The following is a 53379-nucleotide window of genomic DNA, read 5'->3' as shown; positions in this document are numbered from 1 at the left end:
TCGATCGCCACACCGTTACCCGCCAGGCGCACCCGCTCGACGACGAACGGCTGACCCCGGGTCAGGTTCGTGAGCTCCTGCCAGTCCATCGCCTGCTCGGTCATATCTAAAGTTATACCCAAGCGAGACTTCAATTTTCAATAGGTTGATCTTAATTTTCTTAATTCCACGCTTCTCTTCGGGCTGGTCCGCCGTCCCCGCCTCACCACCCGATGCGGCCTGCGTCACCGGCTCCGCAAGACGTTCAGTCGTCGATTGCCTGGTAGAGGGTGGCCCAGAAGTCGTGGATGGCCCGCGACGAATCGGGGGTGGACATCCCGGTCTGGGTGAGCAGGATGCCGACGACCTGGTTGTGCGGGTCGGCATAGGTGGTGGTGCCGGCCCCGCCGTCCCAGCCGAACTGGCCGACGGGCGCGTAGTCGCCGCGGTAGGTGCGCACCGCCATCCCGAAGCCCCAGCCGCCGTGCTGCCCCAGGCCGTAACCCAGATGGGCGGCGTTGCGGGCCCAGGCTTCCCGGGCGGCTTGTTGCTCGGGCGTGAGGCGGTTGCCGGTCATCAACTCGACGGCGGGCCGGGACAGGATCCGTTCGCCGCCGTGCATCCCGCCGTTGAGCAGCATCCGGAAGTAGGCGTGATAGTCGTCGACGGTGGAGTCCAGTCCGCCGCCGCCGGACTGGAACGCCGGAGGCTTGCTGTGGTGCCCCCCTTCGGCCTCGTCCTCCACGGCGAACTCACCGGTCTGCCAGTCGGGGGCGTACAGGGGCGGCAGCCGGTGGATCTTGTCGGCGGGCACGTGGAAGGCGGTGTCGGTCATGCCCAGCGGATCGAAGATGCGTTCGCGCAGGAACGTCTCGAACGACTGGCCGGTGACCCTGGCCACCAGCACGCCGAGCACGTCGTCGCCGATGTTGTACTGCCACCGCTCTCCCGGCTGATAGGCCAGCGGCAGCCCGCCGAGGCGGCGCATCCACTCATCCGGCTCCGGCGCCGGCAGCAGCCACCCGTCCTCCTGGCCATAGATGCCCTGCTCGAAGAGCGCGGCCAGGATCGGGGATCCCTTCGCCGTCATGTCGATGCCGAGCCCGAACGTGGAGGTGAGCAGGTCCCGTACGGTGATCGGCCGCCGCGCCGGCACGGTGTCCTCCAGCGGACCGTCGGGCCGCGCCAGCACCTGCCGGTCGGCCAGTTCCGGGAGCCACCGATCGACCGGGTCGTCCAGCCGCAGCCGGCACTCATCCAGCAGGACCATCGCCGCCGCCACCGCGACCGGCTTGGTCGTCGAGGCCATCCGGAAGATGGTGTCGCGGCGCATCGGCGCGCCACCGTCGTGGCGCATCGTCCCGAGCGCCTCGACATGCGTCTCCTCACCCCGGCTGACCAGGGCGACCAGCCCGGGAATCCTCCCGGACCCGACATGCCCCGCCAGCACCTCACGCAGTCTGCGCAGCCCCGCTTCGGAGAAGCCGCCATTGCCATTTCCCATTCGGAACACCCCTCTTCAGCTACTCAATGATGCCGACTACCGGTACAAAGTAACACTGACTACCAGTACCTAGCAACAGCGAATAGCTGAGGCCACACGCGGGCTGATACGGGCGGGAACGCGCCGTGTGCCAGTAGGCGCTCACGCGGCCAAGTGATGGGCTACTGTCGTTTTTGAAGGGCGTTTCCGGCACATCGGCCTCTCTCCAGGAGATGACATGAGCGATCCTGTGACTCTGCCCCTGCATATGCGGCGCACCGCGTTCGACCCGGTCCCCGAGCTCGCGAAACTCCGCGACAGCGCGGGCATCGAGCGGGTGCCCACGCCGTTCGGGCTCGACGCCTGGCTCGTCACCCGCTACGCCGACGTCAAGGAGATCCTTGGAGACGCCGAGCGGTTCAGCAACAGGCGTCCGCAGAACTTCCCGATGCCCGGCATGCAGAACCTGAGCCCCGAGCAGGTCGCGAAGATGCAGGCGGGCAACCTGCTGCTGTTCGACCCGCCCGAGCACAGCCGGCTGCGCAAGATGCTGACGCCGGAGTTCACCATGCGCCGCATGCGCCGGCTCGAGCCCCGCATCCACGACATCGTCAACGACCACCTCGACGCCATGGAGCGCGCGGGCTCACCGGTCGACCTGATCAAGACCTTCGCGCTGCCCATCCCCTCGCTGGTGATCTGCGAGCTGCTCGGCGTCCCGTACGAGCACCGCGAGGACTTCCAGCGGCGTACCAACACGCTGCTCGACATCTCCAGGCCCGCCGAGGAGCGCACGGCGGCCTCGCTGGAGTCGCGTGCCTACATGTCCGAGCTGGTCGCCCGAGCCATGGCCGAACCGGGCGAGGACATGCTCGGCATGCTGGTGCGCGAGCACGGCGACGATCTGTCGATCGACGAGCTCGCCGGCATCTCGAGCCTGCTGCTCCTGGCCGGCCACGAGACGACCTCCAACATGCTCGGGCTCGGCACCCTGGCCCTGCTTCGCCACCCCGACCAGCTCGAACTGCTCATGAAGGAGCCCGAGCGGATCGGCGCCACGGTGGAGGAGCTGCTGCGCTGGCTCAGCATCGTGCACTCGGGCGTCGCCAAGGTGACCACCACCGACGTCGAGGTCGCGGGACAGCACATCCCGGCGGGCGATCTGGTGATGCTGGCGCTGCCCTCGGCCAACCGCGACCCGGAGTTCATCTCCGACCCCGAGCGCTTCGACATCACCCGCGGCGAGATGGGCCACGTCGCCTTCGGCCACGGCGTGCACCACTGCCTGGGCGCGCCGCTGGCCAGGATGGAGCTGCGCATCGCCTTCCCCGCCCTGTTCGAGCGCTTCCCCGGGCTGCGCGAGAGCGGCGCCCCCGCCGAGTTCCGCTCCTTCCACATCGTCTTCGGGCTGACCAGCTTCGAAGTCGCCTGGTGAACCCTGGGCGCGTTGGCTGCTAGCGTTCACATGTGCACGAGCAGCGACAGCGAGCCGACGCGCTGCGTAACGCGGACAAGATCGTCCGGGCCGCCATCGCGAGTCTGCGCGAGCACGGCCCGGACGTCTCACTCGAGGAGATCGCCCGGCACGCCGGCATCGGCAGCGCCACCGTCTATCGCAGGTTCGGCGACCGCGACGGCGTGATCAGAGCGGCCTTCCAGACGTACTTCGCCGAAGAGATCGAGCCGCTGGTCCTGGCCGCCCGCGACGCCGACGACGCCGGACGGGCGCTGACCGAGGCGCTGACCGCCATAGTCGAGACCCTCGCCGCCCACCACGGGCTGTTGCGGGCGGCGAAGGGGACGGGCGCGGTCACCGTCGACATCGCCGCACGGTTCATGGGGCCGTTCGGCGTCGTGCTGGCCAGAGCCAAGCAGCGGGGCGAGGTGCGCCCCGACCTGATCGTCCGCGACCTGGCCGCCATCGTGGTCATGGTGCTGGCCACCATGCCTCCGGGCGACCCCGAATGCGGCGATGTCCGCCGCTACCTGGCGCTGCTGCTGTCGAGCCTGCGGCCGTCGGACGAAGAACTGCCGGCCCCCTCCGCCCGGTCGCACCACGTCCTCGACTCGTCTCCGGCTTCGCGACAGCTCGGCCACTGAAGCGCCGGCCCTCGCCACCACCGCCCACGCCCAGACAACCGAGCCCGATCCGATGGCGGGCCTACGTTCGCCGCTCGCCCGCGGCACCGGCACGACGGCCGAGTTCTATCAGCGCGGGCGAAGTCCTGGGTGCGCACCGGCCGCGCCGGCCGCCCCGCCGCCGCGTATGGCGACCAGTTCACCGGACGAGCGCCTGGGCGGGCGGTGGCCTGCCGTCTCTTCAGAATCTCACGACCCCCGCAGCCAGGAACGACAGGCCTGGGCACGTGAAGGGCACGCCATGACCAGAACCGTCGTCACCACCGAGAACGCCCCCGCCCTGACAGCCAGGCTTACGCGGCGGCCGTCGGTGCGCCCTTCCCCGCCCGCACCACCGTCTACATGCGGCTTCCGCCGGGACTGCTCGTGGAGGTCGACGCCCTGGCGGTGCTGGACGACTGACCGGGATGGCCGGTCGTCCGGCGAAGGCGTGCCGCGGTCACGTGGCCACCCGCTTCGGGCGCTCCGGGGTGGTCGCCTGGTCGCGGCGGCGGGGGAAGGTGACGATCGCGGCCAGGTTCGCGACGGCGACGAGCACGGCGCCGGTCAGCAGCAGCCCCCGCGCGCCGGCCAGCCCGGCCAGCGGGGCCGCCATGGCCAGCCCGAACGGCCGGGTCGCGAACGAGATGAGCTGGTCGAACGACCGCACCCGGCCCAGCGCCGCCTCAGGGATCTGCTCGGCGACCACGGTCTCCCACAGCGGGCTGAGCACGCCCAGCCCGAACATCGCCACGAAGTACGCCCCCGCGATCAACCACGCGCTCGCCGGCAGCGCCAGGGCCGCCATCGGCAGCACGTACAGCGCCGCGCCCACCTGCACGGCCACCAGCGGTCGCCGGATGGGCAGCCTGGGCGCCGCGAAGACTCCCGCGACCAGCCCCACCGTGCCGCACTGCACGATCAGCACCCAGCTGGCCTCACCGCCCAGCTCCTTGACCGCCGCCAGCGGGCCGAGCGTGAGGAACAGCCCGGCCATGAAGTGCCACACGCCGTGGGCCAGGACAGACGTCAGGAACCACGGCCTCCGCCGCACTTCGCCCCATCCCTCTTTCAGGTCCCTGAGGAACGTGTTGTGCTGGGCGCCGGGGCGCTTGGCCGTACGTACTCCGCCCAGGGTCAGCGCCGAGCAGGCGAACAGCGCGGCCGTGAGCAGCGCGGCCCAGCCTGGACCGGCCAGCAGCACCACGCCGCCCGCCAGGGCGGGAGCCAGCACGGCGGCCAGGCTGGTCGCGACGCCGAGCCGGGCGTTCACGCGCAGCCGCTCCGGTGCCGGCACCACCGCCACCACCAGCCTCGGCACGGCCGGCAGCCCGAACGCGACCGCGATTCCGGCCAGCACGGCCAGCACGGCCAGGCGTGGCACGCTGGCGGCGCCGGTCAGCAGCTCGATCGCGATGGCGGCCTGCGTCAGGCCGCGTACCAGGTCGGTGACCAGCGCCAGCCGCTCGGGTCTGACCCTGTCGGCCAACACCCCGCCCACCGGCAGGAACACCAGCAACGGGATCGCCTCACACGCCAGCACCGTGCCGACGGCCCCGGCGTCATCGGTGGCGCGCAGCACGGCGAGGGTGATCGTGGTCGGGATCAACGCGGTGGCCAGGGCGGACACGGCCCGGCCGATCAGCAGTCTCATGGGCGGCCAGACTATTTCGCTGACGAATATTTCGTCAACTAAATACTCGCTGGCGTATCGTTGCTCTGTGGATTCAGTGGATCGTCATCTCGCCCGGTGGCGGGGCAAGGCGCCGTACGACGAGCGGGTCGAGGCGGTCGTGACGCGGATGCAGTTCCTCGTCAAGCACCTGCGCCAGACGAAGGAGGCGGCGCTGGCGCAGGTGGGGATGCAGGACTTCGAGTTCGAGACGCTGCACCGGCTGGTCGCTCACGGCGGGGCCGCGACGCCGTCCGAGCTGGCGGTCGAGCTGATGCTCTCGCCCGCCGGGATGACCGGGCGGCTCGACACGCTGGAGAAGTCCGGGCTGGTACGGCGGCTGCGCAGCGCGGAGGACCGCCGGCGGGTGGACGTGGAGCTGACCGACAAAGGCCACGAACTGTGGCTTGAGGCCATGCGGATCCGGGGGGAGGTGGAGGCGGAGATGGTCTATGTGCTGGACGCGCAGGAGCAGGAGACGCTGAGCGGGCTGCTCAGCCGCCTCCTGGAGAACGTGGAGTCCAAGCACTGACCTCGACGGCTTCGGCCGAGCTTCGGAACGGCCTCACCGCACCTCGCGGTGTCGCGGCCCGTGCGCGACGCGGTGGAGCTAGTCGGCCGAGGGGATGCGGAACATCATGCGTTCCATGCCGTTGACCCAGTTGTCGCGCAGGGCCTGCGCGGCCTTGGCATGGTCGCCGGCGATGAGCAGCTCGGCCACCCGGCGGTGCTCGGTCGCCTCCCGCTCCAGCGGGGTGTCGTCGCCCGCCAGCAGGTGGGTGTAGCGCCGCATCCCCGCCTTGACGCTGGTGATGAGGTCGAGCAGCCGCTCGTTGCGGCAGCCGCTCAACAGCAGGTCGTGCCACTCGTCGTCGTGACTCTCTATCACCTGCTGCTCCGCGATCCGGTCGGGGAACTCCTGGGCCATCCTCAGCAGCTCGGGTGCGATCCGGCGCAGGTGGGCGGGGTCGGAGCAGTCGAGTGCGAGCGACTCCAGCGCCGCGACGATCTCGCACAGCTCCGTGAGCTCCTTGCGGCTCACGGGCGCGAACCTGAAGCCGCGGCCCTGGTTGCTCTCCAGCACGCCCTCGCCCGCGAGAGTGATGAGCGCCTCCCGCAGAGGCGTGCGGCTGACGCCCAGCTCCGCGGCGAGCGCGGCCTCGTTGATGTCGGTGCCCGCGGCGAAGTCGCCCCGGTCAAGCCTGGCCAGCAGCTCTTCTCTGATCTGCTCGCGCAGAGGTCGCCGCTCGATGGGCATGCCGCTCCTTCGCTTTCCGGCCGGGCCAAGCTTACCGCTTGACGTGATGCAAAATACTGCACTATGAATTCTGAATACAAAATATCACAAGTCGTGAGAAGGGAGATCGGAGTGAGCCTGACCCGTGTGCCCGGGCTGCTGTTCGGCGGCGATTACAACCCCGAGCAATGGCCCGCGGAGGTCTGGGCCGAGGACGCGCGGCTCATGGCCGAGGCCGGGGTCACCATGGTCACGGTCGCGGTCTTCTCGTGGTCGCGGCTGGAGCCGCGGCCGGGCACGTACGACTTCGACTGGCTCGACCGCGTCCTCGACCTGCTGCACAAGCACGGCGTCGCCGTCGACCTCGCCACCGCGACCGCGACCCCGCCGCCGTGGCTGGTCCGCGAGCACCCCGACGTCATGCCGGTCGACGCGCAGGGGGTGCGGCTGGAGTTCGGCTCGCGCCAGGGCTACTGCCCCAGCTCGCCGGTCTTCCGGGAGCACGCCGTACGGCTGGCCACCGCCATGGCCGAGCGGTACGGCGGCCACCCCGCCCTGGCCATGTGGCACGTCGGCAACGAGTACGCCGACCATACGCTGGAGTGCTTCTGCCCGGAGTCGGCCCGGCACTTCCGCGCCTGGCTGGAGGCCCGCCACGGCACGGTCGAGTCGCTGAACGCCGCCTGGGGCACGTCCTGCTGGGGCCAGCACTACACCGCGTTCGCCCAGGTCGAGCCGCCACGCAAGGCACCGGGCCCGATCAACCCGGCGCAGCTCCTCGACTGGCGCCGCTTCTGCAGCGACGCGCTGCTGGAGCTGTTCACGGCCGAGCGTGACGCGGTGCGCGCGATGACCCCGGACATCCCCGTCACCACGAACTTCATGAGCATCCTGCACGGCCTCGACTACTGGACGTGGGCCGCGGCCGAGGACCTGGTGAGCGACGACGCCTATCCCGACCCGGCCGACCCGCGGTCGCACGTGGCGGTCGCGCTCAGCTACGACCTGATGCGCTCACTCAAGCGGCGCCCCTGGCTGCTGCTGGAGTCGGCGCCGTCGGCGGTGTCCTGGCGCGAGGTGAACGTCCCCAAACCACCCGGCATGATGCGGCTGCACAGCCTTCAGGCGGTGGCGCACGGCGCCGACGGCGTGCTGTTCTTCCAGTGGCGTCAGGCCAGGTACGGCCCCGAGAAGTTCCACTCCGCCCTCCTCCCCCACGGCGGCACGCGCTCCCGCGGCTGGCAGGACACCCTCCGCCTCGGCTCCGACCTGCGGCGGCTCGCGGAGGTCGCGGGCACGGGCACGCGGGCCGAGGTGGCGCTCGTGCTCGGCTGGGACAGCTGGTGGGGCCTGGAGGCGCCGGAGTCGATGCCGTCCAACCGGCTCAAGCTCAAGGACCTGCTGCTCGACTGGTACGCGCCGCTGCACGCGCGCGGCATCACGGTCGACCTCGCGCCGCCGGACGGCGACCTGTCCGGCTACCGCGTGGTGATCGTCCCGAACCTCTACCTGTGCACCCCCGAACAGGCCGCCAGGCTCGCGTCCGTCACCGGCGAGCTGGTGATCGGCCCGTTCAGCGGCGTCGTGGACGCCGCCGACCGCGTCCACGACGGCGGCGCGCCCGGCCCGCTGCGCGACCTGCTCGGCGTCACGGTCGACGAGTTCTGGCCGCTCGCCGGCGGCGCGACCCAGCCGGTGCTGCACGCGGGCGGCGCCACCGGCGTGGCCAGGACCTGGACCGAGTGGGTGCGCCTCGACGACCACGACCCCGCGGCGGTGCTGGCCACGTACGAGGGCGGCGACCTCGACGGCCTGCCCGCGATCACCCGCAAAGGCAACGTCACCTACGTCAGCTGCCTGCTCGACGACGTGACGCCCGTGCTCGACCAGGTGCTCGGCGGCGTCGCGGCCGTCGAGGTGCCCGCGGGCGTGGAGGCCGTCCGCCGCCGGCACCACCTCTTCCTGCTCAACCACACGACCACCTCGCAGCGGGTCACCCTGCCGTACCCCGGCACGGACCTGCTCACCCAGACCCGCCTGCGCGGCGAGATCGAGCTCGCCCCGCGCGACGCCGCAGTGCTCAGGATCGAAGGAGACACGTGACGCACCCGTACATCCCGAACGCCGAACCCGGCGTCCGGGCCGAGATGCTCGCCGCGATCGGCGCGTCGAGCGTCGAGGACTTCTACGCCGACATCCCCGCCGAGCTGCGCCTGGCCCGGCCGCTCGATCTGCCCGCGCCGTTCACGGCGGAACACGACCTGATACGCCACATGAAGGGCCTGCTGGACCGCGTCACCGACACGGAGCAGGCGCTGAGCTTCCTCGGCCACGGCTGCTACCCGCACCACGTCCCGGCGGTGTGCGACGAGGTGAACAGCAGGAGCGAGTTCCTCACCGCGTACGCGGGCGAGCCGTACGAGGACCACGGCCGCTTCCAGGCCCTGTTCGAGTACGTCAGCATGATGGGCGAACTGCTGGAGATGGACGTCGTCAACGTGCCGACCTACGACGGCTTCCAGGCCGCCGGCACCGCCCTGCGCATGGCGTGCCGCTACACCCGGCGCTCGAAGGTCCTCGTCAGCGCCGCGATCAGCGCCGACAAACTGAGCAAGCTGCGCGACTTCCTCGCCCCGGACGTCGAGATCGTCCTGGCTCCGGTGGAGGAGGGCGGCGAGATCGCGGTCGAGGCGTTCGACGACTCCTACGCCGCGATCTACCTGGAGACCCCGAACGTCTACGGCGTCGTCGAGACCCGCGGTCGCGAGCTGGCCGGCCTGGCCCACGCGCACGGCGCGCTGCTCGTGGCCGGCGCCGACCCGATCTCCCTCGGCGTGCTCGCTCCGCCCGCCTCCTACGGCGCGGACATCGTCTGCGGCGACATCCAGTCGCTCGGCATGCACCAGAGCTACGGCGGCGGCCACGCCGGCTACATCGCCACCCAGGACCACGAGCCGCTGGTCGCGGAGTTCCCGTCCCGGCTGTTCGGCATCGCGCCGACGAAGGTGCCCGGCGAGTACGGGTTCGGCGACGTCTACTACGACCGCACCTCCTTCGCGCACCGCGAGGAGGGCAAGGAGTGGGTCGGTACCGCCGCCGCCCTCTGGGGCATCACGGCCGGGGTCTACCTGGCGCTCATGGGCCCGCAGGGCATGCGTGACCTGGGTGAGACGATCCTGGCCCGCACCCGCTACGCCATGGACGCCCTGGCCGAGTCGGTCACGGTGCTGCACCGCGACGCGATCCACTTCCGCGAGTTCGCCATCGAGGTGCCCTCCAGCGCGGCCCTGCTCGACGGGTTGCGCGAGCGCGGCATCTACGGCGGCGTCGCGCTCGACGACCGCACGGTCCTGGTCTGCGTGACCGAACGCCACTCCATCGCCGACATCGACCGGCTCGCCACAGCCGTACAGGAGACGCTGTGAACCCCACGGAGTCCTTCGCCGAGCTCCCCGTCACGCCGAAGCCGCCGCTGCGCCGCTTCCACCAGGCACGCTGGGACGAGCCGATCATCTTCGAGCTGTCCGCGCCCGGCCGCCGCGGCCTCGCCGTCCCCGAGCCCGGCGCCCCCCGCGTCGAGCTGCCCGCCTCGGTGAGCCGCGCGCGGCCGCCGAAGCTGCCCGAGATGTCGCAGCTGCACGTGCTGCGGCACTACCTGCGGCTGTCGCAGGAGAACCTGGGCGCCGACCTCAATATCGACGTCGGGCAGGGCACCTGCACGATGAAGCACAGCCCCAAGGTCAACGACAGGTTCGCCGCCGCCATCGCCGAGCTGCACCCGCTCCAGCACGAGGACACCGTTCAGGGCGTGCTGGAGATCTACTGGCGGCTCGAACGCATGCTGGCGGAGATCTCCGGCATGGCGCGGGTCTCGCTCCAGCCGGGCTCCGGATCGGCGGCCATCTACGCCAACATCGCCATGATCCGCGCGTACCACGCGGCCCGCGGCGAGGCGCACCGTGACCAGGTGATCACCACGATGTTCTCCCACCCGTCGAACGCGGCCTGCGCCAAGACCGCGGGCTACGAGGTCATCACCCTGATGCCGGACGCCGACGGCCTGCCCGACATCGAGGCCCTGCGTGCCGCCGTCGGCCCGCGCACCGCCGCACTGATGATCACCAACCCGGAGGACACCGGCATCTTCAACCCCCGGATCAGGGAGTTCGTGGACCTGGTGCACGAGGCGGGCGGCCTGGCCTGCTACGACCAGGCGAACGCCAACGGCATCCTCGGCATCACCCGTGCCCGCGACGCCGGATTCGACCTGTGCCACTTCAACCTGCACAAGACGTTCTCCACGCCGCACGCCTGCGGCGGCCCGGCGGCGGGGGCGTGCGGCGTCTCCGAGGACCTGGCGCCGTTCCTGCCCGGCCCGGTCGTCGCCTTCGACGGCGAGTCCTACCGCCTGGAGACGCCGCCCGCCTCCATGGGCAAGGTGCGGCCGTTCCTCGGCGTCACCCCGAACATCGTGCGCGCCTACGCCTGGATCATGGCGCTCGGGGCCGAGGGCCTGCGGCAGGTCGCCGAGACGGCCGCGCTCAACAACAACTACCTGATGCACAAGGTCCTGCAGATCCCGGGCGCGTCCGCGCCGTGGGGCCGGCGCAGGATCGAGCAGGTGCGTTATTCCTGGCAGGAGCTGTCGGAGCAGACCGGGGTGCACTCGGAGGAGATCGGCGTCAGAGCCGCCGACTTCGGGGTGCACTACTGGACCAGCCACCACCCGTACGTGGTGCCCGAGCCGTTCACGCTGGAGCCCACGGAGTCGTACTCGAAGGAGGACCTCGACGAGTACGCGCTCATCCTGGCGCACGTGGCCGAGGAGGCGCGGCGCGATCCCGGGTTCGTCAAGGGCGCGCCGTACAACCAGACCATTCACAAGATCGACATGACGTCGCTCGACGACCCCAAGGAATGGGCGCCCACCTGGCGCGCCTACGTCCGCAAGCACCTGTCATGACGGGCGCGGCGGTGGTCGGGCTGGTCGTCAACCCGGTCGCCGGGCTCGGCGGCGCCGCCGGGCTCAAGGGCAGCGACGGCGTGGAGGTGCAGCGCGCGGCCCTGGCCAGGGGCGCGACGCCCAAGGCCGGCGAGCGGGCGGCGCGTGCCGTCCGCACGCTGCTGGCCCGCCGCCCCGGGACCCGGGTCCGCACGGTGCCGGGCCGGATGGGCGAGGACAGCGTGCGTGCCTCCGGCGCCTCGTACGACCTGGTCAGACCACCGGCCCCGTCTCCCGGCGGGACGAGCGCGGAGGACACGCGGCGTGCCGTGGCAGCGCTGGCCGGGGTGGATCTGCTGCTGTTCGCGGGCGGCGACGGGACGGCGCGCGACGTGCTCGACGCGGTCCGCGCGCTCGGCGGCCAGGCGCCGCCCGTGCTGGGCGTCCCGGCCGGGGTGAAGGTGTACTCCGGCTGTTTCGCCGTCAGCCCGGCCGCCGCCGGATTCGTCGCGGCGGAGTTCGACCCGGCGCGGACGGCCGAGGCCGAGGTGGTGGATCTCGACGAGGACGCCTACCGCCGCGGCCTGGTCAGCCCCCGGTTGTACGGCAGCCTGCGCGTCCCCGCCGCCCGCGCCGCGCTGTCGGGGCGCAAGGCCGGATCGTCAGGCGTGGCGCCCGCCACCGCCGAGGGCGTCGCGCGGGAGGTCGTGGCCAGGATGCGGCCCGGCGTCCGGTACGTCCTCGGGCCCGGCGCCACCACGCGGGCGGTCGGCCGCGCGCTGGCCCTCGCCACCACGCTGCTCGGCGTGGACGTGGTCGAACGCGCACCGGAAGGCGGGCGCCTGGTGGCGGCGGACGTCGCGGAGACCGAGCTGTTCGGCCTGGTCGGCGGCAGGGAGTCGGTGCTGGTTCTGTCGGTCATCGGCGGGCAGGGGTTCGTACTGGGGCGCGGGAACCAGCAGGTCTCGCCCCGGGTGCTCGACGCGGTGCTCGACGGGGACCACTCCGGACGGCTCCTCGTCCTGGCCACCCAGCAGAAGCTCGCGTCGCTGAAGGGACGGCCGCTGCTGGCCGACAGCGGCGACGAGGACCTCGACAAGAAGCTCGGCGGGCACGTCCAGGTGATCACTGGATACCGCGAAAGCACGATTTATCGCATTTGTGCGGCAAGTGAGGAGTACGACGGATGAAGACGCTCGATGGAAAGGTCGCGATCGTCACGGGCGGCGCCTCGGGCATCGGGCGGGCCACCGCCCTGCTCTTCGCCAGGGAGGGCGCCCGGGTGGTGGTCGCCGACATCGACGCGGCCGGCGCCGGCGCCACCGTGGCGCAGATCGCCGCGGAGGCGGGAGAGGCGATCGCCGTGCAGGCCGACGTCTCCGACCCCGAGGACTGCCGGCGGGTCGTCGGCACCGCCGTCGAGACCTTCGGCGGCCTGCACGTCCTGTTCAACAACGCGGGCATCATCCGCCGCACCACCGCGCTCGACCTCGACGTCGAGGAGTGGGACCGCGTCATGGCGGTCAACGTCCGCTCGGTCTTCCTCATGTGCAAGCACGCCATCCCGGCGATGACCGAGGGCGGCTCGATCGTGAACACGGGGTCGGGATGGGGCCTCAAGGGCGGCGGCAACGCCATCTCGTACTGCGCCTCCAAGGCCGCCGTGGTCAACATGACCCGCGCGCTCGCCATCGACCACGCCAGGGCCGGCATCCGGGTCAACTCCGTCAACCCCGGCGACACCGACACGCCCATGCTGCGCGACGAGGCCCGCCAGCTCGGCGAGGACTGGACCGCCTTCCAGTCCGACGCGGCGGACCGGCCGATGGGCCGCGCGGGCACCCCGGACGAGATCGCCCGGGCCGTGCTCTTCCTGGCCGGCGACGCGGCCAGCTACATCACCGGCTCCGCCCTCGTCGTCGACGGCGGCGGGCTCGCCTGACCCACACCCCCCACGCAAACCCCCGTAAGGAGCCGACCATGAACCGTGCCCTGGCAGTCCTGGGCATCCTCGCCGTCGCGACGACCGCGTGCAGCGGCAGCGGCGGCGGGAACGTCCCAGGAGTGAGCACCGGATCCGGCCCGGTCACCGTCCGCTGGTCCACCTGGGGATCGGCCGAGGACATCAAGCTCTACGAGAAGTTCACCGAGGACTTCGAGAAGCGCCACCCCGACATCAAGCTCAAGCTGGAACCGGTCGCCAAGTACGAGGACTACCACCCCAAGCTGCTCGCCCAGCTCACCAGCAGGACCGCCCCGGACGTGTTCTTCGTGGGCGACGACAACATCGGCAAGTTCGTCTCCGCCGGGGTGCTGACCCCGCTCAACGACAGGCTGGCCGGCCCCACCTCCAAGAGCAGGCCCGAGGAGTTCTTCGAGGGCATCTACGGCGGCGCCAGAAAGGACGGCCAGATCTACGGCGTCCCCAACGACACCAACCCCGAGGTGCTCTGGTTCGACAAGAAGGCGCTCAAGGACGCCGGCATCACCGAGGACCCCGCCGCGCTCAACGCGGCCGGGCGGTGGACCATGGCCACGTACCTCGACATGAACGCCAAGCTCAAGGCCGCGGGCAAGGCCGGGTCGATCTTCTGGAACTGGTACGGCTCCACGTACTCCATGATCAACGGCTTCGGCGGCAAGGTCTGGGACGGCGGGAAGTTCGTCGCCGCCACCGACCCCAAGGCACGCGCGGCCCTGCAGGCGCTGGCCAAGGGCTACCAGGACAAGACCTTCCTCAGCGCCGACCTGCTGCCCGACAGCAACGGCCCGAGCACGCAGTTCCTCAAGCACAAGGCCGGCTTCTACGCCGGAGGCCGGTGGATGATCGACTCCCTGAAGAAGGGCGGCGAGCTGGACGACTACGACATCGTGCCGTTCCCCTCCCAGACCGGCCGGCCCATGCCCGGCGCGGTGGCCGCCTCCTACCTGGCCCTCAACAAGGAGACCAAGCTGCCCGAGCAGGCGTTCACCTTCCTCACCGAGTTCGTCGGCAAGGAGGGCCAGCTCATCAGGCTCAAGGGCGGCGGGGCCGTGCCGTCCGTCAAGGGCGCCGAGCAGATCGTCCTCGCCGACGGCTACCCCGCCCACGCGCAGACCTTCCTCGACGTGCGCGACACCGGCTTCGCGAACTACCCCGAGGAGGTCGCCGTGCCCGGCCTGACCGCGGACATCAACGAGCACCTGATGAAGGTGTGGACCGGCAAGATCGGCTTCGACGAGGGCATGACCCAGCTCCAGAAGCTCGTCGACGGCAAGCTGGGCTAGCCGTGACCGTCCTGACGCGGGCCCGGCCCCGCACGCTCCACCGCGCGCGGCCCGTGCGCAACCGCGACGGCTGGTGGGCCGCGTTCTTCCTCGCGCCGCAGGTCGCCGCGCTGCTGGTGTTCCTCGTCTTCCCGCTCGGCTTCGCCGTCGTGCTGGCGTTCATGCGCTGGGACGGGCTCGGGCAGAAGGAATGGGTCGGTTTCGACAACTTCGCCGCCCAGCTCTCCGATCCCGAGTTCGGGCTGGCGGTGTGGAACACGATCAAGCTGGCGCTGCTGACCGTGCCGCTCGGGCTCGCCCTCGCGCTGCTCATCGCCGTCGCGCTGAACAACGTCAAGGGCGGCGGCTTCTACCGGGTGCTGTACTTCCTCCCGGTGGTCACCAGCTCCGTGGCCGTCGCGCTGATGTGGCAGATCATCCTGGCCGGCAACGACTACGGCGTCCTGAACTCGTCGCTGGAGCGCTGGTTCGGCATCACCGCGCCCGACTGGCTCGGCGACCCCGGCTGGGTGATCGTGGCCATCGCCGTCGTGACCATCTGGTCGTCGCTCGGCCTCAACGTGGTGATCTTCCTGGCCGGGCTCCAGACGATCCCGCCGCAGATCGTCGAGGCCGCGCGCATGGACGGCGCGGGCAGCCCGCGCATCTTCCGCTCGGTCACGCTGCCACTGCTCTCGCCGACGATCTTCTTCTCCGCCGTCGTCGCGGTGATCAGCTCGTTCCAGGCCTTCGACCAGATCTACGTGCTGGTGGACCCGGAGGACAACGAGGGCGCGAGGACCATCGTCTACCAGGTCTACGAGCTGGGCTTCAAGGACTTCCAGTTCGGCATGAGCAGTGCCGCCGCGCTGCTCCTCCTGGTCCTGACGCTGCTCGTGACGCTCGTCCAGTTCGCGGCGCAGAAGCGCCTCGTCCACTACGACTCGTGAGGGGGCAGGGATGCGACCCAGGCAGGTAGCCCTGCACGCCGTGCTCACTCTCGGCGGGCTGGCGATGCTCTTCCCGTTCGTCTGGATGCTGCTGACGTCGTTCAAGGGCGTGCGGCAGATGCTGAACAACCCGCTCGACTGGCTGCCCGGCCCGTGGCGCTGGGAGAACTACCCCGACGCGCTCGGCGCGATGCCGTTCGGCACCGCGTACTGGAACAGCTTCTACATCGCCGGGCTGAACGTCACGCTCACGCTGCTGACCTCGGCCATGGCCGCCTACGCCTTCGCCCGGATCAGGTTCCGCGGCTCCGGCGTGCTGTTCCTGGTGTTCCTGGCCACCCAGATGGTGCCCGCGCAGGTGACGGTCGTGCCGCTCTACCTGATGCTGGCCAGGTTCGGCTGGATCGACTCGCACCTGTCGCTCATCGTGCCGAGCATCGCGAACCCGTTCGCGGTGTTCCTGCTGCGCCAGTTCATCAGGGCCGTGCCCGTGGAGCTGGAGGAGGCCGCCAGGATCGACGGGGCGGGCCGCTGGCGCTGCTTCTGGAACGTCGTGCTGCCGAACATCCGCCCCGGTCTCGGCGCGCTCGGCATCATCGCCTTCCTCGCGTCCTGGAACTCCTTCTTCTTCCCCCTGATCTTCCTGAACTCGCCCGAGCTGGCCACGGTGCCGCTGCTGCTCAGCCAGTTCTCCGGCCAGCGCACGGCCGTGGACTACGGGCTCATCCTGGCCGCCTCCGCGATCGCCGTCGTGCCGACGCTCATCGCGTTCCTCATCGGCCAGCGGAAGATCATCAACTCGATGGCCGCTTCCGGCCTGGGAGGTCGCTGATGCCGGATCTACGCGAACGTCCGTTCACCGACCGCGGCTCGCGGCTGCTGGTGATGGCCGCGGACGACGGCTCGCTCTGGATCGCCAGGGCCCTGCACGAGACCAGGCTCGCCGACGCGACCGTGCTCACCGGCCTGCGGATCCTCTCGGGGAGCGGCGAGCTGCCGGTGCTGCGGGTGCTGCCGGACCGCGTGGAGTTCGCGGCCGGTGTGGCCATGGCCTTCGCGGGACCGGACACGCTCGTCCTGACCGGTACGGGGGCGCGGGCCGTGTGGGACGGCGGCGAGGCCGGCATCGACGGCTGCGTCACCCTGGTCGGCCCGGATCGCGCGACGCACGACGCGGCGGCGGTGCTCGGCGCGGCGGCCGAGCGCTGGCGCGGCTGGTTCGCCCGCATGCCCGCCGTGCCCTCCGACCTGCGCGAACGGGCGGAGGACGCGTGGTGGACGCTGGCGGTGAACCTGGTACGGATCCAGGGCCGGGAGTCACTCATCCCCTCCAAGAACGGCTACGTCGGCCTGTGGAACTGGGACTCCTACTTCCACGCCATCGCGCTCAGGCACGCCGACCCCGCCCTGGCCAGGGAGCAGATCCGCATCCTGCTCGACCACCAGCGCCCCGACGGGCTGATCCCCGACGTCGTACACGACCACGGCGTGCTGGCCGAGACCACCGACCTGCCCCGCTCCGATCTGGCCAGGCTGGCCGAGCACGTCGGGGGCGAGCCGATCGGGGAGGCCGTCCCCGTCACCAAGCCGCCGCTCACCGCCTGGGCGGTGTGGAAGATCCACGAGGTGGACCCCGACCCCGCCTTCCTCGCCGAGGTCTACGAGCCGCTGGCCCGCTCCCAGGAGTGGTGGTTCAGGCACTCCGACCCCGACGGCGACGGCCTGGCCGAGTACCTGCATCCGTACTCGTCCGGCCTGGACGACAGCCCCATCTGGGACGGCGGCCCCCGCGCCGAGCCGCCCGACCTGAACGCCTACCTCGCCCTCCAGTACGACCGGCTGGGCGACATCGCGCAGGCGCTCGGCAAGGACGCCGCACCGTGGCGGGCCAGGGCGCAGGCGCTGGTGGACCGCATGATCGCGCGCCGGTGGAACGGCACGAGGTTCGCCACCGTGGTCGGCGGGCGCGAGGCGGACGTGCGCACCCCGCTGGAGCTGATGCCGCTCTTCACCGGGAGGCTCCCCGCCGCGATCGCGGACCGGCTCGTCGCCGACCTGCGCTCGCCCGGATTCTGGGCCGAGCGCCCGGTGCCGACCGTCGCCTTCGACGACCCGAGATTCGACCCCGAGGCCATGTGGCGCGGACCGGTCTGGCTGAACGTCAACTACCTGCTCATCGACGGCCTGCGCCGCTCGGGACATCAGGAGACGGCCGCCGAGCTGCGCGAGCGCACGCTGGCCATGGTCCGCGACGGCGGCGGCCTCCACGAATACTGGAACCCGCTGACCGGTCGTCGCGCGGGCCGCGCGACGAGCGCCTTCGGCTGGTCGGCCGCCCTCTTCCTGGACCTCGCCCAGGAGGGCTGACCGGGTCGTCCCCGGCCCCATAATCGGCGTGACGCTCGCGGCGTGCGGCGTCCGGAAGGTGACAGGAGAAGATGTGATCGACGAGGAACTGCCGGCGAGCGCCGGACGAGGAGATGCCGCGGCCGTCCTGGCCGCGCTGGAGTCCGGGGCGGACATCGAGGCCCGCGACGGGCAAGGCCGCACGGCCCTGCTGCTCGCCGCGGCGGCCGACCAGGTCGAGGTGGCCGAAGTACTGGTCGCGGCCGGTGCCGACCCCAACGCGCAGGACTCAAGGAAGGACACTCCCTGGCTGGTCACCGGGGTCACGGGAAGCGTCGCGATGCTCAGGACCCTCCTCCCGGCCGGGCCCGACCTGACCGTGCGCAACCGCTACGGAGGCGTCTCCCTCATCCCCGCCTGCGAGCGCGGGCACGTGGACTACGTCCGCGAGGTGCTGAAGACCGGCATCGACGTCGACCACATCAACGACCTCGGCTGGACCGGGCTGCTGGAGGCCGTCATCCTCGGCGACGGAGGCGGGCCGTACCAGGAGATCGTCCGCCTGCTCATCGCCGCGGGCGCCGACGTGGACCTCGCCGACCACGACGGCACGACCCCGCTCGCCCACGCCACCGCCAAAGGCCAGGCCGAAGTGGCCGCCCTGCTCCGCGCCGCCGGAGCACACTGACCTGACAATCGGCGGTCCCATGTCATAGCGTTCTCTACGATTTCCCGATCGCCGAACTACCGAGGTTGATGGACATCGCCACCAACGATCTGGCCTCTTCGGGGGTGCTGATATTCGCCCCGGGGACCTGGGTCAGCGCGGGGAGAGGCGTCCGGGAGGTTGCCGACGATCTGGCCGAGGGCGTGGACAGGTTCTGCCGGGCCATGGATGAGCGGCCTTTCGGCCAGGACGATCTGGGCCGGGCGCTGTTCGAGGGCGTTCCCAAGGAGAACGTGCCGGGATTCGCCGGGCTACGCGACGATCTGCTGAAGGACCTGGCCGCGGCGGTGAACCTGCTACGCAGGATGGCCGCCGGAATGGCTGTCGCCGGGTGTACGCATGCCGCGGCCGAGAACGCGAACGCGAGGATGATCCGCGCCGGGGGCAGGTATGCCGCGGACACCGGGATCCCCTATGCGCAGTCGTGCCCAGGATGGCTGACGGACCCGGAGGAATACCGGCCCCCGGTGGGCCCGGGCGGCCTGCCGACGACCACGCCGCCGCCCGGCTTCGTGAGCCAGGCGATCTGGTTCCTCGAGTCGGTAGGTTGCGGGTCCGCGTGGCCGGACGGTGATCTCGGCGGGGTGGCGCGGCTGCGGGACGCCGCGGCGGCGCTGGGACGCCTGGTCGGCGAGGTTCAGGAGCAGGTCGCCGGTCAGGCCGGTCGGGTGACCGGGGCCGGGGCCGGGTCCGGGCTCGCCACGGCCGCGTTCGGCAGGGCCGCGCGGGTGGTGCACGGTGAGCGGGGGCAACTGGCGGACCTGCGGCGGCGGTGCGAGCATCTCGCCGCGTGCGGCCAGGTCGCCTACGACGCGATCGTGAAGGCCAGGGAGAAATTCCTGGCCTGCGCGGCGTTCGTGGTGGCGCTGATGTTCCTCGCGAAGCTGCTGGCCCCCCGGCTCGGCCCGCTGCTCGACGTCGTGGTGAAGAAGCTGATCCGAACGGAGGGCCTGGCCCTGCGGATCATCCTGCTGATGATCCGTCAGGCCGCGCTGGGCGCGATGTTCTCCGGCGGGCTGAGCGCGATCGATCAGTTGTTCGCCACCGGCACCGTCGAGGTGGGGAAGCTGGTCCGGGACATGTCGTTCGGGGTGCTCGCCGGCGGGTTGATGGCCGGTGCGCACGGCGCGCTGCCCGCGCTCCTGCGCCGAGGCGGACCCGCGCTGACCGGCCTGGCCGAGGCCATGGAGTCGGCCACCTGGGAGCGGGCCTTCTCCAGGATCCTGGCCGGCGGGGCGGTGAGCACAACCGTGCTGGCGGCCACGGGATGGGCCGGCGGCGCCGGCTGGGACTGGAAGCACGCCGCTGAGCTGGGATTCGGCACGGCTTTGCTCAGCACCGGCGCGGGCATCGCCGCCCGGACCTGGCCCGCCCCCCGCTATGCGAGCCTGAAGGGCCGGGACTGGAAGCAGAGTCCGGCCAAGCGGTGGCATGACGTCAAGTGGGCTCTGGGGATTCTTACGATCACCGCTCCCGCGACCGCCCTCTTCGCGCTCGCGAAGTTCGCCGAGGACGGAAGGAATCCCTTCTTCTTACAGAAACGGATCGGCCAGTTCGGCCGCGAGTTCGACGTTCTCAAGGGCCGCACGATGAAAATAACCGACGGCAAGGAAAGCAGCCTCGGCGCATCGGATCCGCAGCGTACGAAGGTCGGCAAGGCTTGGGCGAAATCCACCTTCGACGAGATCGGCCAGATGGCCTACAACGTCCTCATCAAGGGAGACATGTCGGTCGTGGACAACCGGCCGCTGTTGCTGAGCGACAGGCAGCGGACGATATCAGCCCTCGGTCCCGTTCTCGGCCCACGCTGGAACGAAGCGGATCTGGCCGGCAGGCCCGGGTGGATCGGCCCATTCGCCAACAAGATCGTGGAGCTCGATCTCAAGCCGATGACACGTGCGTTCGACGTTCAACGAGGCTTCACGGGCCTCTGGTATGACAAGAACGCGAGCCTGAGTCTGGACCGGAATCTGCTCTGGGGTTTCATTTCCTCTTACTGGAAGCGCATTTCTTAGCCGACCGGCCCCGCCGCTTCCGATATGAGCGTTTGATGGCGCTAACTCGATGTTTGACCTGGTATCCCAGATCTTGTTGTGGTTTCGTTATTGACGCCTAGTCCAACGAGATGATCCGCTCTCCCTGGAACGTCGAGCGATCCACGGGGAGAACCACATGCGCCGCGCCCTCAGGCATGCGTTATCGCGTGCACTCATCGTCATGTCCGCCTTATCCTGCGTGATCGCGCTGGGGGCCGCCCCCGCCATCGCCGACCCCGCTCCACTCCCGCTGTCCACCGAGGGCCCCGTCGCCACCGCCGGCCCCGCGATCGCCGCCAAACCGGTCATCGAGCAGGTGCCGAAGATCGAGGTCCCGCCCGACGGCACGGTGAACGTGCCCAGAGGCCCGTCCCTGGCCGCGCGCCCGGTGGAGGCGCGCCCCGTCGGCCCCGAGCCCCCGCAGGTGACCATCCCCGCGGGCCCCGCCCTGTTCGATCAGCTCGACACCGCCGCCAAGGCCCGGCTGACCAGCCACGGACTGGTCACCGGCGGCAAGGTCGACCTCGACGTGCGCAAGTACATGCCCGCCACCGATCAGGCCGGCGTCCTCGATCTGCCCGGACCCGTGGCCGATGCGGTCGGCCAGGCGGCGGCCAAGGTCAAGGAGCTCAGCGGCTTCGACCTCGTGGCGCTGTACCGGGCGTTGCCCGAGGGCATCCCGCTGATCACGTACCGGCTGTGCGCAGAGAGCGCCTCCAGGTCCGTCTCGTGCTCGATCCCGCGCCCGATCGTGGTGCCCGTCGTCGCCGACGTCACCGGCGACGGCACCCCCGATGTGCTGGCCGATCTCGTGCCCGCGCTCGACATCAATCTCATCACCACGGCCGCCAACGCGCTCAACTCCACCCAGCAGCGCCTCAACCAGGTGATCAAGGACATCACGGAGATCCTCAACGACCCGCTGAAGCTGCTGGAGCTGCTCAACCTGAAGAAGCAGCTGGAAAAGCAGCTCGCCCAGCAGCGCTACGACCTCAGCATCCAGATCGCCGCGGGTCTCGGCCTGCTGAGCGCCCGGCTGCCGACCAGCGAGACGCACGGCGGGGAGCTCAAGGCGCAGGTCTGGGCGCAGTACGACATTCCCGCCTCGCTCGACTTCGCCTCCTTCAAGCGGTTCTCCATCGGTTTTGACGGCTACCGCCGCGGCACCTCGCTGTCGGCCCTCGACTGGGGCGTCTACACCGTCGATCCCGTCGCCGCGACCCGCGGGATCGTGGACGTCCGCGCCAGCTTGTGCAGGTTCCAGCCCGGTACGGCCATCGCCACCGTGGCCGGGCTCGCCGACCTGGAGAGCAGGCAGCTCGTCGAGCCCACGCTGGCCAGCCTCAGGCAGAGCCCGGTGCCGCAGCGGTTCACCGCCAGGGCCAGGTTCGACACGGGCAGGATCGAGGGCAGGCTGGAGGTCACCTCGTCGCAGCCGGCCGTCCTGGACGGCCTCGTCCTCACCGACAAGGCCGAGGACCAGTTCACCGAGATCTACGTCAACCAGCTCCCCGCGCAGGTGACCGCCGAGCTCACCCGCGACACCAGGAACGGCGAGGCGGACGTGCACTTCACCAGCTCGGCGGCGATCGAGCAGGCGTCGGTGCACAACTACCTCTACACCGGCGAACGCCTCGACAAGGTGGCCGAAGGCGCGCTCACCAAGCTCCCCACCGACATCCGGGCGCATTACGCCTCCACCGACGGCCAGCACACCACGCTGGACGTGGCCGCCAACGCACCGCTGGCCAAGACCCTCGACGCGGTCTACTTCGACCGCGCGGCCGGCAAGACCATCGTCAAGGCGGGGCTCACCGACCTCCCGGCCCACCTGACGCTGGACTACGACCACCCGGCCAGCCACATCACGGCCACCACCGACTCCAAGATCGGCCGCATCGCCGCACTGGTGCAGCGGAACGAGGGCGCCGTCTCGGCGCCGGCCGGCGACCACGTCACGCTGATCAAGGACGCGGCCGCCATCGGCGCGTCCGCCACGATCAGCGGCCTCGCCGGGTTCGACGTGACGTACGGCGCTCACCCGCACGCCCTGCTCACGCTCAATCCGGGCGGCCAGGCGTTCTCCGGCGCGGCCGACATCGACGGCACCCACCTGGCCCGGGTGGCGATCTCCAACCTGCCCGCCTCGGTGGAGGTGGACCTCGACCCGGCCGCCAGGAAGGCCAAATACCGCGCCGCCTCGGTGATCAACTCGCTGCGGGCCGCGTACGCGAACGTCAAGAGCGGCCCCACGGTCGACGGGACGCTCACCGCGCTCCCGGCCAGCGTGGACGCGACCTGGACGCTCGGCGACCAGACGGCCGTGGACGTCACCACCTCCACCAGCCTCAAGAAGCTCGATTTCTACGTCAACAAGGCGTACGTGACGCAGGTCAGCCCCACCAGCGGCGAGGACCTGCAGGCCACGGTCGACGACGTCCCCACCCACATCACGGTGACCGCCGACATGGTGGCCAGACATCTCAACTGGACCGCCGACAAACCGGTCACCTCGGTGTTCGCCTTCGCCAGGGTGAACGCGCAAGGCAGCTACTTCCGGGTCGCCGCCAGGGTCGCCACCGTGCCCGCCCGGTTCGAGGCCGACTGGGGCGAGGGCGTCTACCGCTTCACCGGCCTGTCAGGACCGATCGGCTCGGCCACCATCGCGGCCACCAACCACGACGGCGCCCTGGCACCGAGCGGCCCCCATCTGGCGGCCCACTATCGCGAGTCGGACAAGCAACTCGACGCGAGCGTGCGCATCGACGGGCTGAGCAACGCCGAGTTCAGCAAGCAGGACACCGGCTTCACCGCCGACTTCCAGGCGGCCCGCCAGGTCGTCGCGCTGGACGCCGACCTCTATCTGGCCGGCGGCCTGCGCTTCGGCGGGCTCGGCACGCTCGGTCCCATCCCCGGGCACATCGAGGTGTCGGCGGCCAAGGGCGGCGCGATCAGCTACAACGCGGGCGGCGAGTCGCTCGACCTCAAGGCCGACGTCTGGCTGGGCAAGGCCGCGGGCATTCCGGACGGCGCGCCCGGGTTCGCCAACGGCATCGCGCTGGTGGAGGGCTCGGGCGGCAGCCAGGACGACGGCCCGTTCTGCACGGCTCGCGGCTGCTTCGGCGTGCGCGGCTTCGTCAACCTCAGCGGGCTGCCGTCCGCCGTCACCGTCGACCTGGCCAAGAAGACGTTCACCTTCTCCGGCTACCGGCCGAAGGTGGACGAGCTGAAGCTGTACGTGGCGGCCGGGATCCTGCCGCCCGTCCCGATCAAGGCGCTGGCCACGCTGACCGGGCTGCCGCAGCAGATCACCAAGGTGGAGATCGGCGACTTCGACGCGGGCAAGGGATCGATCACGGCGAACTACACGATCGAGCCCGTGGCGACGCTGCCCAAGGTGGAGGTCGTGGCCGAGGCGAAGGTCCCCGACCTCGGCGTCGTACGCGGCCAGATCGTCATCGACAAGGTGCCCGCCGCCTTCTCCGTCGAGGGCACCTACGGCAAGGAGACCAGCGTCAAGGTCGACAACTCGGCCGCCGTGGACAAGCTGCTGGCCAAGGTGACGGTCGACCCGGACACGGACGAACGCGGCACCGGCGTGATCGAGTTCACCGACGTGCCCGCGGCGTTCACCATCGGCGCGAATGTCACGGGCAAGGGCCTGCAGGTCCCCAACTTCACCTACGACTCCGCCGCGAGCACGCTCGACGGGCTGTTCGGCCTGCAGGGGGCGCTGCTGAAGAAGTTCGTCGAACGGCCGGAGGGTGAGCTCATCGACGCCTCCTTCCAGTTCACCGATCTGGCCGGAGACACCGGCGTCAAGGTCAACGAGGATCTCTCGATCGACGTGGTGTCCGAGCCCCAGGCGACCAAGCTCGTCGAACTGCACGCGGGGGTGGTCATCTCGCCGGTCGCCAAGCAGCCGGTGTTCGTCCGCAAGGACATCCCGTACACCGCCGGGTTCTTCGCCTTCCAGCTCGACGGCGACTACCAGCTGGACGAGAGCAGGCTCGGCGATTTCGGGATCGCCGCGCACGACGTCAACACGCTGAGGATCAAGCCGGGCAAGGTCCCGTTCGGGCTCGAGGCGCCCGCGGCCCTCGGATTCGTCTTCCCCGGCTTCGAGGGCGACTACGGCACCCTCGACCTCGGGGTGAACCAGCTCGACCTCGAACACGACGTGACGCTGAACGTGAAGATCGACAGGGACCTCGGTCCGGACGCGTTCAACGACACGTTGCGGCTGCGGCCCGCCACGACCGTGCAGCTGCACCGCTACGACCAGCAGCTGCGGGACATCAGCTCCAAGCTCCAGTTCGAGGTGGGCATCGACCTGTTCTGCCTGTCGCTCAGCACCAAGCCCGGCTTCGTCCCGCCGAAGAGCGCGAACACGATCACGCTGAAGGGAGCCGACGGCCAGCAGATGGTCACCCTGCTCGACCCCGACGACCAGGTGCAGGACTACATCATCGACCTGTTCGCGCACTTCATGTCGCCCTTCGACGGGGCCGACTGGGAGGTGCACGGATTCGACCCGGGAAGCTGTGAGCAGCTTCTACAGTGAGCCGGATGAACGGTGACCACGACGCCCGCGGGACGCGCCCGTCCCGCGGGCTCGCGCTGGCGGCCGCCGTGCTGGTCGCGGTGACGGGGTGCTCATGGATCCGCGGCTGCGCCGAGACGCGGCTGGAGGTCGAGCCGTTGCACGTGAGCGACAGGTCGGCGCCGGTCACGTTCACGGCCAGACTCACTGCGGACGGCGGGCCCGTCGCCCGCGCACGCGTCCATTTCTTCGCACGGATCGGCGCACCTGGGGAGAAACTGGGCGAGCAGATCGGCGACGGCACCACGGACGCCGACGGGGTGGCCAGGCTGGTGCGCCGCGACGGCGTGGCGGGCCTGGTGCTGCCGGGCAAGCGCGCGGTCGGCTACTCGGCCCAGTTCGCCACGATCGGTGAGGTCGGAGGCAGGGACTACTGCTGGACCGAAGCCTCCGCTCCCATCACCTCGTAGCCGCCTGCGCGTCAGCGGAGGGGGTCGAAGTCGGCCAGGGCGGCGGGCTGCTTGCCGGTCGTGATCTGCTCGGCCAGCAGCCGGCCGGTGATCGGGCCGTGGGCCAGGCCCCACATGCCGTGGCCGCCCGCCACGTAGACGGTGGGTGCCACCGTGGCGCCGATGAGCGGCCGTCCGTCCGGGGTGACCGGGCGAGGCCCCACCCAGACGTCGGTGCGCTCGTCCCAGTGCACGCCCCGCAGCAGGGGACGGGCGGAGGCGATGATGGCCTCCAGCCGGGCGGGCACCTGGGGGGCGTCCGGGGCGCGGAACTCCATGGTGCCCGCCACGCGCAGCCCGTCGCGGTAGGGCGTGCACGCGACCCGCACGTCGGGCAGGTAGACGGGGCCGGGGACGGGATGGTCCACGGGCACGGTGAAGGAGTAGCCGCGGCCGGCCCGCACCGGGACGCGCACGCCCCACTGCCGGGCCAGGCGGGGCAGCCACGCGCCGGTGGCCAGCACCACGGCGTCGGCGGTCAGGACGGTGCCCTTGGCCGAGCGCACGATCGCCTTCCGGTCGTCGGTGCGCACCTCGTCGACCTCGAAGGCGTACACGGTGGCGCCCCGGCCCATGACGGCCTTGCCCAGGGCGTGCACGAAGGCGCCCGGGTCGACGTAGCGCTGGCCGTCGATCCGGACCCCCGCGCCCAGCGCCGCGCCGGCGAGCGGGACGTGCTCGGCCAGCCGGTCGCCGTCCAGCACGGTGTGCTCGACGTGCTGCCCGACCGCCTGGAGCCTGCGCAGCTCGCGCAGCAGGCTCTCGGCCTGGCGCGGAGTGCGGAACCCGGCGGTGATCGGCGCGGCGACGACCGGGGCGGACACGCCGTTGGCGGCCAGCACCTCGTACGCCTCGACGCATTCGTCGTTCAGCGGCAGGTTGGCGCGCGCGGCGCGGGTCCAGGAGCGCCAGTGGCTGTTGGCGGCGAAGCGGGCCAGGAAACTCCACAGGCCCGGATCGAGGCTGGCGGGCACGTGCAGCGGCGCGGCCGGATTGAGCAGGGAGCGCAGGCCGTAGCGCAGCACGGCGGGTTCGTTCAGCGGGATGGCCAGCCCCGGCGCGACCCATCCGGCGTTGCCCCAGGACGCGCCGGCCGCCACGCCGCCGCGGTCGACCACGTCGACCTGGACGCCGCGCTCCTGCAGGAACCAGGCCGTCGACAGGCCCACGATGCCCGCGCCCACCACGATCACCGAGCGCGGCCAGTTGCCGACCATGTCCAACCTCCAAGGGGTACGAATGCCGCTGTCGCAGTCAGCATGGCCCCGGCGGCAGCCGGCGGCGTTGTGGGCGGGCGACAATCGCGGCGCCGCCGTTGTGGATCCGGCACAACGCCGGCGGCAGGTCATCGGCGGGGCTCGTCCTCGGAGGCGGCCAGCATGATGATCATGGCGAGGCGCTGGCGGGCGTCGTCCAGGTCCAGCGAGGTGAGCTCGCCCATCTTGCGCAGCCGGTTGCGGACGGTGTTGGGATGCACGCCGAGCCGCTCGGCGGCCACCGTGAGGTCACCCTGGGTTTCCAGCCAGGCCCGCAGCGTTGCGGCAAAGCGCGTTCCGTGACGGCTGTCGTGCCGCATCAGCGTGGAAACCGGTCCGCGAGCCGGGGTCCGCCCGGCGCGCGCGGCCGCGCGCAACCGTCGCAGCAGGATGTCGTCCCACGATTCGTCGTACGCGGGCGGGACGCTGTCCGGGCTGCTCTCGTGCAGCGCCAGGCACTCGTCGGCCTCCTGACGGCCGGCGGGTAGCTCCTCGATCTCGGCGGGTGCGCCGATCCCGGCCGTGACCTGCACCCGGGCGGGCAGCTCGGCGCGCAGCGCGGAGATCCAGCGGCGGGCCGCGTCGGCCTGCTCGGCGGGCAGGACGGTGTAGAGCGTCTCGCCCAGCAGGGCGCTGCGGCCGGGCCTGGACCAGCCGAACCCGGTGGTGGCCTGCTCGAAGGCCAGCAGCAGCGCGACGTGGCGCTCGCCGTCGGTGTGGGCGCGCACGGCGACGACCCGCAACGGCTGCGGCGCCAGACCCAGCCGGCTGATCACCGTGACGGCGTCGGCGCCGCCCTCCAGCAGCTGGATGACCAGATCGGACTCCACCTGCCGCTCCAGGTCGGCGCTGGCCCGGGAGCGCAGCAGGTGCAGCGCCACCGTGCGCGCGCCGTCGGCCAGGGCGCGGCGGTGGGCGCCTGCCGGCGGACGCTCACAGGTCACCCACACGGAGCCGAGCAACTCGCGGCCGGCCCGCACCGCCACCGCCATCCGTCCGGTCAGGCCGTGCCCGGGATCGGCGGGCACGAACACCGGCTCGTCCGTGGCCGCCAGACGGGCGAGGACTCCCTGCTGCTGGAACAGCTCGCGCAGCCGGTCGGGAACACGGCGGGCGAGGATGGTCTCCAGCCGGGCCGGGTCGCCCGCCTGCTGCGAACGGGAGTAGGCCAGCACCCGCGAGTGCCGGTCCTCGATGGTCACCGCCCCGCCGATGACGTCGGCCAGGCTGTCGGCCAGGGCGAACAGGTCGGTCGGGCCGCGTCCCGACGCGGTCTCGCGGCCCTCCAGCACCAGCCCGTACACCACGCCGGCCAGCTGGCTCCACGACACGGCGTCGTCGGCCAGCAGAACGGCCACCTCGTGCCGGTCGCCGAGCGCGGCGGCCTGGCGCTCGACGTCCGCGCCGCTGCCGGTTTCGCTGTCTGGGCCGATCTTGGCGGGGCGGACCAGGACCGCTGTGGCCCTGGCCGCGGCCGCCCACCGTACCGCCTCGGCGAGCGAGGTGGCGCCGACGGCCAGGAACAGGTCGGCGGCGATGTGGCGGTCGGCGGCGTCGGGCATGGCCACGCTGCGCAGACCCGCCGCGCGGGCCTCGGGACGGTTGCACAGCCGCACGCCGTACCCGCCGAGCACGTTCACCAGGCGATCCAATGTGATCACGATCAGCTCCGTGATGGTGAAAGGGGGCAGGACGCCCTGCCCCCTTCTCTTTTCGCGGTGTCAGGCGGCCTCGTGCCGCCGCTGGCAGTCGATGCAGGTACGTGCCAGCGGCCGGACCTTGAGCCGTTCGAACGGAATGCCCGCCTCGCAGTGGGCGCAGCGGCCGTAGCTGCCGGCTGTCAGCCGGTCGAAGGCCTGGGACAGCTCGGCGACGGCGCGCTCGGCGGCGGTGACCGCGACGACCAGCTCCTGCCAGGTGCCGTCGCCGCCGTTGCTGTCGCGCTCCTGCTCGCGCAGCCCGTCCAGGTGCCGCCTGCGCTGCTCCAGCTGCTCCTGCAGGTCCTGGCGCAGCGACTGCAACTGCACGCTGCTGAGGTGGGTGCCCGTGTGCGTCATGATCATTTCTTCCTTTCTGTGACGGTACCCGTCAGGGAGGATGTGGCGGGTGGAGTCCCGCCTGGAGATCTCGTCGTGCCCGAACGCGTCAGCGGTCGGACAGGGCAGGGCCGCCGGCCAGGGCAGGCTGCAGGCACAGCCGCATCAGGCCGCGGATGGTGGCGTGCTGCGGCTGGGGCGCCGCGGTGACCGGCATCCGCAGCGCGGCGTGCAGCCGGCGCAGCAGTTGCTCCTGTTGCGCGCCGCCGCCGGTGACCACCAGGCCCCGCTCGCGCGCGCCGGGCAGGCGGCGGAGCAGGCCCGCCGTCATGTCGACGACGTTCTCCAGCGCATACGAGGTCAGCCCCGCGTCGGTGGTGGTGCTGAGCTGGAGGGCGACCGCGTCGGTGACGACCCCACGGTCGAGGACGACCGCCTCGACGATGCCCGCCCCGACGTCCAGCAGCAGGCGGGGCCGGCCGCCGAGGATGTCCAGGCCGACGCCGACGGCGGCGGCCAGCGGCTCCTCCACCAGGGCCACCTCGCATCCGGCGATCTCGGCGACCGCGGCGCGGACCGCCTTGCGATCGCTCGGCGAGGCCGCCACCGGCACCCCGGCCAGCACCCGTTCCAGCGGCCGGCTGTCATAGAGCCGGGTGTCCCGCACCACCAGGCGCACCAGTCGCAGGCAGGCGCCCGGGTCGGCCACCATGCCGTGCCGGACGGGCCGCACCACGTCCGGCTCGCCGGAGGCGGACGACCGCCGCAGGATCGCCGACGGCCGGTCGACGATGGCGTGCCCGCCCAGGACCAGTGATCGGGTACGGGCGGTGCCCAGGTCGAGCGCCACGAAGCGCCGCGCCGGCCTCATCCCGCGCTCCCGCGGGCCGCCGGGGCGTCCGGCCGGCCGGACCCGCTTGGGCTCTTCAATCGAGAAGAGAGGTGAACTGATCTGACAACGGCCATGACGATGATCGGCTCCTAGCTGGTGTCGAGGCAGGTCGAGGCGGAGGACGGCATGGAAGAGCCCCCGGCGGGCGGCGCTGCCGGTTGCCTTGTCCTAGGGATGGGTTGCGAGACGTCTCCGGGCGCGATGGCGCGCGGGCATCAGCGCCAGGGGTGAGCCTGGGCGTGGGCGTGCGTCAGTCTTCGCGGCCGCGCGTGGCGGGTGCGTCACGCTTCGCGGCACACGTGGCCGATGCGGCATCCGTGGCCGATGCGGCACGGGTGGCCGATGCGGCACATACGTGGCCGGTGTGGCATGCGTGGCTGCGGAGCCCGCCGGGGAAGACGTCGGCTAGGCGCGCGGCGGGCTGCGCGATCCCGCGGTGCGGTGCGCCAGCTGCTGAGGATCGCGAAGCGTGTCCGCGTCCGAGCCCGGTGACGGCAGCAGCGCCAGATGGGCGAGATCGCCGTGGCGTTGGCCGCGCAGCGGCGGCCACAACGACAGCACGTGGTGCTCGCGGACGCTCCCCGCCTGCGGCGGCAGGCTGGACAGGTCGGCGTCCGCTCCGCCCAGGCTCCACGCCGGGCCGGAGGCCGGCCCTTGCGCAGCGGTCGGGCCGCTGCCGCTCGCCCTGCCCCCCGCGCCGGTCAGCATCAGCAAAATCAGGGACAGCAGGACCAGGCCCATCACGCCGGCGAACGCGATGGACCTGTGTGGTGTTCTCCACGGTCCCGTCATACGGCCGACCATAGCCCAGACCAGCGGAAAAGGCATATCAGATCGTTGACGGGGGCGGATGCCCCGTACCTACGCCGAGGTACGGCGTCCGGCGGCACTCATCCGGCGCGCCCGCGGTTCAAGCGCCGTGGCCGGATCTCGGGCCCGCGCAAGCCGCCTGCGCTCCGCAGGCGGAGCCGATCAGGCGGTGAGCCTGTCGGCCTCCAGGGTTTCAGGCCGCGGCCATGCCCCAACGCCCGGCGCCCAGCAAGTTGAGATGGAGAGTGTGGAACGCGTTCAGGGTGCTTCGGTGGCCGACGCTGACGACCATGCATCTCGGCAGGCGTTCGCGGACCAGACGGTACAGGGCGTGTTCGAGGCCTTCGTCGACGGCCGACGTGGCCTCGTCGAGGAAGACCAGGTGTGGCTGGTTCAGCAGGACCCTGGCGAACCCGAGGCGCTGCTGCTCCCCGGGGGACAGGATGCGGGACCAGTGGGCTTCCTCGTCGATCCGGAGCTCCAGGTGGCCGAGCTGCACCTTGTGCAACATCTCGCGCGCGAGCTGATCCTCGATCTGATGTGACGGCTCCGGATAGGCCAGGGCGGCACGAAGGCTGCCCATGGGCAGGTACGGCTGCTGCGAAAGGAACAGCGTGCGCCCGCCGATGGGCCTGCGGATGGTGCCGTGCGCATGTGGCCAGATGTTGGCCATGCTGCGCAGCAGGCTGGTCTTGCCGCTGCCCGAGGCACCCTTGACCAGGAGCGCCTGGCCCGGGTTCATAGTCAGGTTCAGGCCTTCGATCAGCGGCTCGTGGTCGGGACGCCAGACTTTCAGGCCCTCGATCACCAGCGCACCGGGATGGTGGGCGACGGTCGGCGATGGCAGCCGGCGAGAGTCGTGGTTCGCGTCCATCAGGGCCGTCAGCCGGTCGAGTGCCGCCCGGTATCCGGCGAAGGAGTCGTAGGAGTTCCTGAAGAAGGACAACGAGTCGTGCACCTGGCCGAACGCGTCGCCGGCTTGGGTGACGTCGCCGAGCGTGATCGTCCCGGCGAAGAAGCGCGGTGCCTGGATCACGTACGGGAAAACCTGCGCCAGCTGGGTGACCGAGTCGTTGAACCCCTGAAGTTTCAGTCTCCGCAGGGCGATGGTCCAGGCGTTGGAGATGACGTCGGTGAATCTGGTGGCCAGGGTTGCCCGCTCGACTCTCTCGCCGCCGTAGAAGGCGATGTTCTCGGAGTGGTCACGCAGGCGGATCAGCGCGTGGCGGAAGGACGCCGACAGCCCCTCACGCAGGAACTCCAGCCTGATCAGCGGGCGCCCGACCCTGAAGGCGATGAGGGATGCCACCAGCACGTAGACGTAGGAGAGCACGATCATCGCCCGTGGCACCTCGACGCCGAGGAGCGAGATCGGCCCCGACAGTCCCCACAGGATCACGGTGAACGACACCAACCTCAAGGCGGCGTCCACCGCACCGATCGCCAGGGAGTGGGACTCCTCGACGAACTGCTGGACGTCTTCCTGGATCCGCTGGTCGGGGTTGTCGACCGGCTCCGTCACGAACTGGCCCCGATGGTAGGCCTGCCCCTTCAGCCAGTCGGAGATCATGTGGTCGGTCAGCCAGGTACGCCAGCGGATGGTGAACCGCTGGGCGAGGAGATAACTGGTGAGAGAGCCGGCCACGTACAGCGCGGCCAGGATCACGAAGAGCCCGATGGAGAACCAGAAGTCCCGCGCGTCCAGCCGCCCCAGCGCCGTGAACGTGTCGTTCAGCGCATACGAGATCAGCACCTGGAGACGTACCCCGAGGATCGTGAGCGCGAGCATGAGCAGGACCATGGGCAGCGGCCCCCGCCTGCGCAGCGGTACGAAGTAGGGGAATGCGAGCTGCCTGAACTGGCGCCCCCACCCCGTGTATCGCGTGAGCAGCCAGACCGCCACGGCGCAGGCGGCGAGGGTGACGACCCAGGCCTCGGCCGTCCACGTGAGGGTGGCGACCCACTCGTGCCGCCAGTCCCGACTTGCCGTCATAGTTTGTCACTGTATGTCCGATTTATGACTTCTCATGAAGGCGTAAGGTAATAAGTCGCCTGCACTCAGTGATCCAGGGCCGTGATGGCGAGGTGATCGATCGAGACGCCGGCGACTCTCTAGGAGAACCAATCGGCGCCGAGCTCCTGGATGATGTTGCCGCCCTTGGGCACCAGCAGCGCTTCGCTCAGCACCTGGTTGACGCTCTTCGCGTCGTTGACCAGGGCGAACAGGAAGAACGAGCCGCCGTCCGCCGTTCGGAAACCGAAGACCGAGCCGTGGCCGGCAAACGCGACGTACAGCCCCTTGTTCACGGCGGGGAACGCCTTGCGGCTGTAGCTGTTCTTGGCCAGGCGGTAGCCGGAGGCGCCCTCCTTCTTCTTGTTGTTCCAGAAGTTCAGGTATTCCTTGGCCACGGCACCCGCCACAACGCTGTCCATGTCGGAGACATAGCCGTCGGCGTCGAGCCGCGGCTTGGGCATCCGCTGACCCCAGTGGATCGGGGTCGCGACGGCGAGCTTGAAGGGCTGCCCGGGTGAGCGGAAGAACGCGAGCAGGTGCGGGCGGGCATGGCCCTTGGTGTCCCGGTAGGTTGCCTGCGCGATGAACCAGTCACCGATCCGCGGCTGCCGCTCCGGCCTGGGGAGGTAGATCGTCGGCGTGCCGGTCAGGTTGATCGGCCTGTGCCCCGGCTTCCACTTGAAGGTCTCGTGATTGCGTTCGATCACACCCTCGTGCAGCGCCGCTTCGACGAACAGCGCATCGAGCCGCGCGTTCTGCCGCCACCACTTGCGCATCTTGAGCGTCGCGTTGTACTTGTCCACCCATCCCCGCATGGCCTGCCCGGCCTGCGAGATGGTCAGCGCCGTCCTGGTCGTGGCGGGAGCAGGGGCGGCACTTGTGCCCTGTGACGTGGGAGGGGCCGACGTGGGCGCGTCGGCGTGCCTGGCGGGCAGCCCGGGGACGACACCGCAGCCGGACAGGCTCACGACAAGGGCCGCCACCAGCGTCCTGCGCACCGGCACCGACCTCCAAAATGTCGGAGCCGACCCCGTCCAGGCCATGGCCAACCCGCCGACGGCGGTTCATGGTCGTCGGTGGCGGTGGCTAGCCTTGGGTGGTTGGGCGGATGGTGATGTCGCTGATTTCGACGTCTCGCGGTTGTTCGATGGCGAACGCGATGGCGCGGGCGACGGCTTCCGGCGCGATGCCGATCTTCTCCATGTTGCGGAGGATCTGCTCGCGGACTTGAGAGTTGTCGATCGAGTCGGCGAGTTCGGTCCGGACGAAGCCCGGCGAAACGGCTGTCGTACGCAGCACGCCGTCGGTCGACTCCTGCCGCAGCCCCTCCAGGAGAGTGCGTACCGCGTTCTTCGTCGCGGCGTAGACCGCCATGGTCGGGGTGATCGTCAGACCGGCGGTCGACACCGTGGCCACCAGGTGGCCGTGGCCCTGTCGGCGGAACACCGGCAGGGCGGCGGAGATGCCGTGGAGCAGCCCGCGGAGGTTGACGTCGATCATCGCCGACCAGCCGTCCACGTCGAGGTCGGCCACAGGGCCGATCTTGGCGATGCCGGCGTTGCCCACCAGCACGTCGAGCCGGCCGAACTCCGTCACGGCACTGCCGACGAGCCCTTCGAGGTCCTCCCTGCGGGTGACGTCGACGGCGCGCGTGATGGCGCGCCCGCCCCGGTCGCGGATGTCCCGGGCGATCTCGTCGAGGCGCCGCGTCCGCCGGGCGCCGAGGACGACGGCCGCACCCCGCTCGGCGAGCAGGCGCGCGGTGGCCTCGCCGATGCCGCTGCTCGCCCCGGTGATGGCGACGACCTTGTCGTTGATGGCTGACATGAGGGATTCCTCCACGATAAAGTGGACACGTGTCCGGTTACCGGCACAACTGTAACGGACACGTGTCCGCTTAGCCAAGCCGTCATGCGGAGAAACAGATGAACGCACCCCGCCGCCGAGCCGACGCCGCCGAGAACCGCGCCCGGATCATCCAGGTCGCCCGAGAGGTGGTCGCGAGTGCGGACGAGGTGCGGCTCAACGAGATCGCCAAGCGGGCGGGGGTCGGCCAGGGCACCCTCTACCGCCACTTCCCGACCCGCGAGGACCTGCTCGCCGAGGTCTACCGGCAGGACGTGGACGAGCTCGTGGCGGCGGCGCCGAAGCTGCTGGCCGAGCACGACCCGATCACCGCCCTGGCCCGGTGGCTCGACCGGGTGGCCGACTACGCGGAGGTCAAGCGCGGGGTGTTCGCCGCGGTGGAGGTGGGGGTGTGGCAGGACCTCTCGGCACACAGCCTCGGCCCGATCGGCGACGCGCTGACCACGCTCCTCGACGCGGGCAAGGCCGCCGGAACCGTCCGCCCCAACGTGGACGCCCGGGACGTCATCCTCCTCATCGGCTATCTGACGCGTCTTGAGCAGGGCGAATGGGACGCCAGAGCCCGGCATCTGCTCGACATCGTCCTCGACGGGCTGCGCCGTCGCCGATAGCCGCCCCGGGCGGGGCGCCTGAGCGCTCCCGAGCCGCCCGACGGCTCACAAGGAATACCCCGCCGCCGAGCTCCTCGGCCACGGCTTCCTCGACACCACCCGCTACGCCCTGCCGACCGAGCCGCGCCCTTCAACCCAGACCAGCAGTCGCACCGCCGATTTCGGCCCGCCGCCACGTCAGGGCGGGCAATGTGATCGGCGTCTCCCCCGTCCGGTGAGATGATCTACCAAACGCGCGGCGGCCGTCACGTGTCCGCTCCTGACTGATCGCTGGCCCTTGCCCCCCATCCCCCATTGCCGGAGGCAGCACATGTCACAGTCGGATTCCCATCACTCCCCCATCGGACGCCGAGCCTTCGGCCTCACAGTGGCCGCGGCGTCGTTGGCGGCCGCACTCGGCCCTGCCTTACCCGCCGGCGCGACGGGGCTGCGGCGATCGGCGACGCCGTTCGACGAGACGACGCTGTGGGACAACACCGTGGATCCGCTGGAGAGCTACCACGTTCACGGGCTGACCGTGCTGCCGGACGACACGGTCCTGGTCGTCACGGAAGGCCGGCACGAGGTCTGCGATGCGGGCCCCCGAGACCTGCTGGTCCGCCGCAGCCCCGACGGGGGTGACACCTGGGAACCGACGCAGACGCTGGTCGCCTCGGTCAACGGCCAGTCGTGGGGAAACCCGACTTTCGTCCTCGACCGGGTCACCGGCGACATCTTCCTGTTCTACATGCTCTCCATCCGGCTGCCGGAGAACACCGGCTGCTCCGGCGACATCGGCGATCTGTACATGATTTCCAGCGGCGACGGTGGCCGCACCTGGAGCGCGCCGCGCGACATGTCGGGCCTGTTCGGCCATTTCCCGTACGGATGGACGCTGCACGGCCCCGGCCCCGGACACGGCATCCAGTTGGACAACGGCCGGCTGCTGCTCAACTGCGCCCACCGCCGCGCGGTCACCGGCAACACCGTCACGGAACGCCGCTACGGCGTGGCGTCGATCTACAGTGACGACCACGGCCGGACCTGGCATGCCACCGGGGAGGTGCCGGTCTCCGTCGACTACCCCATCAACGAGGCCAGGCTCGTCCAAAGGTCCGACGGCACGGTGTTGATCAACGGCCGGGCCGCGGCGGGCGGCAACCGGCAGCGGATCGTGTCGGTCAGCGCCGATCGCGGGCTGACCTGGTCGCCGCCGCGTCTTGACGGGGCCACCGGCACGTTCAACGCCGTGGACGCGAGCCTGTTGCGCTACACCGGCGGGCCAGGCACGTCCGACGTGAGCAGGGTGTTGTTCAGCCGCCCCGACTCCCCCGTGCGTACCAACCTGACCGTGTCGATCAGCTACGACGACGCGCACTCCTTCCGCTACAGCCGGGTGATCAACGAGGGGCGGTCGTACTACTCAGAACTCGGCCGGCTTTCCGATGGCAGGATCCTGCTCGTGTACGGCCGTGACGGCGACAACCCCAGCTTCCCCCGCCGGGTGGTCATGTGCCGGTTCACGTTCGACTGGCTGAGCGAGGGCCGTGACAGCTTGTCCGCGGGGCCCGGCTACGCCGAACGGCTCCTCGATCTCACCACCAGCGCCGCCACGTCGGGCGGCACCATGTCGGTCGTCCAGGACCCCGTGGCCCGTGGGGGGAAACGGGTGGTGTTCACCTCGTCCGTGACCGGCGCCTACTTCGAATACACCGTGAACGTCCCGACGCAAGGCACCTATGAGCTGCTGCTGCGCTACTTCCGGAGCGCCGCCGGAGGTCTGGTCACCGTCACGGTCGACGGTCTCAAGCCCCGGTCGGCGCTGGTGGACACCACCGCCGACCGGGCCGACGGCTACGACGTCGCGCAACTCGGCAGCCTTGCGCTGACAGCCGGCTCGCACAAGATCCGGTTCACCGCGTCCGGGGTGGGCCGCGGCGGCGGCAGGCTGGTCTCGCTGGACACGCTGAGCTTGATCGACGCACCCTCGCAGCCCGACGTCCGGGAGGAGGCCGTGGTCGACAACGACGAACTCGGCTACGAGGTGATCAGCGGCACCTGGTCGACCAGCTCAAGCGTGCCGGGCTACCGGGGCGGCGACTACCGGTGGGCGCCCGCCGGCACGGGCGATCGCGTCGTCCGGTGGCGGCCGATAGTCCCCCGTACCGGCGACTACGAGGTGCAGGTCTCGTTCACCGGGCATGCGAACCGCGCGACCAACGCGCCCTTCACGGTCCGCCACGCCGACGGGACCACGCTCGTACGGATCAGTCAGCGCAGCAGCGGGGCGACGGAACCGCGCGGCGGCTCCTGGGTCTCGCTCGGCACGTTCCGCATCACCGAGGGGGTGGGGCGGGTCGAGCTGAGCAACGCCGCGGATGGGGTGGTCATCGCCGACGCCGTCCGGCTGCTCCGCCCACCCGGGTAACGGCCGCGGGCCCGAGCCGCGCCCTTTTCGCAGGCGATCAGCCAGGCATGCTCCCGCCGGCCGGCCGAGGGTATCGGGTTCATCACGCGCGGACGCCTGCTGCTTGGGCGGACGGCAGTGCGAGGGGCGGCTACTTCGTGGGGAGGCCGACCGAGTTGGCCGCGTCGGCCTCGAAGTAGTCCGTCGTGGCGAAGGCGCCGGCGTGGTCCTCGAAGAAGGTCCTGACGCCGTCGATCGAGTCATGAACGATGACGTTCACCGCCTTGGTCCCGTCGGTGCTCGCCACCGCCAGCGTCCACCTGGCACCCTTGGGAAGCCGGCCGTACGCCTTCTTCATGGAATCCCAGAAACCGTCGTTGTCGGAAATCGCGGAAACAGCCATGACGTGCATCGTGGCATCCTCCTCATTGACTCTCGGATTTACTCGGCAATTGGTGTGGAGATACTGTGCGGCACCATTCTTGAAGTCGTAGATCGCGACGGTCTGCGGGTCTTCGAGCGGATCATCAGAAGGCATCAAGAAGTGGGTCTCGCTGATCGGGAGCAGCTCGTAGTCGAGCTGTTCTGGTTTGTTGAGGAGTTGCGCCTCCACGGGGTTCAGGGTGAATTTGAGGTGGAGCTTCCCGCGTTCGGCCGCCACTTCGTAGCGGGTGCCGGGGCGCCCGTAGGAGCCTTCGTACCGGGACAGATCAAGGGCCAGGGCCGGGTCGGGCTCCGGCAGGCCGGGGATCGTGACCGCGCCGAGGTCGGCCAGGATTTCGTTGAACACTTTCCGGTAGAAGCTGTCGCGCGGCCCGGCGTTCGCCAGCATCGAGATGGCGAGGTTCGATTCCGGCAGGATCCGCAGGCGGGCGCTCTGGCTGACCGCGCTGCCGTCGTGGGCGTAGACGGTCTGGCCGTGCCAGTCGCAGACGATGAGGCCGAGTGCCCATTCCGGCCCGAACATGTACGGGTCAGGTATGGAGACCCGCGACTCCGTCATCTCGCGGATGATGCCGGGTGAGACGATTCTGGTCCCGTTCGGCGCCTTTCCTTCGTTGAGGAAGACGTACGCCATCGTGAGCAAGTCCCGGGCGGTCGTGTTGACGTTGCCTCCGGGACCGAAGGAGCGCGGCAGGTGACCCAGCGGTGAGAGGATGGGCCCCTCTTCGAGGGATCGGATCAGATATCCGGTCGCGGCCCGATCCTGGTCCACGAGGTCACGCCGGCTGCTCGTCGAGGTCAGCCCCAAGGGGCCGAACAGGCGGTCCTTCATGATGTCGTCCCACCGCCTGCCGTCGATCACCTCCATGATGCGGGCGAGGATCGCGTAGCCCAGGGCCGCGCTGTAGCCGTGGGTGTGGCCCAAGGGGTGGACCTGGCGCGCGCCGGCGATGTTCGCCACCATGCGCTCGTACACGTCGTCGCCCTCGCCCGGATCTCCGTAGTCCTCCTCGATGCCGTTGGTGTGGTTGAGGAGCCGGCGGGGTGTGACCTTGGCGCTGACGTCGGGGTCGGCGACCCGGAAATCAGGGAGGTAGGTCCGCACCGGCTCGTCCAGGTCGACCTTCCCCTCGTCGACGAGCCGCATGAAGGCGAGGGCGGTCCAGGTCTTGGACACGGAGCCGCACTGGTAGATGGTGTCGGTCCTCGCGGGCTCCCGCGTGGAGATGTTCTTGACGCCGACGGCGAAATCGGTGATCTCTCCGTCGCGGAGGACGCCGATCGCGGCGCTCGGGATCCGGTATTCGGCGAGCAGCTCGGCGACGCGTGCGCGCAACCGGGTCACATCCAACGCTCTTGTCATAAGGGGTTCCTCGTCCTGCCCGATTCTTTCGAAGCGAGAAAAGGCTACGTTGCATTTCAAACTCCGTCAACGTAAAGCCTCGTCAGTGCTGGGCTTTCACGTAAATCGTTGCAACAGTATTGTCGATAAATGCAATTCATATCGATCGGCCGTTGCAATGTACTGTTGGTGAACGCACCCGTGGACACGAACAGGAGGGCAGGCCGATGCCCGGAGGCAGGCTGACCCACGAGGATCGCCGGCAGATCGCGATCTGGCTGGCCGAAGGGCTGGGATACGCCGAGATCGCCCGGCGGCTGGGCAGGCCCACGTCCACGATCAGCCGCGAAGTGGCACGCAACAGGGCGCAGGCCGGCTACCTGGCCGACCGCGCCCAGCAGGCCGCCGGGCAGCGCGCCCGCCGCCGCAGACCGGTTCAGGCCACGGAGCCACCGGCCGACGGGCGGCCGGCCGAGTCCGTGCGCGCTTTCGTGGAGCAGTTCGCGACGCTGCTGGTCGGGACCGGCCTTTCCCGGATGCCCGCGCGCGTGTTCGTCTGCCTGCTCACCTCCGACTCCGGGGGCCTGACGTCCGCCGAACTCGTACGCCTGCTGCAGGTCAGCCCGGCGTCGGTGTCCAAGGCCATCGGCTACCTCGAGGCGATCGAGCTGGTCAGGCGCACCCAGGAGTCCGGCCGCCGTGAGCGGTACGTCATCGACGACGACGTCTGGCTCCGGGCGTTCGAGGCCGACACCGGGGCACACGCCGAGATCGCGGCGGCCGCGCGGCGCGGGATCGAGATCTTCGGCTCCGGCACGCCCGCCGGCACCCGGCTGGGCCAGATGGCTCGGTTCTTCGCCTGGATCAGCGACCAGATGAACGGCAGCGGCCTCACCGACGCCGTCACGCGTGACGCGCTGACGGTGCTGGCCGCGCTGGTGTACGCCGCTCGGCCACTCACCGTGGACGACCTCGCCACGGCGCTGGACTGGCCCGTCCGGCGGACGGTCGACGCCCTGGACGCGATCAGCCGCCGCCCGGTCCTCTCCGACCCGCTCACGGTGGAGCAGGTCGGGCGCGGCACGTACGCCATCACCCCGAGGCCGGACCGCCTGAGCTCCGCGCAACGCGACGCCCTGATCGCCGGTCCGCCGTGGCCGGTCTCTTCCTCGGCCGGCTGACACCACGCCACACCATCTTCGTCGGCGGTGCGGGCGTGGGACTTGTCGCGCAGTGCCGCATCGACACACCCGGCCGACCCGGAAGCGCGCATACTTGGGCCGCGCCTTGAAAACAACCCAGGAGCACAACAATGCCTCTACATGGTGAGTACGAGCCGAGCGCCGCCTCATGGGTGCGCAACCAGGTCGCGCAGTACGAGGGCACCGACGGCGTGCGCGGCGGGTCCTTCCTGGGGCTGCCGGTCATCATCCTGACCACCAAGGGCGTCAAGTCCGGAAAAATCCGAAAAACGCCCCTGATGCGGGTGGAGCACGACGGCTGCTATGCGGTGGCCGCCTCCAACGGGGGCGCGGACCGGCACCCGGCCTGGTACAACAACGTGGTCGCCCATCCCCTCGTCGAGGTGCAGGACCGAGGCGTCAAGCAGGACATGATCGCTCGCGAGCTGCACGGCGAGGAGAAAGCCGAGTGGTGGAAGCGCGCGGACGCCGACTACCCGCCCTTCGTCGCCTACCGGGCCGCGACCGATCGCGACATCCCGCTCTTCGTCCTGGAGCCGGCCAACGACACCGGCTGACGCGACGGTCCCGCATGCCGCAATGCCCGAAGCCCGCGCCCGCCGGCTCGGACCAGGCCCGCACGGCCGGCTCCGCCGCGCCGGCCAGCAGCGGAGCCCAGTCGGACTCCGGCCGCCCGGCGGGCAGAGGCGCCGGGTCTTGGTGAACTGACTTCAGTTTACTAGCATGGGAGCCATGCTGATGTCGATCATCGGCGGCCGAGCGGTCGCCGCGCCCCGTCCGATGACGAGCCGGGTGGCGCGGTGAGAGCGCTCAGGCTTCCGGACTGGGGCGCCCCAGCGATCCTCACCGACGTCGAGCGGCCGTCCCCCCGAGACGGCGAGGTCCTGCTACGGGTGGAGGCCGCGGGCCTGTGCCACTCCGACCTGCACGTCCTCGACGCGGGTCCGGCGGTCATGCCCTTTCCGGCACCGTTCACCCTCGGCCACGAGATCGCCGGCCGTGTCGCGGCCGTGGGCCCGGCCGTCACCGACCTCGCCGTCGGAGATCCCGTCGCGGTCTACGGTCCATGGGGCTGCGGTGAGTGCCCGCGCTGCCTGGCCGGTAAGGACAACTACTGCGACCGCAGGGCGGAACTGCCGTGGGCCGGGGCCGGGCTCGGCCGCGACGGCGGGATGGCCGAGTACGTCCTCGTGCCGTCGGCCCGCCACCTCGAACCCATCGGCGAGTTGGATCCCCTGCAGGCGGCGCCGATGACGGATGCCGCCCTGACGCCCTACCACGCCATCCAGCGATGCAGGCCGGCGCTGGGCGAGGGGTCGACGGTCGCCGTCATCGGCGTCGGCGGCCTGGGACACCTGGCCATCCAGATCCTCCGCGCGATGACACCGAGCCGGGTGTTCGCCGTCGACGTGCGCGACGAAGCCCTGAGTCTCGCCGACAGCTGCGGAGCCCACCTGAGCACCCGCATGTCGGGAGACACCAGCCGGGTCCTGCGGACCGCGAGCGGCGGTCACGGCGTCGACGTCGTGCTCGACTTCGTGGGCACCGACTCGACGCTCGGTCTGTCCGCCGGGAGCCTCCGCGCCGACGGGGAGCTCGTGGTGGTCGGCAGCGGACGCGGACAGCTGAGCGTCCGGAAACCGGGCCCACTCCCCCAGGGCGCCCGGATCTCACTGCCGTTCTGGGGCACCCGCTCCGAACTCACCGAGGTGATCTCGCTCGGCCGTTCCGGCGCGCTCCATGTCGAAGTCGAACGGTTCCCGCTCTCCGCCGCCCTCGAGGCGCTGACCCGGCTGCGCACCGGACAGCTGAAGGGACGAGCCGTCATAGTGCCCGATTGACGGGTTCGACGTCGGCTCAGAGGCTCGGCTTCTTCGCGGTCGAGCAGGCCATGAGCACCTTTTCCACCTCGTCCGCCGCTGCTGGAGCCCCGCCCGCTGCCGCCAGCTCGTCCCGCATCCAGCTCAGCCGCTCGTGTACGTGCTGGTCGGCGGCCACCTCCTCTACCGCCTCCCACAGTGCGGAGCCGGTGAGCCCGCCGGTCGGCAGCGCCCGGCCCAGGCCCAGCTCGGCGATGCGGTCGGCGTTGGCGCGCTGCTCGGCCATCTGCGGCACCGCCACCATCGGAACCCCGAAGTGCAGGCTCTCCATCGTGCTGCCCATCCCGGCGTGGGTGACGAACGCGCGTGCGTGACGGAGCACGGCCAACTGCGGCGCGCTGCCGTGCACCTCCACGTTGGGCGGGATCGGGCCGAGGTCGCCCGGGTCCACGCCGCCGACTGCCAGCACGACATGCCACGGCCGGCCCTCGGCCCCGCGCAGCACCGTACGGTAGAAGTCGGGCCGGTCGTTGTACGCGGTGCCCAGCGAGACCAGCACCACCGGCAGGTTGCCGCCGGGGGGCTCCCATTCGCCCTGGTAGGCGCGCCCGGTCAGGCCCGGCCCCACGAACGCGTAGCCGCCGCCGAACGTCTCGCCCGCGTACTGGAATGCCCGCGGCAGCAGCACCAGCCTGATCGCGGCCCGGTCGCCCCGCATGAACGCCTGCATGTCGCCGAGCCCCTCCTTGCGCAGGAGGCGGCCGAGCCGCACGGCCATGCGCAGGAAGCCGAAGCTCAGGGGATTGAAGGTCGTGTACTGCCGCTGCATCGACCAATGCCCGTTGCTGACCAGGTTCGGCCAGGTCTCGACGGAGGGGACCTGCCAGCGGGCGGCCAGGATCCGCCCCCACCAGCACAGCGGGCCGTCGTGCACGACCAGGTCGGGGCGTTCGCCACCGGCGAGCTGGGCCAGCGCCGACCTGGTCTCGTCCAGCAGCAGGCCCATGGCCCTGATCAGCTCTTTGCCGTGCATCTGCGGCACCACGCCCTGGTCGAGCGTGTCCCAGGTCGAGCTCCATGGGATGATCTCGGCGCCGGTTTCCGCCACGCGCTCGGCGTTCGCCTCGGTGGTGGCGTACGTGACGCGATGGCCGCGCCGGACGAGCTCGGCGGCCAGGCCCAGCGTGGGGTTGACGTGGCCGGCTCCGATGGGGGCGAAGAACGCTACGGTTGCCATACCGCTGTATTATAATACGCCGGTACGAAAAAAGGAGCCACATGCCGAAGAAGGTCGACCACGACGAGCGGCGCAGGCACATCGCGGAGGCGGTGCTGCGGATCGCCGGCCGCGACGGGCTCGACGGCGCGAGGCTGCGTGACGTCGCCGTCGAGGCGGGCATGTCGCTCGGCTCCGTGCAGCACTACTTCGCGAGCAAGGACGACATGCTCCGCTACGTGGTGCAGTACCTGGGCGAGGTCGTCACCGAGCGGATCATGGCGGGGATGTGCGCGCCCGCGGTGGCGTCGGCGTCGCCGGTGCGATCGTTCCTGCTGTCGATGGCCTCCGAGATGCTGCCGCTGGACGCCCGCCGCCGGGCCGAGCGCCGGGCGGGGCAGGCGTTCACCGCCCTGGCCGTCGGCGTCCCCGAGCTGATGAAGGACCTGGGAGAGGGCGACCGGTGGCTGAGCGAGCGGGTCGCCGACCTGATCGTCCAGGGGCAGCGGGACGGCGAGTTGCGCGCCGGGCTGGACCCCCGGCTCGAGTCCGTCGCGCTGCTCGCCATGCTCGACGGGCTCGGTTCCGAGCTGCTCCTGGGCCTGCGCGACCCCGAGGAAGCCCTCGCCACCGTCCGCTACCACCTGGACCGGCTGACCCCCGGCTGAGTTCACGCCTCGCCCGCACCCTCGGGGATCTGCGGGCCTATCTGCTTTTGCCAGAGCTCAGGTGCCGAACCAGCGCGTCGAGAACCACCAGGTCTTCCCCCGGCTCGATCGTCTGCGGGTTCAGCGCGATCGCGTCGTCGGGTACGCCGGACACGCCGACCGCGATCCGCGGGTCCCCGTCCCACAAAGCCTGCACCAGCCCGTCCCGGGTCCAGCCGCTGGTTGTCGACAATCGGACCACCGCTCGCCCGTGCGGCTGGCCCGCCTCACTCGGGTACCCGCGCTCGGCGACGACACCCGGCACTTCGCGCAAGCCGGCGATCCACCGGCCGACCATCTGCTCATAGCCCGCGAGCAGCGCCTCCTCGTCCTGCTCCAGCGTCCACTCGACCGCGGCGTACAGCCCGAGCAGCTCCTCCTTCCCGACCTTCATCCCGCGCCCGATCTGCTGATTCGGCGACGCATGCGCCCGGCACCCGTCGACGATCCACCGTTTCCCCAGCACCAGCCCGCTGGACTGCGGTCCGCGCAGCCCTTTCCCCCCGCTGAAGATCACGGCATCCGCACCGAGCTCCGCGGTGAATCGCCACAGCGAGGAGACCGGTGGAATCTGGGCCGCCGCATCCACGATCACCGGCACAGCCGGTGGACCGGCGGGGGTCGGGCCGGCCGGGGCGAGCTCCCGGGCGACGCGGATCACGTCCTCGATCGGCAGAGCATCCGCCGCGTAGTGGGCGCCGGCGAACCACAGCACGCAGGCGGGGCGTCGTACCAGGGCGGCTCGGAGCTCCTCGATCGACGGGCCGACTTCTACGATGCGGGCGCCGGTCAGGCGGGCCGCGTAGTCGTAGCCGTTGCGTTGGCCGGCGAACATGACGACCTCGGCATCGGCCGGGAACGCCTGCGCGGGCTCACCGACACACGACGCGACCGTGAGGGTGATCGCCGCCGCGGCGCCGGACGTCACGCAGGCCGCCTCGTTGCGGGTGAGCGCGGCCAGGCGCTCACCGACGTGGTCGTGGAGTTCGGGCAGGTCGACGAAGTGGGCCGCCCCCTCCGTCATCGCCTTCAGCACCGAAGGCGGCATCAGCGAGCCGCCCAGCGCGGTGAGTGTCGCTGATGCGTTGATGACGGGCCGGACCCCGAACGGATTGGTCATACGAGGAACTTCGACATCGGTGGTACGCCGGAGAGTCCGGCCAGCCAGGCATCCAGGAAGTCGTTGTCGGTGCCATCGAGGTGGGTCAGCTGGTAGACGCTCGCGGCAGGCAAGGCCTCGATCAGCGCGGCACACCAGTCGGGATCGTCGACGGCGAGCAACGTCCGAGCGGTCACCGCGGACGCATGCCGGACCGGATCGAAGTAGGCGAGAGAATTGGCAACAATCTGCGCCGACGAGCCGGCACGCAGGTGGTCGTTGAGCTCCTCGAGCGGATAGCGGCTCGACTTCAGCCGTGCCTCTGCCGCCCGGTAGAACAGCAGCTCCGAGACCCGGACCGCGCTGAACCCGGACCGCCGCGCAGCCGTCAGCACCGCCAGGTCGTTCCCGCTCACGGCCACCCGCGCCGGATCGACCTCGTCCAGGCTCATCAGGAACTCCGCGGCCCGCAGGCAGTCCGCCACGATCCCGCGGAAGACGTACGACGCCGGGTCGTCGATGCCCATCGTCAACAATCCCGGATACGCCGCAGAGAACCCTTCGTCGGCCAGCCGCTGACCACGGTGCATCAGGCCGAACACGACGTACCGGCTCCGGTCGTTCGGGTGCGGCATGTCGTTGACGCTCCCGTAGCGCGGCGTCTTCAGGAGCGCGGGGAACGGCCCGTCACCGGCCGGGATGCTGAGATAGCCGAAGACGCGGTACGGCCCGGTGCCGGTGAGCCGCACGGTGTAGCTGGTCGCCTCGTCCGTCGTCCGCGCCGGCACCAGGTCGAGCACGGGCCGGGCGGGGATCGCGGCCAACTCTTCGTCGACGGCGGACCAGTAGCTGTCGAAGTTCATCGGTTCACCGTCCCGGGGCGAGGTGTTCGGCGAGGAAGTCCTCCACGATCCGCATCACGCCCGGCAGCCCGGCGTGGTGCGCGCAGTGCGGGTAGGCGTGCAAGGTGGTCTCACACGTCAGCACCCGCTCCAGCGCGAACCCGGTCTCCGGCGGGCACACGTCGTCCTCCAGCCCGAGGTACAGCAGCGTCGGCGCCCGCACCTTCGGCGCGAAGTTGAGCCCGTCGTAGTACGCGACCGTCTCCCGCACCCGGTCGACGTCCTTCGGGTGCACCCGCAGGTACTCGTTGATCTCCTCGTACGGATACGACCGGGTCAGCGTCGGCGCGGTCATGATCCCGCACAGGTACGGCGCTCCCGCCGCGACGCACCGGATCACGTCCGGCATGAGCGCGGCCGTCGAGATCCCGAGGCCTCCGCCCTGGCTCGACCCCTGCAGTCCGATCCGCAGACTGTCGACTTCCGGACGATCGAGCAACACCTCGACCGCCCGCACCACGTCGAGGTAGAACCCGCGGTACCCGTACGTGTTGTGGTCGACGATGTTGTGCGTCAGCAGTCCCGGGTAGCCCGGGTTGAACACGTCGTTCGACCGCAGCTTTCCGCGCGGGGCCACCTCGAGGGCGGCGTACCCGAGCTCGGACCATCCCTTCGGGATCGTCGGCTCGGACATGTAGCCGGGGATCGTCACCAGCGCCGGACACTGAGCGGGCCGATCGCGCGGGACGGTGTACCAGCCCGCGATCCGCAGACCGCCATAGCTGGTGTAGCGCAGGTCGTAGACGATCACCTTGTCCGTGGACAGCGACGGCATTTCGGTGAGGACCGGGTCCAGCGGGTACGACGCGCAGTCCGCCAGGCCGGCCGCCCAGAAGTCGTCGAAGTCGTCCGGCAGCTCGACCTCGACGATCGCGTTCTCGGGATTCCTCAAGAGCGTTCCTCTCGATGGGGGCTTGCGGGGCGGTGCCTATACCCGCTGCGGTGCGTGCAGCGCGGTGCCGTCGGAGGCCCTGAACAGATGCAGGCGGTTCTGGTTGAAGCCGACGTACACCGTGCTGTCATGACCCAGCCGGAACGGCACCGGGACGCGGGCCTTCAGCAGCTCGCCGCCGATCCGGACCGTGACGAGCACATCCGGACCGAGCGGCTCGGACACGAACACCTTCCCGGGCTGGTAGCCCGCGACCGGGGTCGGCGACAACGTCACGTCCTCCGGCCGGACGCCCAGGACGACGGCCGGGTCGTCCGGCGAAACGTCGTACCCGCCCAGCTCCTGGCTCAACGCGCCGCTGCGGAAGGTCCGGACGCCGTCGACGTCGGCCAGCTCACCGGTGACGAAGTTCATCGGCGGCGAGCCCATGAACGACGCGACGAAACGGTTGGCCGGGCGTTCGTAGATCTCCGCCGGCGTCGCGCACTGCTGGACCACGCCGTCGCGCATCACCGCGATCCGGTCCGACATCGTCATCGCCTCGACCTGGTCGTGGGTGACGTAGATGAACGTCCGGGCGACATCCACGTGCAGCCGCTTGATCTCCGCGCGCATCAGCACCCGGAGCTGCGCGTCCAGGTTGGACAGCGGCTCGTCGAGCAGGTACGCACCGGCGTCCCGCACGATCGCGCGACCGAGCGCGACCCGTTGCCGTTGGCCGCCGGACAGCTCGCGCGGCTTTCGATCCAGCAGGTCCTCGATGTCCAGCGTCCGGGCCGCCTGGAGCACCTGCTCGGCGATGGTCTCCTTGGGCACCCGCATCATCTTCAGCGCGAACCCGATGTTCTGCCGGACCGTCTTGTGCGGGTAGAGCGCGTAGCTCTGGAACACCATCGCGACGTCGCGCTTGTTGGCCGGCAGCCAGGTGACCGGCTTGCCGTCGAAGAAGATGTTGCCCTCGGAGGCCCGTTCCAGGCCGCAGATCATTCGCAGGGTCGTCGACTTTCCACAACCGGACGGGCCGACCAGGGTGAGGAACTCCTGATCCTCGATGGTCAGATTCAGGTCCTTCACCGCGGTCTTGCCGCCGAACGACTTGGTGACGCCTTCGAGTCGAACCTCTGCCATCTGTCAGCCCTTCACGGATCCGGCGGCCATGCCCTGGACCAGCTTGCGCTGGAAGAGCAGGGCCAGTGCCAGGGGTGGGACGACCGCGAGCACGCCGGCCGCGGCCATCACGGTGAACTGGGTGTTGAAGTCGGTGGCGAAGTTCGCCGCCACCACCGGGATCGTCTTCGCCGCCTTCGTGCTGGTCAGGAACAACGCGAACATGAACTCGTTCCACGCGGTCATGAACGCGAACACCGCGGCCGCGACCAGCCCCGGCGCCGCGACCGGCAGGAACACCGACCACATGGCCCGGAACCAGCCGCACCGATCCACCCGGGCCGCCTCCTCTAGCTCGCGCGGCACCGAGCGGAAGAAGTCCTTCAGGATCCAGATCGTGATCGGCAGCGCGAACGTCGTGTACGACAGGATCAGCGCCAGGTAGGTGTCCAGCAGCCCGAGCGTCCGCATCAGCAGGTAGAACGGGATGATGATCGCGATCCCCGGCACCATCCGGGTGAGCAGGTAGAGCACCAGCAGCACCTGACTGCCGCGGAACTTCAGCCGCGAGAACGAGTACGCCGCGAACGTGGCCAGCACGAGATTCAGGACCGCCGTCGAGGTGGCGACGATCAGGCTGTTCCGCAAGGAGTACGGCGTCTCGTCGATCGCCCGGCCGCCGACGAGTTGCTGGGTCTCACTCGGATGGATGAAACCGAGGTAGTTCTCCAAGGTCGGGTCGACCGGAATCCAGTGCGGCGGAACGGAGATCGCATCCACCTCGTGCATGAAGCTCATCGCGACGATCCAGTAGAACGGCAACACCAGATACAGCGCGAACGCGACCGCCAGCACGTACAGGACAATCTTCTTCCAGGGGATCCGGTAGCGCAGGGGAACCTTCACCACGGTGCTCATACCTCGAAGTTCCCCTTTCGGTAGAGCAGGCCGATGTAGCCGACCGAGATCAAGAGGGTGATCGCGGTGATCACCCAGGCGTAGGCACTGCCCAGGCCGAAGTCGGTGAAGGTCAGGACGGTCTGCACGTCGAGCAGGGCGATGGTGGTGGTCGCGTCACCCGGTCCGCCGCCGGTCAGCACGTAGATGGTGTCGAAGGCGCGGAACGCGTTCATCGTCTCGAGAATCAGCACGATCAGCAGCGGGTGCAGCAACCACGGCAACGTCACCTGGACGAACCGCTGCACCGCACCCGCTCGGTCGACGGTGGCGGCGTCGTACAGCTCCGAGGGGATTGTCGACAATCCGGCGAGCAGAATGATGACCGAGAACGGGAGCGTGTTCCACACCTGGGCCAGTGCGGTGAACAGGAACGCGCCGGTCCCGGACGTCAGCCAGGCGTGATACTCGTCGATCAGTCCGAGCTGCGTCAGCAGTCCGTTCAGGGCTCCGGTCTTGGCGTCGAAGATGGTCCGCCACATCAGGCCGTTCACCACTCCCGGCATCGCCCAGGGCAACAGAGCCAGGCTGAGCAGCAGACCGCGGCCGCGGAACCGCTCGTTCAGCACCAGCGCCAGGATCAGCGCGAGTACGACGGTCAGCCCGAGCACCACGAGGACGAACAGGGCCGACACCTTCAGCGCGGACAGGAAGGCCTGATCGCCGAGCAGGGCCTGGTAGTTGTCGAAGCCGATGAACTGCTTCGCCCGCGGGCGCTTCAGGTTGTTCCGTTGCAGGCTGACCCAGAACGAGTACGCGATCGGGTAGGCGACCAGCAGGGCGATCACGATCATGGCCGGCGCGTTCAGCGCCCAGGCCTTGGCGGTGTCGCCCAGCGGCCGGCGTTCGTCGAGGACGGCCATCCTCAGTTGTACTTCTTCTTCAGCGTCTCAACGGTCTGCGCCAGGCTCGCCACCGCCGCGGACGGCTGCGTCTGGTTGCTCAGCACGCCCTGCACGACCTTGTGCAGCTCGATTTCGAACTCGGTGTACCACGGCACGCCGAGCACGTTGCGCGGCTTGGCGATCTCGCCCAGGTGGGCGTAGATCGCCGGGTCGGCGAACTTCTTCAGCGATGCGACGATCTCCGGGTCGGTCGCCATCGACTTGTAGGCGAAGCCGAGACCACGCTGCAGGAACCAGAACTTCGCGGTGTAAGGCTTCTTGTCCGCGTCGAGTCCGCCCAGGTAGGTGAGCAGCTTGAACGCGTTGTCCTTCACCTCGGTGTCCTTGGCCAGCGCATAGAGCCGGGTGTTGCTGACCGTCCCGTGCACCTGACCGTCGAGGCTCGGTACCAGCGCCATCCGGATCTTGCCCGCGGCCTTGGACTTGGTCGCGTCGTTGTAGTCGCGGCTGGCGTACCGCGCGCCGATCGTGTACGCGTACCGGTTCGCCTTCATCGCGTTGTCGATCGGGACCGCCAGCAGCTGCAGGCAGGCCGGGTCGATCACCTTCGACTTGGTCGCCGCCTGCTGCAGCCAGGCGAAGACGTCCTTCACCACGGTGTCGGTGGTGTTCATGATCGGCGCCTGCTGGTCGTCGAACATGTTGCCGCCGCTGCCGAAGACCAGCGCCCACACCCAGGACCACCAGGTGTCGGACAGTTGCGCCGGTACGCCGATGGGGTACTGCAGGAGGCCGGCGTTCTTGATCTTGATCGCCTGCGCCTCCAGTTCCTCCAGGCCGGCAGGGGGTTTCGTGATTCCGGCCTTGGCCAGGATGTCGGCGTTGTAGGTCAGGCAGTTGGAGTCCGTGTAGTACGGCAGGCCGTAGCGCTTGCCCTGGTACGTCATCGCGGCCGCGTTGCCCGGGTAGATCGCGCCGTACACCTCGTCGACGCCGGCCAGGCCGTCGAGCGGCTGCAGGTAGTCCCCCTCGACCCAGCCCGCGAGGGAATCGTCGTACACGTAAAGGGCGTCCGGGCCGCCGCCGCTGGTGAACTCGGCGACGACCTTCTGCACGTACTGCGCGCTCGTGATCGGGGTGTAGTTGACCTTGATGTTGCTGGTCTTGGTGAAGTTGTCGAGGTTCTGCTGGACGAGTGCGGCCTCGTAGTCCCAGCCCTCGAACTTCACGCTGCCGTCGCCGGAGCCTGCGGACTTGTCGTTGGAGCAGGCGGACAGCAGGGGCGATGCGGCAGGCAGGGCCAGGCCGAGGCCTGCGTACTTCAGGATCTGGCGGCGGTTGAGCTCCATGGCTGTCCCTTCAACGCGATGGGCGCAGTAGTGCTTGGGCGATGCGTAGTCGGTACAGACGCGTCGGGCGTCCTTTCGGATGGTGCTGAGCAGTGCCTTCGACGCTCACCAGGCCCCCGGCGTCGAGTGTCCGGATCAGCCGGCGCCCGCTCTGATCCGTGATGCCGAGATGGTCGGCGAGCTCACCTGGCGAGATCGCGCGACCTTCCAGTTCGTGGTCCAGCGCCGCCAGCCGGGAGACGGTCGCGGCACTGAGGCCGACGGACTTCGCGAGCCGTTCGACGTCGTCGCCGTGCTCGCGGTAGGAGTAGCTGAGCGCCGCCCGGACCGGACCCATCGGGCCGATGATCACGCCGCTGTCCTCGATCAGGTAGCCGCACGGCCCGCTCTCCCGCTCGGCCCGGGTGGCCGCCTCTTCGGCCAGGGCCACACAGTTGCGGGCGGACGCGCCGACGCCGAACCCGGCCGACACCTGCGCACCGAGCGCCGCGGCCGCCTCGGCGAGCGCGGGCACGGCGACCCAGTTGCGGGTGATGCGCTCGAACAGGGCCTTGTGGGCGAAGACGACGACACCGCGCCGGCCGCGGTCCTCGATCCACGCGCCGGCGAACTCGGGGGTGTTGAGCAACAGATTCATCAGGCCGATCCGGGCCCGTTCCTCGTCCTGCGAATGCGAGATCAGGAAGACTCCGGCGGCGAAGCGTTGTGCGCTGGCTCGCTCGGACTCGATCCGGAGCGCGAGCTCGTGCAGCTCGGTCCGGATCGTCGCCGGCACCGGCATGCCGCTCATGATCGGGATCTCGCCGGACAGCCGCTCGCGGACGGCGGCGCGGACGCTGATCACGTAGCCGCGGTCGCCGAACCGGTGGTAGGCGGAACGGTGGAACTCGACGATGTCCTCCACGGATTGCGTGGGGGCGTACGGCAGGCAGTCGATGGCGTCGGCGTCGAGTTCGAGTGCGGTGGTGACCTCCTCGACCGCCTCGGCGGGAAAGGTGTCGATGCTGACCGGGGTGCGACCCCAGCCACGCTCCTGGGCGCGATAGAGCGCGAGGGACAGGTCGAGCGCCGACGAGCGGATCACGCCGACCGGGAGGCCGGGTGGGAGGAGTTCGCGGCTGGCCGTGTACGGGACCGGGCCGGCCAGGAAGCCGTCGAGCCGGGTCGCGCCCAGGAACTCGGCGACCTTGGCGCGGATCTCGTCCTCGTGGTCGTAGCTGACCCACTCCAGGTCGACCCCACCGAGCGTGTTCGCGGCCTCCCGGAACAACTCGCTGTGCGTCGAGTGGGTCACCACTCCGATCACAATCGTCACGACGCCCCTTTGCGAACTAGGTTCGAAAATGACTCGTAAATCCGATGCCGCCCAAACTCCCCCCTCCCGGGGTCCAGGTCAAGGGATCAGCCCAAAGAAATTCCCCGGTAACAAGCAGCGGGCCGGGGGCGGCACCGTGTTCCCATCGGCTGAGACCAGCCGGATCATCGCCCGCCGATGGCACCGTGCCGGCGATGCGGTGACCGCCCGGCTGGTCCAGGCCGAGCTGAGCGTCGCCGGGCGATGTTACCCGAGTAAATCAACGCATCGGATCAATTCATCCAGGTGAAGGCGCATGTCTCAGAACATCAGAAGATCAGCTGATGCTCCCGTATTGACTCGTGTAAACCGGCATGGAACGCTCTTGTCGCTACCACAGCGGTTCGCCGAGCTCAGTAAGGGGCGTCATCATGGCATTCAGCCTCGGCATGGTCGGAGCGGGGCAGTTCTCGGCCCACTTCGCCTCCCTCTTCCACCTCCACCCCGGCATCTCCCACGTGTACGCGACCGACGAGATCGAAGG

At 70.2% G+C, this 53379-nt stretch carries 43 protein-coding genes; 22 read left to right on the top strand and 21 right to left on the bottom strand.

The features are described from left to right. Window positions 1–244: 244 nt before the first annotated feature. Window positions 245–1483 carry a serine hydrolase domain-containing protein gene (locus ABZS69_RS61955; protein ID WP_355392808.1) on the bottom strand — a complete coding sequence of 413 codons (1239 nt, stop codon included), beginning with the start codon at window positions 1481–1483 and terminating at the stop codon, window positions 245–247. A 217-nt stretch (window positions 1484–1700) separates the two neighbouring features. On the opposite strand from ABZS69_RS61955, the gene ABZS69_RS61950 reads away from it, so the two are divergent. Further along, on the top strand, window positions 1701–2897 hold the full coding sequence (locus ABZS69_RS61950) for a cytochrome P450 (RefSeq protein WP_355392805.1): 1197 nt from the start codon (window positions 1701–1703) through the stop codon (window positions 2895–2897). A gap of 32 nt (window positions 2898–2929) precedes the next feature. Then, complete coding sequence (locus ABZS69_RS61945) at window positions 2930–3562, top strand: helix-turn-helix domain-containing protein (protein WP_355392802.1); 633 nt, start codon at window positions 2930–2932, stop codon at window positions 3560–3562. A gap of 478 nt (window positions 3563–4040) precedes the next feature. On the opposite strand, the gene ABZS69_RS61940 is transcribed toward ABZS69_RS61945, so the two are convergent. Next, window positions 4041–5234 carry an MFS transporter gene (locus tag ABZS69_RS61940; RefSeq protein WP_355392799.1) on the bottom strand — a complete coding sequence of 398 codons (1194 nt, stop codon included), beginning with the start codon at window positions 5232–5234 and terminating at the stop codon, window positions 4041–4043. A gap of 67 nt (window positions 5235–5301) precedes the next feature. On the opposite strand from ABZS69_RS61940, the gene ABZS69_RS61935 reads away from it, so the two are divergent. Continuing rightward, window positions 5302–5784, top strand: a complete 483-nt coding sequence (locus ABZS69_RS61935; RefSeq protein ID WP_355392796.1) for a MarR family transcriptional regulator — start codon at window positions 5302–5304, stop codon at window positions 5782–5784. Window positions 5785–5862: 78 nt separating this feature from the next. On the opposite strand, the gene ABZS69_RS61930 is transcribed toward ABZS69_RS61935, so the two are convergent. Next, window positions 5863–6510, bottom strand: a complete 648-nt coding sequence (locus ABZS69_RS61930; RefSeq protein ID WP_355392793.1) for a GntR family transcriptional regulator — start codon at window positions 6508–6510, stop codon at window positions 5863–5865. Between the two features lie 111 nt (window positions 6511–6621). On the opposite strand from ABZS69_RS61930, the gene ABZS69_RS61925 reads away from it, so the two are divergent. The 13 genes from ABZS69_RS61925 (at window position 6622) to ABZS69_RS61865 (ending at window position 25749) form a co-directional block, all read left to right on the top strand. Further along, window positions 6622–8592 carry a beta-galactosidase gene (locus ABZS69_RS61925; RefSeq protein ID WP_355392790.1) on the top strand — a complete coding sequence of 657 codons (1971 nt, stop codon included), beginning with the start codon at window positions 6622–6624 and terminating at the stop codon, window positions 8590–8592. Beyond that, window positions 8589–9914, top strand: a complete 1326-nt coding sequence (gcvPA, locus tag ABZS69_RS61920) for an aminomethyl-transferring glycine dehydrogenase subunit GcvPA (protein WP_355392788.1) — start codon at window positions 8589–8591, stop codon at window positions 9912–9914. Before ABZS69_RS61925 ends, gcvPA begins: the two co-directional genes overlap by 4 nt. Continuing rightward, window positions 9911–11452, top strand: coding sequence for an aminomethyl-transferring glycine dehydrogenase subunit GcvPB (gene gcvPB, locus ABZS69_RS61915; RefSeq protein WP_355392785.1), 1542 nt, complete (start codon window positions 9911–9913; stop codon window positions 11450–11452). The genes gcvPA and gcvPB overlap by 4 nt, the downstream gene beginning before the upstream one ends. Continuing rightward, entirely contained in the window at window positions 11449–12621 is a 1173-nt protein-coding gene (locus ABZS69_RS61910) for an NAD(+)/NADH kinase (RefSeq protein WP_355392781.1), read from the top strand. Before gcvPB ends, ABZS69_RS61910 begins: the two co-directional genes overlap by 4 nt. Then, a complete protein-coding gene (locus tag ABZS69_RS61905) occupies window positions 12618–13373 on the top strand; it encodes an SDR family NAD(P)-dependent oxidoreductase (protein ID WP_355392778.1) in 756 nt (251 codons plus the stop codon). Before ABZS69_RS61910 ends, ABZS69_RS61905 begins: the two co-directional genes overlap by 4 nt. A gap of 38 nt (window positions 13374–13411) precedes the next feature. After that, entirely contained in the window at window positions 13412–14698 is a 1287-nt protein-coding gene (locus tag ABZS69_RS61900; RefSeq protein ID WP_355392775.1) for a sugar ABC transporter substrate-binding protein, read from the top strand. Between the two features lie 2 nt (window positions 14699–14700). Then, on the top strand, window positions 14701–15627 hold the full coding sequence (locus tag ABZS69_RS61895; protein WP_355392772.1) for a sugar ABC transporter permease: 927 nt from the start codon (window positions 14701–14703) through the stop codon (window positions 15625–15627). A gap of 10 nt (window positions 15628–15637) precedes the next feature. Further along, window positions 15638–16459, top strand: coding sequence for a carbohydrate ABC transporter permease (locus ABZS69_RS61890; RefSeq protein WP_355392769.1), 822 nt, complete (start codon window positions 15638–15640; stop codon window positions 16457–16459). After that, on the top strand, window positions 16459–17994 hold the full coding sequence (locus ABZS69_RS61885; RefSeq protein ID WP_355392766.1) for a glycogen debranching protein: 1536 nt from the start codon (window positions 16459–16461) through the stop codon (window positions 17992–17994). The genes ABZS69_RS61890 and ABZS69_RS61885 overlap by 1 nt, the downstream gene beginning before the upstream one ends. A gap of 73 nt (window positions 17995–18067) precedes the next feature. After that, on the top strand, window positions 18068–18661 hold the full coding sequence (locus ABZS69_RS61880) for an ankyrin repeat domain-containing protein (protein WP_355392763.1): 594 nt from the start codon (window positions 18068–18070) through the stop codon (window positions 18659–18661). 68 nt (window positions 18662–18729) lie between these two features. Continuing rightward, window positions 18730–20715, top strand: coding sequence for a sugar transferase (locus ABZS69_RS61875; RefSeq protein ID WP_355392760.1), 1986 nt, complete (start codon window positions 18730–18732; stop codon window positions 20713–20715). 202 nt (window positions 20716–20917) lie between these two features. Then, window positions 20918–25300 carry a hypothetical protein gene (locus tag ABZS69_RS61870; RefSeq protein WP_355392757.1) on the top strand — a complete coding sequence of 1461 codons (4383 nt, stop codon included), beginning with the start codon at window positions 20918–20920 and terminating at the stop codon, window positions 25298–25300. A 5-nt stretch (window positions 25301–25305) separates the two neighbouring features. Next, complete coding sequence (locus ABZS69_RS61865; protein ID WP_355392754.1) at window positions 25306–25749, top strand: hypothetical protein; 444 nt, start codon at window positions 25306–25308, stop codon at window positions 25747–25749. A gap of 11 nt (window positions 25750–25760) precedes the next feature. Here the strand turns inward: ABZS69_RS61865 and ABZS69_RS61860 are convergent, their stop codons facing one another. The 8 genes from ABZS69_RS61860 to ABZS69_RS61825 form a co-directional block, all read right to left on the bottom strand. Further along, a complete protein-coding gene (locus tag ABZS69_RS61860) occupies window positions 25761–27005 on the bottom strand; it encodes an FAD-dependent oxidoreductase (protein WP_355392751.1) in 1245 nt (414 codons plus the stop codon). 128 nt (window positions 27006–27133) lie between these two features. Further along, complete coding sequence (locus ABZS69_RS61855) at window positions 27134–28705, bottom strand: helix-turn-helix domain-containing protein (RefSeq protein WP_355392748.1); 1572 nt, start codon at window positions 28703–28705, stop codon at window positions 27134–27136. Between the two features lie 60 nt (window positions 28706–28765). Beyond that, the gene (locus ABZS69_RS61850) at window positions 28766–29101 is read right to left on the bottom strand and encodes a TraR/DksA C4-type zinc finger protein (RefSeq protein WP_355392745.1); all 336 of its coding nucleotides are present in this window, start codon (window positions 29099–29101) and stop codon (window positions 28766–28768) included. An 88-nt stretch (window positions 29102–29189) separates the two neighbouring features. Beyond that, window positions 29190–29951 (bottom strand): rod shape-determining protein, encoded by a 762-nt coding sequence (locus ABZS69_RS61845; RefSeq protein WP_355392742.1) that lies wholly within the window; start codon window positions 29949–29951, stop codon window positions 29190–29192. A gap of 426 nt (window positions 29952–30377) precedes the next feature. After that, a complete protein-coding gene (locus ABZS69_RS61840; RefSeq protein WP_355392739.1) occupies window positions 30378–30764 on the bottom strand; it encodes a hypothetical protein in 387 nt (128 codons plus the stop codon). Window positions 30765–30975: 211 nt separating this feature from the next. Continuing rightward, window positions 30976–32775, bottom strand: a complete 1800-nt coding sequence (locus tag ABZS69_RS61835) for an ABC transporter ATP-binding protein/permease (protein WP_355392736.1) — start codon at window positions 32773–32775, stop codon at window positions 30976–30978. A 119-nt stretch (window positions 32776–32894) separates the two neighbouring features. Further along, a complete protein-coding gene (locus ABZS69_RS61830) occupies window positions 32895–33794 on the bottom strand; it encodes a hypothetical protein (RefSeq protein WP_355392733.1) in 900 nt (299 codons plus the stop codon). 88 nt (window positions 33795–33882) lie between these two features. Continuing rightward, window positions 33883–34623, bottom strand: coding sequence for an SDR family oxidoreductase (locus tag ABZS69_RS61825; protein ID WP_355392731.1), 741 nt, complete (start codon window positions 34621–34623; stop codon window positions 33883–33885). A 98-nt stretch (window positions 34624–34721) separates the two neighbouring features. On the opposite strand from ABZS69_RS61825, the gene ABZS69_RS61820 reads away from it, so the two are divergent. Continuing rightward, complete coding sequence (locus ABZS69_RS61820; protein WP_355392728.1) at window positions 34722–35273, top strand: TetR/AcrR family transcriptional regulator; 552 nt, start codon at window positions 34722–34724, stop codon at window positions 35271–35273. 310 nt (window positions 35274–35583) lie between these two features. Continuing rightward, a complete protein-coding gene (locus ABZS69_RS61815) occupies window positions 35584–37680 on the top strand; it encodes an exo-alpha-sialidase (RefSeq protein WP_355392726.1) in 2097 nt (698 codons plus the stop codon). Between the two features lie 130 nt (window positions 37681–37810). Here ABZS69_RS61815 and ABZS69_RS61810 read toward each other — a convergent pair whose 3' ends face one another. Next, complete coding sequence (locus ABZS69_RS61810; RefSeq protein ID WP_355392723.1) at window positions 37811–39466, bottom strand: serine hydrolase domain-containing protein; 1656 nt, start codon at window positions 39464–39466, stop codon at window positions 37811–37813. 206 nt (window positions 39467–39672) lie between these two features. Here ABZS69_RS61810 and ABZS69_RS61805 point away from each other — a divergent pair, with 206 nt between their 5' ends. From ABZS69_RS61805 to ABZS69_RS61795, 3 genes are all read left to right on the top strand, one after another. After that, the gene (locus tag ABZS69_RS61805; RefSeq protein WP_355392720.1) at window positions 39673–40626 is read left to right on the top strand and encodes a helix-turn-helix domain-containing protein; all 954 of its coding nucleotides are present in this window, start codon (window positions 39673–39675) and stop codon (window positions 40624–40626) included. A 131-nt stretch (window positions 40627–40757) separates the two neighbouring features. Continuing rightward, a complete protein-coding gene (locus ABZS69_RS61800) occupies window positions 40758–41204 on the top strand; it encodes a nitroreductase family deazaflavin-dependent oxidoreductase (RefSeq protein WP_355392717.1) in 447 nt (148 codons plus the stop codon). A gap of 243 nt (window positions 41205–41447) precedes the next feature. Beyond that, window positions 41448–42488, top strand: a complete 1041-nt coding sequence (locus ABZS69_RS61795; RefSeq protein ID WP_355392714.1) for an NAD(P)-dependent alcohol dehydrogenase — start codon at window positions 41448–41450, stop codon at window positions 42486–42488. A 16-nt stretch (window positions 42489–42504) separates the two neighbouring features. On the opposite strand, the gene ABZS69_RS61790 is transcribed toward ABZS69_RS61795, so the two are convergent. Further along, window positions 42505–43704, bottom strand: a complete 1200-nt coding sequence (locus ABZS69_RS61790; protein ID WP_355392711.1) for a macrolide family glycosyltransferase — start codon at window positions 43702–43704, stop codon at window positions 42505–42507. Between the two features lie 41 nt (window positions 43705–43745). On the opposite strand from ABZS69_RS61790, the gene ABZS69_RS61785 reads away from it, so the two are divergent. Then, window positions 43746–44351, top strand: a complete 606-nt coding sequence (locus ABZS69_RS61785; RefSeq protein WP_355392708.1) for a TetR/AcrR family transcriptional regulator — start codon at window positions 43746–43748, stop codon at window positions 44349–44351. A 37-nt stretch (window positions 44352–44388) separates the two neighbouring features. On the opposite strand, the gene ABZS69_RS61780 is transcribed toward ABZS69_RS61785, so the two are convergent. From ABZS69_RS61780 to ABZS69_RS61745, 8 genes are read right to left on the bottom strand one after another with little or no spacing between them, the layout of a single operon-like run. Further along, window positions 44389–45510: a hypothetical protein gene (locus ABZS69_RS61780; RefSeq protein ID WP_355392705.1), complete on the bottom strand. Its 1122-nt coding sequence runs from the start codon at window positions 45508–45510 to the stop codon at window positions 44389–44391. Then, on the bottom strand, window positions 45507–46352 hold the full coding sequence (locus ABZS69_RS61775; RefSeq protein ID WP_355392703.1) for an acetylxylan esterase: 846 nt from the start codon (window positions 46350–46352) through the stop codon (window positions 45507–45509). The genes ABZS69_RS61780 and ABZS69_RS61775 overlap by 4 nt, the downstream gene beginning before the upstream one ends. A gap of 4 nt (window positions 46353–46356) precedes the next feature. After that, on the bottom strand, window positions 46357–47283 hold the full coding sequence (locus ABZS69_RS61770) for an acetylxylan esterase (RefSeq protein WP_355392700.1): 927 nt from the start codon (window positions 47281–47283) through the stop codon (window positions 46357–46359). A 36-nt stretch (window positions 47284–47319) separates the two neighbouring features. Next, on the bottom strand, window positions 47320–48411 hold the full coding sequence (locus tag ABZS69_RS61765; protein ID WP_355392697.1) for an ABC transporter ATP-binding protein: 1092 nt from the start codon (window positions 48409–48411) through the stop codon (window positions 47320–47322). 3 nt (window positions 48412–48414) lie between these two features. Beyond that, window positions 48415–49308 carry a carbohydrate ABC transporter permease gene (locus tag ABZS69_RS61760; protein ID WP_355392695.1) on the bottom strand — a complete coding sequence of 298 codons (894 nt, stop codon included), beginning with the start codon at window positions 49306–49308 and terminating at the stop codon, window positions 48415–48417. Further along, window positions 49305–50210, bottom strand: coding sequence for a sugar ABC transporter permease (locus ABZS69_RS61755; RefSeq protein ID WP_355392691.1), 906 nt, complete (start codon window positions 50208–50210; stop codon window positions 49305–49307). Before ABZS69_RS61755 ends, ABZS69_RS61760 begins: the two co-directional genes overlap by 4 nt. A 2-nt stretch (window positions 50211–50212) precedes the next feature. Further along, window positions 50213–51541, bottom strand: a complete 1329-nt coding sequence (locus ABZS69_RS61750; protein ID WP_355392688.1) for an extracellular solute-binding protein — start codon at window positions 51539–51541, stop codon at window positions 50213–50215. Between the two features lie 10 nt (window positions 51542–51551). Further along, a complete protein-coding gene (locus ABZS69_RS61745) occupies window positions 51552–52856 on the bottom strand; it encodes a helix-turn-helix domain-containing protein (protein ID WP_355392685.1) in 1305 nt (434 codons plus the stop codon). Window positions 52857–53379 lie beyond the last annotated feature (523 nt).

It is taken from the genome of Nonomuraea sp. NPDC005650 (assembly GCF_040605375.1).
Classification (GTDB): domain Bacteria; phylum Actinomycetota; class Actinomycetes; order Streptosporangiales; family Streptosporangiaceae; genus Nonomuraea.
Note: the sequence above shows the minus strand (reverse complement) of the source record. Positions and strands in the feature narration are given on the sequence as shown.

Bases quoted from the DNA above. Each gene is read 5' to 3' on its own strand.
- ABZS69_RS61930 (WP_355392793.1), bottom strand. From the start codon at position 6,510: ATGCCCATCGAGCGGCGACCTCTGCGCGAGCAGATCAGAGAAGAGCTG.
- ABZS69_RS61940 (WP_355392799.1), bottom strand. From the start codon at position 5,234: ATGAGACTGCTGATCGGCCGGGCCGTGTCCGCCCTGGCCACCGCGTTG.
- ABZS69_RS61815 (WP_355392726.1), top strand. From the start codon at position 35,584: ATGTCACAGTCGGATTCCCATCACTCCCCCATCGGACGCCGAGCCTTC.
- ABZS69_RS61950 (WP_355392805.1), top strand. From the start codon at position 1,701: ATGAGCGATCCTGTGACTCTGCCCCTGCATATGCGGCGCACCGCGTTC.
- ABZS69_RS61870 (WP_355392757.1), top strand. From the start codon at position 20,918: ATGTCCGCCTTATCCTGCGTGATCGCGCTGGGGGCCGCCCCCGCCATC.
- ABZS69_RS61910 (WP_355392781.1), top strand. From the start codon at position 11,449: ATGACGGGCGCGGCGGTGGTCGGGCTGGTCGTCAACCCGGTCGCCGGG.
- ABZS69_RS61785 (WP_355392708.1), top strand. From the start codon at position 43,746: ATGCCGAAGAAGGTCGACCACGACGAGCGGCGCAGGCACATCGCGGAG.
- ABZS69_RS61780 (WP_355392705.1), bottom strand. From the start codon at position 45,510: ATGACCAATCCGTTCGGGGTCCGGCCCGTCATCAACGCATCAGCGACA.
- ABZS69_RS61905 (WP_355392778.1), top strand. From the start codon at position 12,618: ATGAAGACGCTCGATGGAAAGGTCGCGATCGTCACGGGCGGCGCCTCG.
- ABZS69_RS61955 (WP_355392808.1), bottom strand. From the start codon at position 1,483: ATGGGAAATGGCAATGGCGGCTTCTCCGAAGCGGGGCTGCGCAGACTG.
- ABZS69_RS61755 (WP_355392691.1), bottom strand. From the start codon at position 50,210: ATGGCCGTCCTCGACGAACGCCGGCCGCTGGGCGACACCGCCAAGGCC.
- ABZS69_RS61840 (WP_355392739.1), bottom strand. From the start codon at position 30,764: ATGACGGGACCGTGGAGAACACCACACAGGTCCATCGCGTTCGCCGGC.
- ABZS69_RS61875 (WP_355392760.1), top strand. From the start codon at position 18,730: ATGGACATCGCCACCAACGATCTGGCCTCTTCGGGGGTGCTGATATTC.
- ABZS69_RS61885 (WP_355392766.1), top strand. From the start codon at position 16,459: ATGCCGGATCTACGCGAACGTCCGTTCACCGACCGCGGCTCGCGGCTG.
- ABZS69_RS61845 (WP_355392742.1), bottom strand. From the start codon at position 29,951: ATGAGGCCGGCGCGGCGCTTCGTGGCGCTCGACCTGGGCACCGCCCGT.
- ABZS69_RS61860 (WP_355392751.1), bottom strand. From the start codon at position 27,005: ATGGTCGGCAACTGGCCGCGCTCGGTGATCGTGGTGGGCGCGGGCATC.
- ABZS69_RS61805 (WP_355392720.1), top strand. From the start codon at position 39,673: ATGCCCGGAGGCAGGCTGACCCACGAGGATCGCCGGCAGATCGCGATC.
- ABZS69_RS61900 (WP_355392775.1), top strand. From the start codon at position 13,412: ATGAACCGTGCCCTGGCAGTCCTGGGCATCCTCGCCGTCGCGACGACC.
- ABZS69_RS61820 (WP_355392728.1), top strand. From the start codon at position 34,722: ATGAACGCACCCCGCCGCCGAGCCGACGCCGCCGAGAACCGCGCCCGG.
- ABZS69_RS61865 (WP_355392754.1), top strand. From the start codon at position 25,306: ATGAACGGTGACCACGACGCCCGCGGGACGCGCCCGTCCCGCGGGCTC.
- ABZS69_RS61850 (WP_355392745.1), bottom strand. From the start codon at position 29,101: ATGACGCACACGGGCACCCACCTCAGCAGCGTGCAGTTGCAGTCGCTG.
- ABZS69_RS61825 (WP_355392731.1), bottom strand. From the start codon at position 34,623: ATGTCAGCCATCAACGACAAGGTCGTCGCCATCACCGGGGCGAGCAGC.
- ABZS69_RS61760 (WP_355392695.1), bottom strand. From the start codon at position 49,308: ATGAGCACCGTGGTGAAGGTTCCCCTGCGCTACCGGATCCCCTGGAAG.
- ABZS69_RS61765 (WP_355392697.1), bottom strand. From the start codon at position 48,411: ATGGCAGAGGTTCGACTCGAAGGCGTCACCAAGTCGTTCGGCGGCAAG.
- ABZS69_RS61775 (WP_355392703.1), bottom strand. From the start codon at position 46,352: ATGAACTTCGACAGCTACTGGTCCGCCGTCGACGAAGAGTTGGCCGCG.
- ABZS69_RS61790 (WP_355392711.1), bottom strand. From the start codon at position 43,704: ATGGCAACCGTAGCGTTCTTCGCCCCCATCGGAGCCGGCCACGTCAAC.
- ABZS69_RS61810 (WP_355392723.1), bottom strand. From the start codon at position 39,466: ATGACAAGAGCGTTGGATGTGACCCGGTTGCGCGCACGCGTCGCCGAG.
- ABZS69_RS61750 (WP_355392688.1), bottom strand. From the start codon at position 51,541: ATGGAGCTCAACCGCCGCCAGATCCTGAAGTACGCAGGCCTCGGCCTG.
- ABZS69_RS61890 (WP_355392769.1), top strand. From the start codon at position 15,638: ATGCGACCCAGGCAGGTAGCCCTGCACGCCGTGCTCACTCTCGGCGGG.
- ABZS69_RS61800 (WP_355392717.1), top strand. From the start codon at position 40,758: ATGCCTCTACATGGTGAGTACGAGCCGAGCGCCGCCTCATGGGTGCGC.
- ABZS69_RS61835 (WP_355392736.1), bottom strand. From the start codon at position 32,775: ATGACGGCAAGTCGGGACTGGCGGCACGAGTGGGTCGCCACCCTCACG.